Source organism: Bradyrhizobium sp. 35, assembly GCF_023073215.1.
Classification (GTDB): domain Bacteria; phylum Pseudomonadota; class Alphaproteobacteria; order Rhizobiales; family Xanthobacteraceae; genus Bradyrhizobium; species Bradyrhizobium canariense_D.
In genome coordinates this window covers 1-56216 of record NZ_JADPJC010000044.1, presented here as the reverse complement: position 1 = coordinate 56216, position 56216 = coordinate 1, and the positions used below count along the sequence as shown (strand labels likewise).

General features: G+C 64.5%; 51 protein-coding genes, 1 tRNA gene and 1 pseudogene (1 of these 53 running past the window's edge). 27 read left to right on the top strand and 26 right to left on the bottom strand.

The window, feature by feature from the left end; translation table 11 throughout:
* From mdh to IVB36_RS07620, 9 genes are all read left to right on the top strand, one after another.
* Nucleotides 1–150, top strand: the 3' portion of a protein-coding gene (mdh, locus tag IVB36_RS07660; protein WP_007598869.1) for a malate dehydrogenase. 819 nt of this gene lie to the left of the window's left edge; 150 of the gene's 969 nt are visible here — the last part of the coding sequence; its start codon lies beyond the left edge, outside the window; its stop codon occupies nucleotides 148–150.
* 220 nt (nucleotides 151–370) lie between these two features.
* Nucleotides 371–1567, top strand: a complete 1197-nt coding sequence (sucC, locus tag IVB36_RS07655; protein WP_018459829.1) for an ADP-forming succinate--CoA ligase subunit beta — start codon at nucleotides 371–373, stop codon at nucleotides 1565–1567.
* A gap of 4 nt (nucleotides 1568–1571) precedes the next feature.
* Nucleotides 1572–2051 (top strand): DUF1579 family protein, encoded by a 480-nt coding sequence (locus IVB36_RS07650; protein WP_007604324.1) that lies wholly within the window; start codon nucleotides 1572–1574, stop codon nucleotides 2049–2051.
* Nucleotides 2052–2085: 34 nt separating this feature from the next.
* Nucleotides 2086–2970 carry a succinate--CoA ligase subunit alpha gene (gene sucD, locus IVB36_RS07645; RefSeq protein ID WP_018459831.1) on the top strand — a complete coding sequence of 295 codons (885 nt, stop codon included), beginning with the start codon at nucleotides 2086–2088 and terminating at the stop codon, nucleotides 2968–2970.
* Nucleotides 2971–3107: 137 nt separating this feature from the next.
* Entirely contained in the window at nucleotides 3108–6077 is a 2970-nt protein-coding gene (locus IVB36_RS07640; protein WP_247391063.1) for a 2-oxoglutarate dehydrogenase E1 component, read from the top strand.
* Between the two features lie 179 nt (nucleotides 6078–6256).
* Nucleotides 6257–7492 carry a 2-oxoglutarate dehydrogenase complex dihydrolipoyllysine-residue succinyltransferase gene (gene odhB / locus IVB36_RS07635; RefSeq protein ID WP_026233886.1) on the top strand — a complete coding sequence of 412 codons (1236 nt, stop codon included), beginning with the start codon at nucleotides 6257–6259 and terminating at the stop codon, nucleotides 7490–7492.
* Nucleotides 7493–7556: 64 nt separating this feature from the next.
* Complete coding sequence (locus tag IVB36_RS07630) at nucleotides 7557–8306, top strand: SDR family oxidoreductase (protein WP_026233887.1); 750 nt, start codon at nucleotides 7557–7559, stop codon at nucleotides 8304–8306.
* Nucleotides 8307–8362: 56 nt separating this feature from the next.
* Nucleotides 8363–9763: a dihydrolipoyl dehydrogenase gene (gene lpdA, locus IVB36_RS07625; RefSeq protein WP_018459835.1), complete on the top strand. Its 1401-nt coding sequence runs from the start codon at nucleotides 8363–8365 to the stop codon at nucleotides 9761–9763.
* Between the two features lie 33 nt (nucleotides 9764–9796).
* Entirely contained in the window at nucleotides 9797–10327 is a 531-nt protein-coding gene (locus tag IVB36_RS07620) for a hypothetical protein (RefSeq protein WP_018459836.1), read from the top strand.
* A gap of 158 nt (nucleotides 10328–10485) precedes the next feature.
* Here IVB36_RS07620 and IVB36_RS07615 read toward each other — a convergent pair whose 3' ends face one another.
* Nucleotides 10486–11076: a DUF4337 domain-containing protein gene (locus tag IVB36_RS07615; RefSeq protein ID WP_026233888.1), complete on the bottom strand. Its 591-nt coding sequence runs from the start codon at nucleotides 11074–11076 to the stop codon at nucleotides 10486–10488.
* Between the two features lie 117 nt (nucleotides 11077–11193).
* On the opposite strand from IVB36_RS07615, the gene IVB36_RS07610 reads away from it, so the two are divergent.
* Nucleotides 11194–11766, top strand: coding sequence for a hypothetical protein (locus tag IVB36_RS07610; protein WP_018459838.1), 573 nt, complete (start codon nucleotides 11194–11196; stop codon nucleotides 11764–11766).
* Nucleotides 11767–11770: 4 nt separating this feature from the next.
* On the opposite strand, the gene IVB36_RS07605 is transcribed toward IVB36_RS07610, so the two are convergent.
* On the bottom strand, nucleotides 11771–12736 hold the full coding sequence (locus tag IVB36_RS07605) for a tyrosine recombinase XerC (protein WP_018459839.1): 966 nt from the start codon (nucleotides 12734–12736) through the stop codon (nucleotides 11771–11773).
* Between the two features lie 112 nt (nucleotides 12737–12848).
* Between IVB36_RS07605 and IVB36_RS07600 the strand changes: the two genes are divergently transcribed.
* On the top strand, nucleotides 12849–15059 hold the full coding sequence (locus IVB36_RS07600) for a primosomal protein N' (RefSeq protein WP_018459840.1): 2211 nt from the start codon (nucleotides 12849–12851) through the stop codon (nucleotides 15057–15059).
* A gap of 194 nt (nucleotides 15060–15253) precedes the next feature.
* Here IVB36_RS07600 and IVB36_RS07595 read toward each other — a convergent pair whose 3' ends face one another.
* Nucleotides 15254–15763 (bottom strand): septal ring lytic transglycosylase RlpA family protein, encoded by a 510-nt coding sequence (locus IVB36_RS07595; protein ID WP_026233889.1) that lies wholly within the window; start codon nucleotides 15761–15763, stop codon nucleotides 15254–15256.
* Nucleotides 15764–16410: 647 nt separating this feature from the next.
* On the opposite strand from IVB36_RS07595, the gene IVB36_RS07590 reads away from it, so the two are divergent.
* The 6 genes from IVB36_RS07590 (at nucleotide 16411) to IVB36_RS07565 (ending at nucleotide 23301) form a co-directional block, all read left to right on the top strand.
* On the top strand, nucleotides 16411–16971 hold the full coding sequence (locus IVB36_RS07590) for a F0F1 ATP synthase subunit delta (RefSeq protein WP_027566412.1): 561 nt from the start codon (nucleotides 16411–16413) through the stop codon (nucleotides 16969–16971).
* A complete protein-coding gene (gene atpA / locus IVB36_RS07585; protein ID WP_018459843.1) occupies nucleotides 16971–18500 on the top strand; it encodes a F0F1 ATP synthase subunit alpha in 1530 nt (509 codons plus the stop codon). The genes IVB36_RS07590 and atpA overlap by 1 nt, the downstream gene beginning before the upstream one ends.
* Before the next feature lie 153 nt (nucleotides 18501–18653).
* Nucleotides 18654–19529, top strand: coding sequence for a F0F1 ATP synthase subunit gamma (locus IVB36_RS07580; protein ID WP_026233891.1), 876 nt, complete (start codon nucleotides 18654–18656; stop codon nucleotides 19527–19529).
* A gap of 52 nt (nucleotides 19530–19581) precedes the next feature.
* Complete coding sequence (gene atpD, locus IVB36_RS07575) at nucleotides 19582–21024, top strand: F0F1 ATP synthase subunit beta (protein ID WP_007598896.1); 1443 nt, start codon at nucleotides 19582–19584, stop codon at nucleotides 21022–21024.
* An 86-nt stretch (nucleotides 21025–21110) separates the two neighbouring features.
* Nucleotides 21111–21518: a F0F1 ATP synthase subunit epsilon gene (locus IVB36_RS07570; protein WP_018459845.1), complete on the top strand. Its 408-nt coding sequence runs from the start codon at nucleotides 21111–21113 to the stop codon at nucleotides 21516–21518.
* A gap of 151 nt (nucleotides 21519–21669) precedes the next feature.
* Complete coding sequence (locus tag IVB36_RS07565; protein ID WP_018459846.1) at nucleotides 21670–23301, top strand: adenylate/guanylate cyclase domain-containing protein; 1632 nt, start codon at nucleotides 21670–21672, stop codon at nucleotides 23299–23301.
* A gap of 78 nt (nucleotides 23302–23379) precedes the next feature.
* On the opposite strand, the gene IVB36_RS07560 is transcribed toward IVB36_RS07565, so the two are convergent.
* From IVB36_RS07560 to proB, 10 genes are all read right to left on the bottom strand, one after another.
* Nucleotides 23380–23880 (bottom strand): RNA pyrophosphohydrolase, encoded by a 501-nt coding sequence (locus IVB36_RS07560; RefSeq protein WP_247391061.1) that lies wholly within the window; start codon nucleotides 23878–23880, stop codon nucleotides 23380–23382.
* A 165-nt stretch (nucleotides 23881–24045) separates the two neighbouring features.
* Nucleotides 24046–24549: an RNA pyrophosphohydrolase gene (locus IVB36_RS07555; RefSeq protein ID WP_018459848.1), complete on the bottom strand. Its 504-nt coding sequence runs from the start codon at nucleotides 24547–24549 to the stop codon at nucleotides 24046–24048.
* Between the two features lie 75 nt (nucleotides 24550–24624).
* Complete coding sequence (locus IVB36_RS07550) at nucleotides 24625–25857, bottom strand: divergent polysaccharide deacetylase family protein (RefSeq protein ID WP_018459849.1); 1233 nt, start codon at nucleotides 25855–25857, stop codon at nucleotides 24625–24627.
* Nucleotides 25858–26002: 145 nt separating this feature from the next.
* Complete coding sequence (locus tag IVB36_RS07545; protein WP_018459850.1) at nucleotides 26003–27358, bottom strand: S41 family peptidase; 1356 nt, start codon at nucleotides 27356–27358, stop codon at nucleotides 26003–26005.
* Entirely contained in the window at nucleotides 27355–28686 is a 1332-nt protein-coding gene (locus IVB36_RS07540; RefSeq protein ID WP_018459851.1) for a peptidoglycan DD-metalloendopeptidase family protein, read from the bottom strand. The genes IVB36_RS07545 and IVB36_RS07540 overlap by 4 nt, the downstream gene beginning before the upstream one ends.
* Nucleotides 28687–28719: 33 nt before the next feature.
* The gene (gene rlmH, locus IVB36_RS07535; protein WP_018459852.1) at nucleotides 28720–29202 is read right to left on the bottom strand and encodes a 23S rRNA (pseudouridine(1915)-N(3))-methyltransferase RlmH; all 483 of its coding nucleotides are present in this window, start codon (nucleotides 29200–29202) and stop codon (nucleotides 28720–28722) included.
* A 96-nt stretch (nucleotides 29203–29298) separates the two neighbouring features.
* Nucleotides 29299–29655 carry a ribosome silencing factor gene (rsfS, locus tag IVB36_RS07530; RefSeq protein WP_007598906.1) on the bottom strand — a complete coding sequence of 119 codons (357 nt, stop codon included), beginning with the start codon at nucleotides 29653–29655 and terminating at the stop codon, nucleotides 29299–29301.
* 238 nt (nucleotides 29656–29893) lie between these two features.
* Entirely contained in the window at nucleotides 29894–30538 is a 645-nt protein-coding gene (locus IVB36_RS07525; RefSeq protein ID WP_026233892.1) for a nicotinate-nucleotide adenylyltransferase, read from the bottom strand.
* A gap of 20 nt (nucleotides 30539–30558) precedes the next feature.
* Nucleotides 30559–31854, bottom strand: a complete 1296-nt coding sequence (locus IVB36_RS07520; RefSeq protein WP_018459855.1) for a glutamate-5-semialdehyde dehydrogenase — start codon at nucleotides 31852–31854, stop codon at nucleotides 30559–30561.
* Nucleotides 31855–32041: 187 nt separating this feature from the next.
* Nucleotides 32042–33163 carry a glutamate 5-kinase gene (proB, locus tag IVB36_RS07515; protein ID WP_018459856.1) on the bottom strand — a complete coding sequence of 374 codons (1122 nt, stop codon included), beginning with the start codon at nucleotides 33161–33163 and terminating at the stop codon, nucleotides 32042–32044.
* A gap of 195 nt (nucleotides 33164–33358) precedes the next feature.
* Between proB and IVB36_RS07510 the strand changes: the two genes are divergently transcribed.
* Nucleotides 33359–34324 (top strand): Bug family tripartite tricarboxylate transporter substrate binding protein, encoded by a 966-nt coding sequence (locus tag IVB36_RS07510; protein WP_018459857.1) that lies wholly within the window; start codon nucleotides 33359–33361, stop codon nucleotides 34322–34324.
* Between the two features lie 137 nt (nucleotides 34325–34461).
* Here the strand turns inward: IVB36_RS07510 and IVB36_RS07505 are convergent, their stop codons facing one another.
* The 3 genes from IVB36_RS07505 to IVB36_RS07495 form a co-directional block, all read right to left on the bottom strand.
* Complete coding sequence (locus IVB36_RS07505) at nucleotides 34462–36096, bottom strand: alkaline phosphatase family protein (protein ID WP_018459858.1); 1635 nt, start codon at nucleotides 36094–36096, stop codon at nucleotides 34462–34464.
* Between the two features lie 131 nt (nucleotides 36097–36227).
* Nucleotides 36228–37268: a GTPase ObgE gene (gene obgE / locus IVB36_RS07500; RefSeq protein WP_018459859.1), complete on the bottom strand. Its 1041-nt coding sequence runs from the start codon at nucleotides 37266–37268 to the stop codon at nucleotides 36228–36230.
* An 84-nt stretch (nucleotides 37269–37352) separates the two neighbouring features.
* A complete protein-coding gene (locus IVB36_RS07495; RefSeq protein ID WP_018459860.1) occupies nucleotides 37353–37835 on the bottom strand; it encodes a MaoC family dehydratase in 483 nt (160 codons plus the stop codon).
* Nucleotides 37836–37962: 127 nt separating this feature from the next.
* Between IVB36_RS07495 and IVB36_RS07490 the strand changes: the two genes are divergently transcribed.
* Complete coding sequence (locus IVB36_RS07490) at nucleotides 37963–38877, top strand: DMT family transporter (RefSeq protein WP_018459861.1); 915 nt, start codon at nucleotides 37963–37965, stop codon at nucleotides 38875–38877.
* A gap of 67 nt (nucleotides 38878–38944) precedes the next feature.
* Here the strand turns inward: IVB36_RS07490 and IVB36_RS07485 are convergent, their stop codons facing one another.
* From IVB36_RS07485 to rplU, 3 genes are all read right to left on the bottom strand, one after another.
* Entirely contained in the window at nucleotides 38945–39538 is a 594-nt protein-coding gene (locus IVB36_RS07485) for a GNAT family N-acetyltransferase (protein WP_018459862.1), read from the bottom strand.
* Nucleotides 39539–39691: 153 nt separating this feature from the next.
* On the bottom strand, nucleotides 39692–39961 hold the full coding sequence (rpmA, locus tag IVB36_RS07480) for a 50S ribosomal protein L27 (protein WP_018459863.1): 270 nt from the start codon (nucleotides 39959–39961) through the stop codon (nucleotides 39692–39694).
* A gap of 97 nt (nucleotides 39962–40058) precedes the next feature.
* Nucleotides 40059–40451: a 50S ribosomal protein L21 gene (gene rplU, locus IVB36_RS07475; protein WP_007604396.1), complete on the bottom strand. Its 393-nt coding sequence runs from the start codon at nucleotides 40449–40451 to the stop codon at nucleotides 40059–40061.
* A gap of 332 nt (nucleotides 40452–40783) precedes the next feature.
* Here rplU and IVB36_RS07470 point away from each other — a divergent pair, with 332 nt between their 5' ends.
* Nucleotides 40784–41923: an ROK family protein gene (locus IVB36_RS07470; RefSeq protein ID WP_018459864.1), complete on the top strand. Its 1140-nt coding sequence runs from the start codon at nucleotides 40784–40786 to the stop codon at nucleotides 41921–41923.
* 419 nt (nucleotides 41924–42342) lie between these two features.
* Nucleotides 42343–42432, top strand: a tRNA-Ser gene (locus IVB36_RS07465).
* A gap of 45 nt (nucleotides 42433–42477) precedes the next feature.
* On the opposite strand, the gene IVB36_RS07460 is transcribed toward IVB36_RS07465, so the two are convergent.
* Nucleotides 42478–43389 (bottom strand): LysR family transcriptional regulator, encoded by a 912-nt coding sequence (locus IVB36_RS07460; RefSeq protein WP_018459865.1) that lies wholly within the window; start codon nucleotides 43387–43389, stop codon nucleotides 42478–42480.
* Nucleotides 43390–43502: 113 nt separating this feature from the next.
* On the opposite strand from IVB36_RS07460, the gene IVB36_RS07455 reads away from it, so the two are divergent.
* The 3 genes from IVB36_RS07455 to IVB36_RS07445 all read left to right on the top strand — a co-directional run bounded on the left by IVB36_RS07455 (nucleotide 43503) and on the right by IVB36_RS07445 (nucleotide 47333).
* Nucleotides 43503–45143: an FAD-dependent oxidoreductase gene (locus IVB36_RS07455; RefSeq protein ID WP_247391059.1), complete on the top strand. Its 1641-nt coding sequence runs from the start codon at nucleotides 43503–43505 to the stop codon at nucleotides 45141–45143.
* A 100-nt stretch (nucleotides 45144–45243) separates the two neighbouring features.
* Nucleotides 45244–46224: a tripartite tricarboxylate transporter substrate binding protein gene (locus IVB36_RS07450; RefSeq protein ID WP_247391057.1), complete on the top strand. Its 981-nt coding sequence runs from the start codon at nucleotides 45244–45246 to the stop codon at nucleotides 46222–46224.
* 248 nt (nucleotides 46225–46472) lie between these two features.
* Complete coding sequence (locus tag IVB36_RS07445) at nucleotides 46473–47333, top strand: DMT family transporter (protein WP_247391055.1); 861 nt, start codon at nucleotides 46473–46475, stop codon at nucleotides 47331–47333.
* A gap of 18 nt (nucleotides 47334–47351) precedes the next feature.
* On the opposite strand, the gene IVB36_RS07440 is transcribed toward IVB36_RS07445, so the two are convergent.
* On the bottom strand, nucleotides 47352–48287 hold the full coding sequence (locus IVB36_RS07440; RefSeq protein ID WP_018459869.1) for a LysR family transcriptional regulator: 936 nt from the start codon (nucleotides 48285–48287) through the stop codon (nucleotides 47352–47354).
* Between the two features lie 92 nt (nucleotides 48288–48379).
* Between IVB36_RS07440 and IVB36_RS07435 the strand changes: the two genes are divergently transcribed.
* Complete coding sequence (locus tag IVB36_RS07435) at nucleotides 48380–49234, top strand: NAD(P)H-dependent oxidoreductase (protein ID WP_039801040.1); 855 nt, start codon at nucleotides 48380–48382, stop codon at nucleotides 49232–49234.
* 20 nt (nucleotides 49235–49254) lie between these two features.
* On the opposite strand, the gene IVB36_RS07430 is transcribed toward IVB36_RS07435, so the two are convergent.
* The gene (locus IVB36_RS07430) at nucleotides 49255–50463 is read right to left on the bottom strand and encodes an EAL domain-containing response regulator (protein ID WP_026233896.1); all 1209 of its coding nucleotides are present in this window, start codon (nucleotides 50461–50463) and stop codon (nucleotides 49255–49257) included.
* 545 nt (nucleotides 50464–51008) lie between these two features.
* Nucleotides 51009–52172, bottom strand: coding sequence for a hypothetical protein (locus tag IVB36_RS07425; RefSeq protein ID WP_018459873.1), 1164 nt, complete (start codon nucleotides 52170–52172; stop codon nucleotides 51009–51011).
* A gap of 340 nt (nucleotides 52173–52512) precedes the next feature.
* Here IVB36_RS07425 and IVB36_RS07420 point away from each other — a divergent pair, with 340 nt between their 5' ends.
* Nucleotides 52513–53136: a helix-turn-helix transcriptional regulator gene (locus IVB36_RS07420; RefSeq protein ID WP_018459874.1), complete on the top strand. Its 624-nt coding sequence runs from the start codon at nucleotides 52513–52515 to the stop codon at nucleotides 53134–53136.
* Between the two features lie 84 nt (nucleotides 53137–53220).
* Here IVB36_RS07420 and IVB36_RS07415 read toward each other — a convergent pair whose 3' ends face one another.
* The 3 genes from IVB36_RS07415 to IVB36_RS07405 form a co-directional block, all read right to left on the bottom strand.
* On the bottom strand, nucleotides 53221–53469 hold the full coding sequence (locus IVB36_RS07415; RefSeq protein ID WP_247391052.1) for a hypothetical protein: 249 nt from the start codon (nucleotides 53467–53469) through the stop codon (nucleotides 53221–53223).
* A gap of 122 nt (nucleotides 53470–53591) precedes the next feature.
* Nucleotides 53592–53969, bottom strand: coding sequence for an Hpt domain-containing protein (locus tag IVB36_RS07410; protein ID WP_018459876.1), 378 nt, complete (start codon nucleotides 53967–53969; stop codon nucleotides 53592–53594).
* A 153-nt stretch (nucleotides 53970–54122) separates the two neighbouring features.
* The gene (locus IVB36_RS07405; RefSeq protein ID WP_018459877.1) at nucleotides 54123–54821 is read right to left on the bottom strand and encodes a Crp/Fnr family transcriptional regulator; all 699 of its coding nucleotides are present in this window, start codon (nucleotides 54819–54821) and stop codon (nucleotides 54123–54125) included.
* A 453-nt stretch (nucleotides 54822–55274) separates the two neighbouring features.
* On the opposite strand from IVB36_RS07405, the pseudogene IVB36_RS07400 reads away from it, so the two are divergent.
* Nucleotides 55275–55696: pseudogene (locus IVB36_RS07400) on the top strand (response regulator).
* Nucleotides 55697–56216 lie beyond the last annotated feature (520 nt).

Here is a 56216-nt window from a genome sequence, read left to right as displayed (position 1 = left end):
CCCGTCGTGATCGGCTCCAAGGGCGTCGAGCGCGTCGTCGAGATCGAGCTCGTCGGCAAGGACCGCGAAGCCTTCGACAAGTCGGTCGGCGCAGTGCAGGGTCTGGTTGACGCCTGCAAGAAGATCGCGCCCGATCTTCTGGGCCGCTAAACCCAACATTCCCCGCCGAAGATCGAAAAACCGGTCTTCGGCGGTTTCACTTCCGGGCCCCCGCTGCAACTCTTGTAGAGGACGGGGCGGGCTCCGGATCGGCAGTCCAGAGATCGATGTCAGAGAATCCGGGTTGCAGTTCCTGTGGTATATGGTATGCCAGCCACAAGACTGAGGTGGGCCTACGAGGTCACCGCCCGCGGGTTCAGGGAGCGACTAAATGAATATCCATGAATATCAGGCCAAAGCGCTGCTGAACGAGTTCGGTGTCGCGATCTCGAAGGGCGTTCCGGTCCTGAAGGCAACCGATGCGGACGCGGCGGCAAAGGCACTCCCGGGCCCGGTCTGGGTCGTGAAGAGCCAGATCCACGCCGGCGGCCGCGGCAAGGGCAAGTTCAAGGAAGCGTCGGCCGGCGACAAGGGCGGCGTCCGCATCGCCAAGTCGGCCGCGGAAGTTTCCGAATTCGCCAAGCAGATGCTCGGCGCAACGCTCGTCACCATCCAGACCGGACCCGCCGGCAAGCAGGTCAACCGCCTCTACATCGAGGACGGCTCAGACATCGACAAGGAATTCTACCTCTCGATCCTGGTCGACCGCGAGACCTCCCGCGTCTCCTTCGTGGTGTCGACTGAGGGCGGCGTCAACATCGAGGACGTCGCGCACAACACGCCTGAGAAGATCGTGACCTTCTCGATCGATCCCGCGACCGGCATCATGGGCCATCACGGCCGCACCGTCGCGAACGCGCTGAAACTCTCCGGCGATCTCGCCAAGCAGGCCGAGAAGCTCACCGCGCAGCTCTACGCGGCCTTCGTCGCGAAGGACATGTCGATGCTGGAGATCAACCCGCTCGTCGTGACCAAGCAGGGCCAGCTCCGCGTGCTCGACGCCAAGGTGTCGTTCGACGACAACGCCCTGTTTCGTCACCCCGAGGTGCTCGCGCTGCGCGACGAGACCGAGGAAGACGCCAAGGAAATCGAGGCGTCCAAATACGACCTCAACTACGTCACCCTCGACGGCAATATCGGCTGCATGGTCAACGGCGCCGGTCTCGCGATGGCGACGATGGACATCATCAAGCTCTACGGCATGGCGCCGGCGAACTTCCTCGACGTCGGCGGCAGCGCCAGCAAGGAAAAGGTCGCGGCCGCCTTCAAGATCATCACCGCGGATCCCAACGTGAAGGGCATCCTGGTCAACATCTTCGGTGGCATCATGAAGTGCGACGTGATCGCCGAGGGCGTCACGGCCGCCGTGCGTGAAGTCGGCCTCAGCGTGCCGCTGGTGGTTCGCCTCGAAGGCACCAATGTCGAGCTGGGCAAAAAGATCATTCGTGAATCCGGCCTGAACGTGGTGCCGGCCGACAATCTCGACGACGCCGCGCAGAAGATCGTGAAGGCCGTCAAGGGAGGCTGAGGCCATGACTCAGGACCATCTCGCTGCATCATCCCCGCTGCCGGAGCACGCGCGTCTTGCCGCGTTCGCCGGTGAATGGAATGGCGAAGAGGTGGTCTTTCCGTCGCGCTGGACGGAGGGTGGAACGGCGACTTCTCGCGTCGTGGCCCACATGGATCTCAATGGCTTCTATCTGATCCAGGACTCGGTCCAGACCCGCGACGGCAAGCAGAGCTTCGCCACCCACGGCATCTTCACCTTCGACCGCGAAGACCGGACCTACAAATTGTTCTGGTACGACTCGCTCGGCTACACGCCGCCTTCGCCCGCCTCCGGCGGGTGGGTCGGCAAGACCCTGACGCTGGTGCGCGGCTCGCTCCGCGGCAATGCGCGCCACGTCTATGAAATCATCGACGACGATTCCTATTCGTTGAAGATCCAGTTCTCGCCGGACGCAGAAGGCTGGGCCGACGTGCTCACCGGCGTCTACCGCCGCATCCACTGACCTCTCACTCGTTAGTTTCGCGAAAGCAGACCTCATGTCCATCCTGATCGACAAGAACACCAAGGTCATCTGCCAGGGCTTTACCGGCAAGAACGGCACCTTCCATTCGGAGGCCGCGATTGCCTATGGCACCAAGATGGTCGGCGGCACCTCGCCCGGCAAAGGCGGCGCGACGCATCTGGGGCTGCCGGTGTTCGACACCGTGCGCGAGGCGCGTGAGAAGACCGGTGCCGATGCATCGGTGATCTATGTGCCGCCGCCGGGCGCGGCCGATGCGATCTGCGAAGCCATCGACGCCGAGATCCCGCTGATCGTCTGCATCACGGAAGGTATCCCGGTCATCGACATGGTCAGGGTGAAGCGTTCGCTGGCCGGCTCCAAGTCGCGCCTGATCGGGCCGAACTGCCCGGGCGTCATGACCGCCGGCGAGTGCAAGATCGGCATCATGCCAGCCAACATCTTCAAGACCGGCAGCGTCGGCATCGTCTCCCGCTCCGGCACGCTGACCTACGAAGCCGTGTTCCAGACCACCCAGGAAGGCCTCGGCCAGACCACCGCGGTCGGCATCGGCGGCGACCCGGTCAAGGGAACCGAGTTTATCGACGTGCTGGAAATGCTGCTCGGCGACCCCAAGACCGAGTCGATCATCATGATCGGCGAGATCGGCGGTTCCGCCGAGGAGGACGCCGCCCAGTTCCTCAAGGACGAGGCCAAGCGCGGCCGCAAGAAGCCGATGGTCGGTTTCATCGCCGGTGTCACGGCCCCTCCCGGCCGTCGCATGGGCCACGCCGGTGCGATCATTTCGGGCGGCAAGGGCGACGCCGGTTCCAAGACCGACGCGATGAAATCGGCTGGAATTACAGTGTCGCCATCTCCCGCGCGCCTCGGCCACACGCTTGCCGAAAAATTGAAATCTTGATTCACACCTTCGTAATTTTCCGGGCGAAGTTTCGCAGCAAATAGGGTAAATGGTGCCTGTCGCGCTGGTCCTCTGCCGGGGAGCCCAGCGCCAGCGCCGTTTGTTATGCGCGAACCGAAATCGCCAGGAACTCAAGTATGTCTCGCCAAGACGCGAACGCAGCCTTTGCCCTCTCCTCCTTTTTGCAGGGCACCAACGCCACCTACATCGACGAAATCTACGCCCGCTACGAGAAGGACCCGTCCTCGGTGGATGCCGAGTGGCAGGACTTCTTCAAGAGCCTCAACGACCAGCCGGGTGACATCAGCAAGAACGCCCAAGGCCCGTCCTGGGAGCGCGCCAACTGGCCGCTGACCCCGCAGGATGATCTGACCTCCGCGCTCGACGGCAATTGGGCGGAAGTCGAGAAGACGGTCGGAGCCAAGATCGCTGCCAAGGCGCAGGCCAAGGGTGGCGATAAGAGCGGCGGCCTCTCCTCCGCCGACCTTCTCCAGGCCACCCGCGACTCGGTCCGGGCCCTGATGCTGATCCGGTCCTACCGCATGCGCGGTCACTTCCACGCCAAGCTCGATCCGCTCGGCATCGAAGCCCAGCGCAATCGCGAAGAGCTCGACCCGCGGACCTACGGCTTCAGCGAAGCCGATTTCGACCGCAAGATCTTCCTCGACCATGTGCTCGGTCTCGAATACGCCAGCTTGCGCGAAATCACCGCGATCTGCGAGCGCACCTACTGCCAGACGCTCGGCGTCGAGTTCATGCACATCACCAACGCGGCGCAGAAGGCGTGGATCCAGGAGCGGATCGAGGGGCCGGACAAGGAAATCTCGTTCACCCGCGAAGGTCGCCGTGCCATCCTGATGAAGTTGGTCGAAGCCGAAGGTTTCGAGAAATTCTGCGACACCAAGTTCACCGGCACCAAGCGCTTCGGCCTGGACGGTGCTGAATCGCTGATCCCCGCGCTCGAGCAGATCATCAAGCGCGGCGGCAATCTCGGCGTGAAGGAGGTCGTGCTGGGCATGCCGCACCGCGGCCGCCTCAACGTCCTGACCCAGGTGATGGGCAAGCCGCATCGCGCGCTGTTCCACGAGTTCAAGGGCGGTTCGGCCAATCCTGATGCGGTCGAAGGCTCGGGCGACGTCAAATATCACCTCGGCGCGTCTTCGGATCGCGAGTTCGACGGCAACCGCATCCATCTGTCGCTGACCGCCAACCCCTCGCATCTGGAGATCGTCGATCCCGTGGTGCTCGGAAAAGTCCGCGCCAAGCAGGATCAGCACGGCGATCCGCCGGATATGCGCATCTCGGTGATGCCGCTGCTGATGCACGGTGACGCCGCGTTCGCCGGCCAGGGCGTGGTCGCGGAATGTTTCGGCCTGTCGGACCTGAAGGGCTACCGCACCGGCGGCTCCGTGCACTTCATCGTCAACAACCAGATCGGCTTCACCACCTATCCGCGTTATTCCCGTTCGTCGCCTTACCCGTCCGACGTGGCGAAGATGATCGACGCGCCGATCTTCCACGTCAACGGCGACGATCCGGAAGCCGTCGTGTTCGCGGCCAAGGTTGCGACCGAGTTCCGGCAGAAATTCCACAAGCCCGTCGTCATCGACATGTTCTGCTACCGCAGGCATGGCCATAACGAGGGCGACGAGCCGGCTTTCACCCAGCCGGTGATGTACAAGAAGATCGCGGCCCATCCGTCGACGCTCGAACTCTACGCCCGCCGCCTCATCAGCGAAGGCGTGTTGACCGGGGGCGAGGTCGAGAAGGCCAAGGCCGACTGGCGCGCGCGGCTCGATGCCGAACTCGAAGCCGGCTCCGGCTACAAGCCCAACAAGGCCGATTGGCTCGACGGCAAATGGGCCGGCTTCAAGATCGCCGATCAGGAAGAAGATGCGCGGCGTGGCGTCACCGGCGTCGACATCGCCGCCCTGAAGGACATCGGTCGCAAGATCACCAAGGTGCCGGACGGTTTCCGCGTCCACCGCACGATCCAGCGCTTCCTAGAAAACCGCGCCAAGGCGATCGACGGCGGCACGGGCATCGACTGGGCGACCGGCGAAGCGCTGGCGTTCTGCACGCTGCTCAACGAGAACCACCATGTCCGCCTGTCCGGACAGGATTCGGAGCGCGGCACTTTCTCGCAGCGCCACTCGGTCCTGATCGACCAGGAAGACGAGAGCCGCTACACGCCGTTCAACCATCTCGGTCACGAGCAGGGCCATTACGAGGTCATCAACTCGCTGCTGTCGGAAGAAGCCGTGCTCGGCTTCGAATACGGCTATTCGCTCGCCGAGCCGAACACGCTCACCCTGTGGGAAGCGCAGTTCGGCGACTTCGCCAACGGCGCGCAGGTCGTGTTCGACCAGTTCATCTCCTCGGGTGAGCGCAAATGGCTGCGCATGTCCGGCCTCGTCTGCCTCCTGCCGCACGGCTATGAAGGCCAGGGACCGGAGCACTCCTCGGCGCGTCTGGAGCGCTATCTGCAGATGTGCGCGGAAGACAACATGCAGGTGGTCTATCCGACCACGCCGGCGAACTACTTCCACGTGCTGCGCCGGCAGCTTCATCGCGAGATCCGCAAGCCGCTGATCGTGATGACGCCGAAGTCCCTGCTGCGTCACAAGCGGGCGGTGTCGCGTCTCGAGGAGCTCGCGAAGGGAACGACCTTCCACCGCATCCTCTATGACGACGCCCAGATGCTGCCGAGCGAAGCGATCAAGCTCGTTCCCGACGAGAAGATCCGCCGCATCGTGCTCTGCTCGGGCAAGGTCTATTACGACCTCTACGAGGAGCGCGAGAAGCGCGGCATGGACGACATCTATCTGATGCGCGTCGAGCAGCTCTATCCGGTGCCGCTCAAGGCGCTGGTGGCCGAACTGTCGCGCTTCAAGAAGGCCGAAGTGGTGTGGTGCCAGGAAGAGCCGCGCAACATGGGTGCCTGGCACTTCATCGAGCCCTATCTGGAGTGGGTGCTGAACCAGGTGAACGGTGCGAGCCGGCGTCCGCGTTATGTCGGCCGCGCCGCCTCCGCTGCGACCGCCACGGGTCTGATGTCGAAGCATCAGGCGCAGCTGAAGGCGTTCCTGGACGAAGCATTGAGCTGAGAAGTTTTTACACCTCGTCATGCCCCGCCTTGTGCGCAATTGCGCACCGGGGCGGGGGATCCAGTATTCCGCGCCGCCCGTCTCTATCACGACTGTCACGGCGTACTGGATCGCCCGCATCCGCGGGCGCTGACATCTGCACCTATGTCCGCATTGGCGATCTCCTTAAGGAAAAGACCATGACTGAAATTCGTGTGCCGACCCTCGGCGAATCCGTCACCGAGGCCACCATCGGCCGCTGGTTCAAGAAGGCCGGCGATCCCGTCGCCGTCGACGAGCCCTTGGTGGAGCTCGAGACCGACAAGGTCACCATCGAAGTCCCGGCGCCCTCAGCCGGCACGCTGAGCGAGATCATCGCCGCCGATGGTGCCACCGTCGCCGTCGGCGCGCTGCTCGGCCAGATTACCGAAGGCGCCGCCGGCGCTGCCAAGCCGGCAGCTGCGCCCGCGAAGCCCGCGGCTGCCGCTCCTGCGGCCGCTGCTGCTCCCGCCGCGGCGAAGGCGCCACCGGCCGATGCGCCGCTCGCTCCCTCCGTGCGAAAGCTCTCGGCCGAGACCGGCGTCGATGCCTCGACCGTTCCCGGCTCCGGCAAGGACGGGCGCGTCACCAAGGGCGACATGCTCGCCGCGATCGAGCGTGCGGCCTCAGCGCCGACCCCCGTCAACCAGCCGGCCGCAGCGGTTCAGGTCCGCGCACCGTCGCCGGCCGATGACGCCGCCCGCGAAGAGCGCGTCAAGATGACCCGGCTGCGCCAGACCATCGCGCGCCGCCTCAAGGACGTGCAGAACACCGCCGCGATGCTCACGACCTTCAACGAGGTCGACATGACCAACGTCATGGCGCTGCGTGCCCACTACAAGGATGCGTTCGAGAAGAAGCATGGCTCGAAGCTCGGCTTCATGGGCTTCTTCACCAAGGCCGTCGTCCAGGGGCTGAAGGACATCCCGGCCGTCAACGCCGAGATCGACGGCACCGATCTGATCTACAAGAACTACTATCACATCGGCGTCGCCGTCGGCACCGACAAGGGCCTCGTCGTGCCCGTGGTGCGCGACTGCGACAACAAGTCGATCGCCGACATCGAGAAGGGCATCGCCGATTTCGGCCGCCGCGCCCGCGACGGCCAGCTCAAGATCGACGAGATGCAGGGCGGCACCTTCACCATCACCAATGGCGGCATCTACGGCTCGCTGATGTCGACCCCGATCCTGAACGCGCCGCAGTCCGGCATCCTCGGCATGCACAAGATCCAGGAGCGGCCGATGGTCGTCGGCGGCAAGATCGAGGTCCGCCCGATGATGTATCTGGCGCTGTCCTACGATCACCGCGTCATCGACGGCAAGGAAGCCGTGACCTTCCTTGTCCGCGTCAAGGAGAGCCTGGAAGATCCGGCGCGCCTGGTGCTCGATCTCTGATCGCTGATGCTCTGCGAGCGCCGTCGCCTTTCGCGACGGCGCGTGTCGAACTATGGAGGCGCGCGTGACGGATAAAGTCGTTGTCATCACCGGCGGCAGCCGCGGCATCGGCCGTGCGACCGCAATTGCCGCCGCGGCACGCGGCTTCCGGATCGTTGTCGGCTATGCCAGCAACAAGACGGCCGCCGATGAGGTGGTCGCCGAGATCGCGGCCAGCAACGGCAAGGCCATCGCGGTGAAATGCGACGTCGCCGAGGAAAGCGACATCCTGGCGCTGTTCAAGGCCGCGGACGCGTTCGGCACGCTCGGCGCGCTCGTCAACAATGGCGGTATTGTCGGGACCAGCGGCGTGCGCGTCGACGAGATGTCGGCCGAGCGCATCCAGCGTGTGATGGCGGTCAACGTCACCGGCTCCATCCTCTGCGCGCGCGAAGCCGTGAAGCGGATGTCGACCAGGCATGGCGGCCAGGGCGGCGTCATCGTCAATCTGTCGTCGGTTGCGGCCAAGCTCGGCGCGCCGAACACCTATGTCGACTATGCCGCGTCCAAGGGCGCGATCGATTCCTTCACCATCGGCCTCGGCTATGAGGTTGCCGGCGAGGGCATTCGCGTCGCGGGCATCCGCCCCGGCCTGATCGACACCGAAATCCACGCTGCCGGCGGTGAGCCCGACCGCGCCCATCGCTTGGCCCATATGGTGCCGATGAAGCGCGTCGGTACGGCCGATGAAGTCGCCAATGCCATCGTCTGGCTGATGTCGGACGATGCCTCCTACGTTACCTCAGCCATTCTCGATGTGTCCGGCGGACGCTGACGCGCCGCGCGGACGCTGACACATCCTTCAACGCTAAACTTACGGGACTTTCTCTCATGGCTACCTACGATCTCGTCGTCATCGGCACCGGACCGGGCGGTTATGTCTGCGCGGTGCGTGCAGCGCAGCTCGGCATGAAAGTCGCCGTGGTGGAAAAGAACGCGACGCTCGGCGGCACCTGCCTCAATGTCGGCTGCATGCCGTCGAAGGCGCTGCTGCATGCCTCCGAAATGTTCGAGGAGGCCGGGCATTCCTTCGCCAAGATGGGCGTCAGCGTCTCCGCGCCGAAGCTCGATTTGCCTGCGATGATGAACTTCAAGCAGCAGGGCATCGACGGCAACGTCAAGGGCGTCGAGTTCCTGATGAAGAAGAACAAGATCGACGTGCTCAAGGGCGCCGGCAAGATTCTCGGCACCGGCAAGGTCGAGATCTCCGCCGACGGCAAGTCGCAGGTCGTCGAAACCAAGAGCATCGTGATCGCCACCGGCTCGGACATCGCGCGGCTCAAGGGCATCGAGATCGACGAGACCCGCATCGTGTCGTCGACCGGTGCGCTGTCGCTGGACAAGGTCCCCGGCAAGTTGCTGATCGTCGGCGCCGGCGTGATCGGCCTCGAGCTCGGCTCGGTCTGGCACCGTCTCGGCGCCGAAGTGGTCGTCGTCGAATTCCTCGACCGCATCCTGCCCGGCATGGACGGCGAGATCGCCAAGCAATTCCAGCGCATCCTGGAGAAGCAGGGCTTTGCCTTCAAGCTCAGTGCCAAGGTCACGGGCGTGGACACCTCCGGCAAGACGCTGAAGGCGACGATCGAGCCCGCCGCGGGGGGCGCTGCCGAGACGCTGGAGGCCGACGTCGTTCTCGTCTGTATCGGCCGTGTGCCGTACACGGAGGGGCTCGGCCTGAAGGAAGCCGGTGTTGCACTCGACAATCGCGGCCGCGTGCAGATCGACCCGCATTTCGCCACCAGCGTGAAGGGCGTCTATGCCATCGGCGACGTCGTCGCGGGCCCGATGCTCGCGCACAAGGCCGAGGATGAAGGCGTCGCGGTTGCCGAGATCATCGCCGGGCAGGCCGGCCACGTGAACTACGATGTTATCCCAGGCGTCGTGTATACCACGCCGGAAGTATCCTCCGTCGGCAAGACCGAGGAGGAGCTGAAGCAGGCGGGCGTGGCTTATACGGTCGGAAAGTTTCCCTTTACCGCCAACGGGCGCTCCAAGGTCAACCAGACCACCGACGGCTTTGTGAAGATTCTCGCAGATGCGAAGACCGATCGCGTCCTCGGCGTGCACATTATCGGCCGCGAAGCCGGCGAAATGATCCATGAGGCAGCCGTTCTCATGGAGTTTGGCGGCAGCGCGGAGGATCTCGCGCGCACGTGCCACGCGCACCCGACGCGCTCCGAGGCCATCAAGGAAGCCGCGCTTGCAGTCGGCAAGCGGGCCATCCATATGTAGGTCGCGCCCAGCGCCGAATCGGGCGGGAAACACATGCTACGCCGCCTGCTTCAACCGGTCTGGGTCCTGCTTGCGATCATCTTCCTGATCGAAGCCTGGCTGTGGGACCATCTCGAACCGATCGTCGCGCGGGTTGTCGCAATCGTCCCGCTTGCGCGGTTCAAGCAATGGCTGTCGGACCGCGTCGATGCGCTGTCGCCAGCGATGACGCTGATCGTGTTCGCTGTACCGATCGTCCCGCTGTTTCCGCTCAAGCTGGTTGGCCTGTGGCTGCTCACGCACGAATACTGGACCAGCGCGGTCTTCACCATCGTGTTCGCAAAGCTGCTCGGGGTCGGCGTCACCGCCTTCGTGTTCGACGTGACGCGCGACAAGCTGATGGAGATGGCGTGGTTCGAGCGGCTCTATGATCTGGTGCTGAAGCTGCGTGCCAAGGCCGCCGAGCTGGTCGATCCGGTCAAGCGACGCATCAAGGAGCTGATCGCCGGCAACGGCGAAGGCTGGTCCTCCCGCACGCTCCGCCTGATCCAGCGCTTTCGCAAGAGCGTGCACGAAGCGCGGTGAAGCCTCACCGCAGACTCGCTGTCATCGCCCGGCTTGACCGGGCGATCCAGTATTCCAGAGACGGCAATGGCTACGGAGAAGCCGCGGCGTACTGGATGCCCCGGTCAAGCCGGGGCATGACAGCGCGCATGTCGCTGCGCTCATGCGGGCTACGAGCCTCAATGCAGATGCAGCAGATGCGGCGACCATGCGCCGAGCATGGTCATCCCAAGTCCGGCAAGCGACAGCAGGCCCGCGATCCAGGCGAGCGGCAGCATGCCGGTGATGATGGTGGCTGAGGCCAGCACGATGCCGATCTGGAAGGCGGCGGACGCCAGCTCGAAGTGATGATATTTCGCAGTCGCCTCGTCGCGCTCATGCTCGGCGTGCTTGGCCTTTTCGGCCAGCTGCTCGGTGCCTTCGCCGGTCTCCGGCTCGGAGCGGTAGCGCTGCGCGGTCTTCTGCCAGTCCTCGATCTGCTTCTGCACGGCCACCTTGTTGGCCTCGTCGCTCGCCGCGCCGAGGATGAGCTTGCCCTGGTCGGCCATGGTCTGCACCACGGTGCGGCGGATGCTCTTGGCCTGGAAGAACGCCCAGAGGTTGGAGGCCTCGACGTTCTTGCTGATCGATTCGGTCTGGGCGCCCTTGCCGAGCGTCTCGGAGATCGCCAGGAACAGCGCCAGAACCGCGATCAGGAGCGCGATCTTCTTGTTCGAGCCGGACGCGTGTTCGGCGTGCTCGGCATGCTCCATGCTTTCATGTGCGCTCATAAATCCCTCCTGCCTGTTTACCAACGATTGACCGAACTGCGCGACGGGCGCAAGTGGCAAGCCGCGATGGCCGTTGCAATTAAGGGTTTCGCGTCGGGGCTGATCTAGTCCTGTCCCATGACCACAGCGGAATTCATCGCAGCCTGCGTCTGGCCTTCCATCCTCGCATCCGCGCTTGCGCTGCTGAAGGCCCGCAACACCGCGGCCTTTCCGTTCGTCGGCAAGATTGTCCTCGCGCTTGGCCTGACCTACATCGGCCTGTTGCGGTTTTATGACAAGAGCTCGATCATCGCAGTCAACGACGTCCATGTCGGCCTCGTTGTTCTGGGCCTGATTATCGTCGGCTCGCAGCTGCGACAACCTCCGCTGTACGGCTCATGGCGTGACCAGGCGAAGGCGTTCGCCTCGATGATCCTGATCGTGCTGCTCGGCAGCGGTCTTGCATGGTATGCCGGACGAATGCTGTTTCTCGATCACCTGACGTCCCGCCTTGTGATCGAAGGCCGTGTCGATCGTGCGTGGAGGTCAGGTAGCCGCCGCAAAGCGGACTATCTCGTTCGCATCGCGGGCCAACCGGTGAAGGTCACGGCGCCGCTGTACGAGCGGCTGGAGACGTTCAGGCCGATGGTCCGCGTCGAGGTCGGGCGCGGCTCGAACTACGTCTACGATATCGAGTATCTCGCCAACTGAGCCGCTATCGGCGCGGATGCGCGCTGGCATAGACTTCCAGCAGCCGCTCGGCATCGATGCCGGTATAGATCTGCGTGGTCGAGAGCGAGGCATGGCCGAGCAATTCCTGGATCGCGCGCAAATCGCCGCCGCGTGACAACAGGTGCGTGGCGAAGGAATGCCGGAGCGCGTGCGGCGTGGCGCTGTCGGGCAGGCCGAGCGCGCCGCGCAGCCGCTCCATCGCGAGCTGGATGATGCGCGGGCTCAAGGGCCCGCCGCGTGCGCCGACGAAGATCGGCCCCTCCGCCGGCAGCGGATACGGGCACATGGAAACGTATTCTTGCACCAGTGCGAGCACGTTCTGGAGCACCGGCACCATGCGGGTCTTGTTGCCTTTGCCCGTCACGATCAGCACGTCGCCTTCACCGGGACGCGGGACCTCGCGGCGCGTCAGCCCCAGCGCTTCGGAGATGCGCAGGCCTGAGCCGTAGAGGAGAGCCATCACGGCGGCGTCGCGCGCAAGAATCCAGGTCTCGCGGTCCTCGCCGGCGCGCTCGTCGGCGTCCGCAAGACGTTTGGCCGACGCCATCGGCAGCGGCTTGGGCAGGCTCTTTGCGACTTTCGGCGCGCGGATCGCCGAGAGCGCCCCGACCTTGCCCTTGCCTTCGCGCTCGAGAAAGCGGCCGAACGAGCGCAGGCCCGCGAGCGCGCGCATCAGGCTGCGGCCGGCAATATCGTCGGCGCGGCGCATCGCCATGAAGGCTCTGATATCGGTGGCCTCCAGCGCGGCGAAACGCTTTAGCGTCACTCGCTCGCCCCAATGGCCGCAGAGGAAAATCAGGCACTGCCGCAAATCGCGGGCATAGGCTTCCAGCGTCTTCGGCGACAGCCGCCGCTCCGCGCCGAGATGCGACAGCCAGCGCGTCATCTCCCGCGCGATGTCAGGATCGGCGCTGGCGAGCTCGATTTGTGGGGCGGCCGCTTTGCTCATGCGCTCTGGACGTGGTGATTCCACTCAGTATATCGCATCACACTCGTTTATCGTTCGCTAAGGCCGCCTCAGGGCGCTAGCCTTGAAGCCCCCGGGTTCCGATTCCCCCTCCATGGATCACACGTCGCGCAGCAACGCCGTCTCCGCCAACGCGACCCGCATGGTCGACGTGCTGGTGCCGGTCGCGCTCGACCAGACCTATTCCTACAAGGTGCCGCGCGGAATGGAGCTGAAGGCGGGCGATATTATTGGCGTGCCGCTCGGCCCGCGCGAGGTGCTCGCCGTGGTCTGGGCCGAAAACGCCAATCCTGATCCGCGCCTGCACAACCGCCTCAAGGAGGTCAGCGAAAAGCTCGACATCCCGCCGTTGAAGCCCGAGCTGCGTGCGGTCGTGGACTGGATCGCCAATTACACGTTGAGCCCGCGCGGCATGGTGCTGCGCATGTGCCTGCGGATGGGCGAAAACCTCGGCCCCGAGCGGGTGCGCGCCGGCGTGCGCCTGGTCGGCGATCCGCCAAAACGTCTGACGCCGGCGCGGCAGCGCCTGATCGAGGTGCTGTCGGACCGGCTGCTGCACGGCAAGTCCGAGGCGGCCAGAGAGGCCGGGGTTTCGGCCGGCGTGATCGACGGCCTCGTCGACGAAGGAACGCTCTCGGTCGAGCCGATGCCCCCGCCTCCGCCGCCGCCGGCCCCAGATCCGGATTTCAGCCGGCCGGATTTTTCGCCGCTTCAGCGCGCCGGGGTCGATGCCATGCGCGCACTCGCCGCCAACGGCAGCTTTCACGTCGCGCTGCTCGACGGTGTCACCGGCTCGGGCAAGACCGAGGTTTACTTCGAAGCCGTCGCCGAGGCGATCCGCCGCGGAAAACAGTCGCTCATCCTGATGCCGGAGATCGCGCTCACCGGCCAGTTCCTCGATCGCTTCGCGCAGCGCTTTGGCGTGCGCCCTCTGGAATGGCATTCCGAGCTGACGCCGCGCACCCGCGCGCGCAATTGGGCGGCGATCTCCGAGGGCAGCGCGCCGGTTGTGGTCGGCGCGCGCTCGGCGCTCTTTCTGCCCTACGCCAATCTCGGCCTCATCGTGGTCGATGAAGAGCACGACCAAGCCTACAAGCAGGACGAGGGCGTGCATTATCACGCCCGTGACATGGCGGTGGTGCGCGCGCATATCGCAAAGGTTCCGATCGTGCTGGCGTCGGCGACGCCGTCGGTCGAATCCGAGGTCAATGCGCGCAAGAACCGCTATCAGCGCATCGCTCTGCCGTCGCGCTTCGGCGGCCAGCACATGCCACATATCGAGGCCATTGACATGCGCCGCGAGCCGCCGGCGCGCGGCCGCTTCATCTCGCCGCGGCTGGCGTCCGAGATCAGGACCGCGATCGAGCGGCGCGAGCAGGCGCTACTGTTCCTCAATCGCCGCGGTTATGCGCCGTTGACGCTGTGCCGCGCCTGCGGCCATCGCTTCGCCTGCACCATCTGCGATGCCTGGCTGGTCGATCACCGCTTCCGCCAGCGCCTCGTCTGTCACCATTGCGGCTTCTCGATGCCGCGCCCGCAAACCTGTCCGCATTGCGCGGCGGAGGAATCGCTGGTCGCGGTCGGGCCCGGCGTCGAGCGCTTGCAGGAGGAGGCGGCGGCGCTGTTCCCGGAGGCCCGCACCATGGTGCTGTCGAGCGATCTCATCACCTCGATCGAGACGATGCGCTCCGAGCTGAACGACATCGCGGAGGGCCGCGTCGACGTCATCATCGGCACCCAGCTCGTCGCCAAGGGCCACAATTTTCCGCGGCTCAATCTGGTGGGCGTGGTCGATGCGGATCTCGGCCTGTCCAATGGCGATCCGCGCGCCTCCGAGCGCACCTGGCAGTTGCTCAACCAGGTGATCGGCCGCGCCGGGCGCGAGCAGGGCCGTGGCATCGGTTATCTCCAGACCCACCAGCCCGATCATCCCGTGATGAAGGCGCTGATCGCCTGCGACCGCGAAGCGTTCTACGATAGCGAGATCGATTTGCGCGAACGCACGCTCTATCCGCCGTTCGGGCGGCTCGCGAGCCTGATCATTTCCGCCGGCGACCGGCCGAGCGCCGAAGGCTTTGGCCGCCACCTCGTTGCGCTCGCGCCGCGCGACGAACGCGTTGTGGTGCTGGGCCCGGCGGAAGCCCCGCTCGCGGTCATCAAGGGCCGCTACCGCTTCCGCATCCTGGTGAAATCGGCGCGCGGCTTCGACCTGTCGGATTATCTGCGCAACTGGCTTGCCGCATGCCCGAAGCCGAAGGGCAATCAAAAGCTCGAAGTCGACGTCGATCCGCAGAGCTTTTTGTGAGCTGCAAAACTCCCCGTCATTGCGAGCGCAGCGACTTGTCCGCCGAAGCTTTAGCGAAGGCGGAAGCAATCCAGAATCCCTCCACGGAGGCAGTCTGGATTGCTTCGTCTCTCCGCTCCTCGCAATAACGGCGGAAGAACAAACAAAAAGCCCGCCGTCCCCCAAGACGGCGAGCTTGTTTCAGGCGTCGCGCTTTAGGAGACGACTTCGGCAGTGACGCGGCCGACGCCGGCGCCGGTGAGGCCGATGGCACGGGCAGCGCCCGTGGAGAGGTCGAGGACACGGCCGCGGATGAACGGGCCACGGTCGTTGATGGTGACGATGACGCTCGAGCCGCCATGGGTGACACGCAGCTTGGTGCCGAACGGCAGTGAACGGTGCGCCGCGGTCATGGCGTTCTGGTTGAAGCGCTGGCCGGAGGCGGTCCTGCTGCCGGACTCGTTCCCGTAAAAGGAAGCCATGCCGGAGAAGGAACGTCCGGTGCCCTGCGACGGCGTCATCGATGCATTGGCGTTACGCCAATCGGAGGTCGTGTTGGCATCGGTCTGGGCGTGGTGGCGGTGATGATGGTGGGAATAGCGATGGTGATGGCGGGATTTGGCGGAAGCTTCGGTGGCAGTTCCCCCGATGAGAAGAGTTGCGGCAACAAAGGCGATCGCCTTACGCGGCCGGGTCACTGAGCCCAGCGTCTTCAAACAAAGCATATATTGGTCCCTAAGCTAGTATTGCCACATATGTGGCAAGTGGAGCCCCCGTAAGTTTGCGAGCGGGATCGCGTTTCGATTCCTAATGAGGCGTGAATTGGGCAGTAAATCCGTTCTGTGTCGCTGTGTAATATCTTGTTACCGGCAGGGATATTCGGCCGACATTCCGTAATATTGGAATTTAGCAGTTTGTTAACCTCTATATTACTCGCGAATACTGTAAAACGAAGTCATCGCTTTCCGCATTTAGAATTCAGAAAGTATTCGGCGAGTGGAGCCGGGAGGGCTGGAATCACGCCTCAGCGATCCGTGTTCATGGCGGCTATGCGCTGAGGGCAGGAACCAATCGCCGGCCTCGGCTCAGGGTTGGGCTTAAGCGCTGTGGCAATTCCGCGGCATGGCAAGGTCGTCGTCGCGTCGTCGTGGAGTGCGACGAACTGGCGACAGAACGTCATGCCTTTAATTTGGCGTCATGTTGCACGTGCGCGCCTGCTATGTTAGCAAAGCCGCGATTTTAACGAGCCCGGCACTTCCGTGCGGGGTCGAAAATCGAAGTCCCGCTTGAATTCCAAGGGCTTGGATCGCTAGGCGCCGCTTCGTGGCGACGGTTTTTCCCTTGCGAGTTTGACAGCAAAAAGAGCACGTCTGTGGCTGCAGAAGATACGTCCGTTTCCGGTGTGTCGGGCCGTTATGCAACGGCCTTGTTTGAACTGGCCCGCGACCAGAAAGTGGTCGACGAGGTCAAAGCCGATCTCGAAAAATTCGAGGGCATGCTGAACGAAAGCGCCGATCTGAAGCGCCTCGTCCGCAGCCCCGTGTTCGCGGCCGATGCCCAGTCCAGAGCCCTCTCGGCCGTGCTGGACAAGGCCGGCATCGCCGGCATCTCCGCCAATTTCCTGAAAGTGCTGACCGCCAACCGCCGCCTGTTCGCGGTGGCTGACGTCATCCGCGCCTATCGCGCCCTGGTCGCCAAGTTCAAGGGCGAGGCGACGGCCGACGTCACCGTGGCGGAGGCGCTCTCGGACAAGAATCTCGACGCCCTCAAGGTTGCCCTGAAGTCGGTGACCGGCAAGGACGTCGCGCTCAACGTGAAGGTCGATCCCTCGATCATCGGTGGCCTCGTGGTCAAGCTTGGCAGCCGAATGATCGATAGCTCGCTTCGCACCAAACTCAATTCGATCAAGCACGCGATGAAAGAGGCAGGCTGATGGACATCCGCGCCGCGGAAATTTCCGCGATCCTCAAGGACCAGATCAAGAATTTCGGCCAGGAAGCTGAAGTCTCCGAAGTCGGACAGGTGCTGTCCGTCGGCGACGGTATCGCTCGCGTTTTCGGTCTGGATAACGTCCAGGCCGGTGAAATGGTCGAATTCGAGAACGGCACCCGCGGCATGGCGCTGAACCTCGAAACCGACAACGTCGGTATCGTTATTTTCGGCGCTGACCGCGAGATCAAGGAAGGTCAGACCGTCAAGCGCACCCGCGCCATCGTGGACGCGCCGGTCGGCAAGGGCCTGCTCGGCCGCGTCGTCGACGCGCTCGGCAACCCCATCGACGGCAAGGGCCCGATCCAGGCCGACAAGCGCATGCGCGTCGACGTCAAGGCGCCCGGCATCATTCCGCGCAAGTCGGTGAACGAGCCGATGGCGACCGGCCTCAAGGCGATCGATGCCCTGATCCCGATCGGCCGCGGCCAGCGCGAGCTGATCATCGGCGACCGTCAGACCGGCAAGACCGCGATCGCGCTCGACACCATCCTCAACCAGAAGCCGCTCAACGCGCAGCCGGACGAGAACATCAAGCTGTATTGCGTCTACGTCGCGATCGGCCAGAAGCGCTCGACGGTTGCCCAGTTCGTGAAGGTGCTGGAAGAGCAGGGCGCGCTCGAATATTCGATCATCGTCGCCGCCACCGCGTCGGATCCGGCACCGATGCAGTACATCGCGCCGTTCACCGGCTGCACCATGGGCGAGTACTTCCGCGACAACGGCATGCACGCCGTCATCATCTATGACGATTTGTCCAAGCAGGCCGTCGCCTACCGCCAGATGTCGCTCCTGCTGCGCCGCCCGCCGGGCCGCGAAGCCTATCCGGGCGACGTATTCTATCTGCATTCCCGCCTGCTCGAGCGCGCGGCGAAGCTGAACAAGGACCAGGGTTCGGGCTCGCTGACGGCGCTGCCGGTCATCGAAACCCAGGCCAACGACGTGTCGGCCTACATTCCGACCAACGTCATCTCGATCACCGACGGCCAGATCTTCCTGGAAACCGACCTGTTCTTCCAGGGCATTCGCCCCGCGGTGAACGTCGGTCTGTCGGTGTCGCGCGTCGGCTCCTCGGCACAGACGAAGGCCACCAAGAAGGTCGCCGGCAAGATCAAGGGCGAGCTCGCGCAGTACCGCGAAATGGCGGCGTTCGCGCAGTTCGGCTCCGACCTCGACGCCTCGACCCAGCGCCTGCTCAATCGCGGCTCGCGTCTGACCGAGCTCCTGAAGCAGCCGCAGTTCGCGCCGCTGAAGATGGAAGAGCAGGTCTGCGTGATCTGGGCCGGCACCAACGGCTATCTCGACCCGCTGCCGGTCAACAAGGTGCGCGCGTTCGAGGACGGTCTGTTGTCGCTGCTGCGCGGCAAGAACGTCGAGATCCTCAACGCGATCCGCGACAGCCGCGATCTCTCCGACGACACCGCCGCCAAGCTGAAGTCGGTGGTCGAAGGTTTCGCCAAGAGCTTCGCATAAGAGAACGGTCGCAAGGCCGGGCTTCTTGTCCCGGCCTTCCGTGCCTCACTGCATGGAAACGAAGACGTGGATGCCCGGGACACGCCCGGGCATGACGACTGGGATAGGCTAGCGGCTTGATCCAAGGGGTCGAACCGCCGGGGTGAACGAAGAATGGCGTCACTTAAAGACATGCGCGTCCGCATCGCCTCCACCAAGGCGACGCAGAAGATCACCAAGGCCATGCAGATGGTCGCGGCGTCCCGGTTGCGCCGCGCCCAGCAAGCGGCCGAGGCGGCGCGGCCCTATGCCGACAAGATGAGCGCGGTGATCTCCAACATCGCCAGCGCTGCCGCCGGTTCGCCCGGCGCCCCGGTGCTGCTGGCCGGCACCGGCAAGGATCAGGTTCACCTACTGCTGGTCTGCACCGGCGAGCGTGGTCTGTCCGGCGCGTTCAACTCCTCGATCGTGCGCCTCGCGCGCGAGCGCGCCCAGGCGCTGTTGGCGCAGGGCAAGGAAGTCAAATTCTTCTGCGTCGGCCGCAAGGGCTACGAGCAGCTCCGCCGCCTGTACGACAAGCAGATCGTCGAGCATCTCGACCTGCGCGGCGTTCGTCAGCTCGGCTTCGTCAACGCGGACGACATCGCCAAGAAGGTGCTGGCCCGCTTCGATAACGGCGAATTCGACGTCTGCACGCTGTTCTACGCGCAGTTCAAGTCGGTGATCGCCCAGGTCCCGACCGCGCAGCAGATCATTCCGCTGACCGTGGAAGAAAAGGCGGCGACCGCGCCGTCGACGTCCTACGACTATGAGCCGGAGGAAGACGAACTCCTCTCCGGCCTGTTGCCGCGGAACATCGCGGTGCAGATTTTCCGTGCGCTGCTGGAAAACAACGCCTCGTTCTATGGCGCGCAGATGAGCTCCATGGACAACGCCACCCGCAACGCCGGCGAAATGATCCGCAAGCAAACCCAGATCTACAACCGAACCCGTCAAGCCCAGATCACCAAGGAGCTGATCGAGATCATCTCCGGCGCCGAGGCGGTCTGACGCACGAACCAAACGACGGTCGTTCAAGTAAAGAATTTCGAAGGAGAGCTTCATGGCTACAGCAGCTACCCAGGTCGGTCGCGTCACCCAGGTCATGGGCGCCGTCGTCGACGTTCAGTTCGAAGGCCATCTGCCGGCCATTCTGAATTCGTTGGAAACCAGGAACGGCAACATCCGCCTCGTGCTGGAAGTTGCACAGCATCTCGGTGAGTCCACCGTGCGCACGATCGCGATGGACGTGACCGAAGGTCTGGTCCGCGGCCAGGAAGTGACCGACACCGGTCAGCCGATCTCGGTTCCGGTGGGTGCAGGCACGCTCGGGCGCATCATGAACGTGATCGGCGAGCCGATCGACGAAGCCGGTCCGATCCAGTCCGAAGGCATGCGCGCCATCCACCAGGAAGCGCCGAGCTACACCGACCAGTCGACCGAAGCTGAAATTCTCGTCACCGGCATCAAGGTCGTCGACTTGCTCGCGCCCTACGCCAAGGGCGGCAAGATCGGCCTGTTCGGCGGCGCCGGCGTCGGCAAGACCGTGCTGATTCAGGAGCTGATCAACAACGTCGCGAAGGCGCACGGTGGTTACTCCGTGTTCGCCGGCGTCGGCGAGCGTACCCGCGAGGGCAACGACCTCTATCACGAGTTCATCGAGTCCAAGGTCAACGCCGATCCGCATAATCCGGATCCGAGCGTCAAGTCGAAGTGCGCGCTGGTGTTCGGCCAGATGAACGAGCCGCCCGGCGCTCGCGCCCGCGTCGGCCTCACCGGTCTGACCGTCGCCGAGCACTTCCGCGACCAGGGCCAGGACGTGCTGTTCTTCGTCGACAACATCTTCCGCTTCACCCAAGCCGGCTCTGAAGTGTCGGCGCTGCTCGGTCGTATCCCGAGCGCCGTGGGTTACCAGCCGACGCTCGCCACCGACATGGGCGCGCTGCAGGAGCGCATCACCACCACGCAGAAGGGTTCGATCACCTCGGTGCAGGCCATTTACGTTCCGGCCGACGACTTGACCGACCCGGCGCCCGCGACCTCGTTCGCGCATTTGGACGCCACCACGGTGTTGAACCGCGCGATCTCGGAAAAGGGCATCTATCCGGCGGTGGACCCGCTCGACTCGACCTCGCGCATGCTCTCGCCGCTCGTCGTCGGCCAGGAGCACTACGACACCGCGCGTCAGGTCCAGCAGGTGCTGCAGCGCTACAAGTCGCTGCAGGACATCATCGCCATTCTCGGCATGGACGAGCTTTCGGAAGAGGACAAGCTGACGGTGGCCCGCGCCCGCAAGATTGAGCGCTTCCTGTCGCAGCCGTTCCACGTCGCCGAAATCTTCACCGGCTCGCCCGGCAAGTTCGTCGACCTCGCGGACACCATCAAGGGCTTCCGCGGCCTCTGCGAAGGCAAGTACGACCACCTGCCGGAAGCCGCCTTCTACATGGTCGGCACCATCGAAGAGGCGATCGAGAAGGGCAAGAAGCTGGCGGCCGAGGCGGCCTAAGCTGCGAAGGGCGAGCAGGGAGTAGCGAATAGTCGCGCCGCTCCCGCTCCATTCGCAATTCGCTACTCACCATTCGCAGGTTTCCAATGGCCACCTTCCACTTCGATCTCGTCTCGCCGGAAAAGCTCGCCTTCTCGGGCGAGGTCGACCAGGTCGATATCCCCGGCGTCGAAGGTGACTTCGGCGTGCTGGCGGGACACGCGCCGGTCGTGGCCGCGATCCGGCCCGGCATTCTCACCGTGACCACCGGCGGCAAGCACGAGAAGATCATCGTGCTCGGCGGTATCGCCGAAGTCTCCGAGAAGGGCCTGACCGTACTCGCCGACGTCGCGACCTCGCTGGCCGAGCTCGACCGCGCGCAGTTCGCCGCGACCATCTCGGAGATGGAAGAGGGCTTGAAGGAGCACGAAGGCAACGAGCTCGATCAAGCCATCGCCCGGCTCGACCACTTCAAGAGCATCCAGCAGCAGCTCAGCAGCACGGCGATGCACTAAGCCCCGGTGCACTGCGCCGGGGCCCGAACTGAAAATTCCTGAATAAGTTCAGCGCTCGTCACGGGAGTGGCGGGCGCTGAAACTTTGTTGCACGGCGCCGCCGATAGCGCCATTCTGCGCCCGCGAACTTTGTTCCGGGGGCCGACCGCAGATGAAACGCAAGATCGCAGCGATTTTCGCGGCCGATATTGCCGGTTACTCGCGACTGGTTGCGGAAGACGAAGAGGAGACGCTGCGGCGTCTCGCCGCCTATCGCGAGGTCGTCGATGATTTCATTGCCAGGGCGGGCGGACGCATCTTCAACACCGCGGGCGATGCCGTGCTTGCGGAATTTCCAAGCGCAGTCGATGCGGTGCGCTGCGCGATCGACATTCAGGAATCCCTGCGAACCCGCAACATGGCCTATCCGCCGAGCCGGCAGATGTCGTTCCGCATCGGTATCACCATCGGTGACGTGGTCGAGCGCGACGGCGATCTGCTCGGTGACGGCGTCAATATCGCCGCCCGGCTCGAGGGCCTCGCCGAGGTCGGGGGCATCTGCGTCTCCCGCGCCGTGCACGAGCAGGTCGCCAACAAGCTGTCGGTGCAGTTCGCCGATATCGGCGCGCAGGAGGTCAAGAACATCCCGACGCCGGTGCACGCCTACATGGTGGCGATGCGGCGCGGGGACGGTAGCTACGCGACGCCGCAGATCAAGAAGGTGACGAAGGCTGAGGCCGCGCCGAACTGGATGTGGCCGCTGGTGGTCGGTGTCGTCTCCGTCGTCGCCATCGGCGTCGGCGGCTTCCTCTATTTCACCAAGCTCGAGACGACCAGGGCGCCGGCGGTTGCAGTGACCGCGCCAAGCCCAGCATCAAGTCCGATGCCCAACGCGGCTGCGGCAGCAGCGCCAAGCCCGTCATCCACCATGGCGGCGAAAGCGCCGATGCCCATGCCGGCACCATCGGCTTCACCGATGGCCGGCAAGTTTCCTGCCGACAGCGTCCCCTTCATCAACGAGCGCATCCGCAACTACCTGGCCGGCGACTATTCCGCTGCCGGCGACTACAAGGCGTTCGCACTCAATGTCGGCGGGTTCACCGGCGCGTCGTTGAATCAGCCGAACGAGGAAGCCGCGCGCAACGCCGCACTCGATCAGTGCCAGAAGCGCGCCGATGCCGCGCAGTCGCCGCGGCGTTGCGAGCTCTATGCAGTCGGCAACAATGTGGTCTACACGCACGGCAAACCGCCGATGCCGCCGCAACCGTTCGTCCGGCATGATGCCATGACCGAGCGCGCCTTCGCCTCGAAAGACTTTCCGATGGTGCGCGATCCCGCCAAGGTCCGGCTCGAGAACATGTTCGTGCCCGCGGCAAAATCCCGCGCGGTCGCGCTCGGCCCCGGCGGCCAATATTTCATGGTGATGGGCGCATCGTCCACCGACGATGCCGCGCGGCGTTCACTGGAATCGTGCGGTGCGATCGCCGGCGTCGCCTGCCTGGTCGTTGCGGTCGACGAGAATTTCGTCGTGCCGATCCCGACCCTGCTCCGGATCACCGGCTTCTTCCATGCGGCGTCGAACGCCTCGATCATCGCAGATGCGCGCGACGAGGTCGTGCGCAAGCTCGCCGACGGCATGGGCTGGAACGCCGTCGCGGTCGGCACCGCGGGCCGGCCGGGCCTCGGCCTCAAGGCCGCGGACGAGCAGACCGCCGTCAATTCCGCGCTCGCCGACTGCGCCAAGCGCGACAGCGACTGCCACCTCATCGCAATCGGCCCGTTCACGGTGGGACCGATCAACTAGGCTCACGCAAATTTCCGGGCAAAGTTCTCTAATGATTTCAACCCCGTTCTACTGTGCATGGGGTTGTTTTTCGCGTTTTTAGTTCGCGAACGGCGCAAACTGCTGCGCCACTGCGCTGTAGACGTGGCGGCGGAACGGCACCACGACATCGGGGACGCGGTCGAGCCGCTCCCAGCGCCAGGCGTCGAACTCGGCGGGCTGCCCGTTGCGCGGCGTCAGCGGATCGATCTCGTCATCCTTGCCGGTGAAGCGTAACGCGAACCATTTCTGGCGCTGGCCGCGGAATTTCGCCAGTCGATGTGTCTGCGGCCCGTCATATGGCGGGAATTCGTAAGTCAACCAGTCGGTCTCGCCGAGATAGGATGCGCTCTTGACGCTGGTCTCTTCCCAGAGCTCGCGCAGCGCGGCATCGCGCAAACCCTCGCCCTCGTCGACGCCGCCCTGCGGCATCTGCCAGTCCAGACCCGGCAGGATGATCTCGGGTCCGTCGCCCTTGAAGCGGTGCCCGATCAGCACGCGGCCATCGGCATTGAACAGCGCGATTCCGACATTGGGACGGTAGGGTTTTTCAGTGCTCACGCGTGGATCTCTCGTCGTCATTTCAGGCTGTGCATTAGAGCGTTTTCGAGCGAAGTGGATACCGGTTCGCGTCAAGAAAACGCGTCAAAATAAAAAACTAGAGCCCCGTCCCGATTCTATCGGAACGGAACTGGCTCTAGCATCAACCTGGAATGGCGACTTGAACTAATCCTGCGCCAGCGCGGAAAATTCCTTCACCACGCGCTCGTAGACCGGGCGCTTGAACGGGACGATCAGCCCGGTCAGGTTCTTCATCGGCTCCCAGCGCCAGCTCACGAACTCGGCCTTGTGACCGCCGCCGGGCTTTTCGACGTTGATCTCGCTATCCTTGCCGGTGAAGCGGACCGCGAACCATTTCTGGCGCTGACCGCGGTAGCGGCCCTTCCAGGTGCGCCCGGCGACCGTGCGCGGAATGTCGTAAGTGAGCCAGTCCGGAACTTCGCCGAGCCGCTCAACCGAACGCACGCTGGTCTCCTCATAGAGCTCGCGCTTGGCGGCCTCCCAATTGTCCTCGCCGGGATCGACGCCGCCCTGCGGCATCTGCCAGACATGGGTGTCGTCGACATGCTCGATGCCGCCAGCGCGGCGGCCGATGAACACCAGTCCGTCCTTGTTGAGCAACATCACGCCGACGCAGGTCCGGTAGGGCAGATCCTCGTAACGCGCCATTCCGCCAGACCTCTCGCATGCTGTCGGTAAGGCTTAAGCAGGCCCCGCGGGCCTGTACCATACCAATCCGTTGATTTAGCTGGATTTTGATTTCAGCATCGCGGTTGTCAATGGCACCAAAAGGATACCTCGGTCGCCCAATGTCTTGGTCCAGGCGCCGATGCGCTCGATCGAGACCGGGAGGGCGGAGGCGGTGCCCACGGCCACGCCGCGCTCGCGCGCCGCCGCTTCGAGCTTGGTCAGGGCGCGGTCGATCTCGGCCGGGGTCGGCACCGCGTCAATCGCGATATCGCCCTTGCCGAACGGCATCGCCTGGCTGCCGGCCGCTTGCGGCGCGATGCTGCGCGGCGAGGAGCCGTCGTCGAAGAAGCCGAGCCCGCGCTTGGCCGCCTCGCGGATGATCGGCTGCATCGCCGGCTCCGTCGCGATGAAGCGGGCGCCCATGAAATTGGTGAGGCCGGCATAGCCCTGCATCCGGCTCAAATGCCAGTACAGGCGGTCCATGTTCTGGTCGGCACTCAGCGAGGTCAGCAGCGTCTGCGGTCCCGGATCGTTGTCGGGGAAGTCATAGGGCTCCATCGGGATCTGGAGGAAGATCTCGTGGCGCTGGGCGCGGGCGCGCTCGGCGAGTTTTCCTGGATCGGACCCATAGGGCGTGAAGGCCAGCGTCACCGCCGCTGGCAACCGCATGATGGCATCGGTGGTCTTGGCGGCGCCGACGCCGAGGCCGCCGATCAGGATCGCGACCACCGGCATCTTGGCGGCCTTGGCGCGGTCGGCATCCGCCGCATAGACGTTGAACGGCTTCAGATCCCCGGAAACCGCGGGGATCATGCCATAGCGCGATTTCTCAAGAAGTTTTGGGTCGATCCCGGCCATGACGGGCGGCGGTGCGGAGGCCGCCGCCGTCTCGCTTTTGCCGGCGGCATCGCCGCCGATCACCACGTCGTGGCGCATGCCGGTGGAACCGTCGATCATGGTGACGGTCTTCTGCTCGCCCGCCTGCTTCGGTGCGTCCTTGGTCTCTTGCTTGCTTTCCTGCTTGCTGTCCTGGCCATGGCCGGCCGCGGCCGGCTTGTCGTCGCCAGCCTTGTCTGCGGCATTGGGTTCGCGGATCGCGAGCCGTGTCATTGGCTCGCCGCCGAGCGGATCCTTGTTGAAGATGGCGAAGCCGGCAAAGGTGACCAGGAACAGTCCGAGCAGGACCGCGAGCAGCTGCATGGCCGTGAACGGCAGCCGCAGCCGACGTTTCCGGCGCGGCTTGTCCCGTCCGAGCGGGGCGCTCAGATCATCGGCCGTTTCAGTCATGCGCGATCCCGAATCACTCAGCAATGACGATACCACGCCGGGGTCAAGCGGCGGCAGGCCGGGATAGGCCGGGGGATATCAGGAGTTCCAAGCAAAAAGGGCGGCTCCGGGAGCCGCCCTTTTCGTCAGATCGCGATGCGCCGACCTAGTTCGCCGCTTTGGGCTTGTCGGTCGTGGCCTTGTCGCCGCCCGGCGTGGGCGCCGCGGACGCGCTGTTCTTGATGCCGTGGAGCAGATCGTCGGCGAGCTTGAGCGCCTTGTCGTCCTTGGCGTCCGGCGGAACGTAGGACTGCGAGCCGGTCTTCTCGTCGCCGTCGTTCTTGAGATGGCCGCGCAGCGAAGCTTCGCCCTTGGTGTCGGTACGCGACTTCAGCTCGTCCGGCACGTCCTGCAGCACTTCGATGTCGGGCACGATGCCCTTGGCCTGGATCGACTTGCCCGACGGCGTGTAATAGCGCGCCGTGGTCAGACGCAGCGCGCCGTTGCCGGAGCCGAGCGGAATGATGGTCTGCACCGAGCCCTTGCCGAACGAGCGTGTGCCGACGATGGTCGCACGCTTGTGGTCCTGCAGCGCGCCGGCGACGATCTCCGACGCCGAAGCCGAGCCGCCGTTGACCAGCACGATGACCGGCTTGCCCTTGGTGAGGTCGCCCGTATGCGCGGTACGGCGCTGGGTCTCCTCGGCATTGCGGCCGCGGGTCGAGACGATCTCGCCCTTCTCCAGGAAGGAGTCGGAGACGGTGACCGCTTCCTCGAGCAGGCCGCCCGGGTTGTTGCGGAGGTCGATGACGTAGCCCTTCAGCTTGTCGCCGATCTGATTCGAGAGGTTGGCGACCTCGCGCTTCAGGCCTTCGGTGGTTTGCTCGTTGAAGGTGGTGATGCGGATATAGGCGATGTCGTCGGCCTCGACGCGGGCGCGCACCGAACGGACGCGGATGTTGTCGCGCACCAGCGTGACGTCGATCGGATTGTCCTGGCCCTTGCGGATGATCTTCAGCTTGATCTTGGTGTTGACCGGGCCGCGCATCTTCTCGACCGCCTGGTTCAGGGTCAGGCCCTGCACCGCCTCGTCGTCAAGATTGGTGATGATGTCGTTGGCCATGACACCGGCGCGCGAGGCCGGGGTGTCGTCGATCGGCGAGACCACCTTGATCAGGCCGTCTTCCATCGTGACTTCGATGCCGAGGCCGCCGAACTCACCGCGGGTCTGCACCTGCATGTCGCGGAAGCTCTTGGCGTCCATGTAGCTCGAATGCGGATCGAGACCGGTAAGCATGCCGCTGATCGCGGATTCGATCAGCTTGGTGTCGTCGGGCTTCTCGACATAGTCCGAGCGCACGCGCTCGAACACGTCGCCGAACAAATTGAGCTGGCGATAGGTGTCCGCAGTGGCGGCTCGCGCGCTGGAGCCCATGAAGACCGCGCGCGGTTGCGTCACGAACAGCGTCAGCGCCGCACCGGTGGCCGCGCTGAGGAGGATAACTGAAGTCTTGCGCATCATCCGCGAACCTTCTCGCCTTCATTTGCGGCCCACCATGGGCCTGGATCGATTGGAGTGCCGTCTTTGCGGAACTCGACATAGAGCACAGGTTGACTCGCGTTCGTGGCGAGAATGGAGGCGACTTGAGAGGTCGACCCCATGGTCGCGACAGGCTCCCCCGTGAGCACGAATTGTCCGATGTTGACCGAAATGCGCTCCATCCCGGCGATCAGCACATGATACCCGCCCCCGGCATTGAGGATCAAGAGTTGTCCATAGCTGCGGAACGGGCCGGCATAGACCACCCAGCCATCACACGGCGTCGTGACCTGGGAGCCGGGCCGCGTCGCCAGCGAAATGCCCTTCTGGACCCCGCCGAGCCCGTCCGAACCGCCGAAATCCCTGATCTTGTTACCGTTAACCGGCAGAGGCAGGAGGCCCTTGGCCGCGGCGAAGGCCATCGCAGGGGTGGTGCGGGAACGATCCTTGAATGTGCCGGGGCCGGTCTTGGCGCTGGCGGCCGCGTTTGCAGCCGCCTTGGCCTCGGCCTGCTTGGCGGCCTCAGCTGCTTTCTCGGCCGCCTTGGCGGCGCTTTGCAGATCCTGCTCCATCTTGGCGATCAGCCCCTGGAGATCGCCGACCTGTCTTGAGAGCGCAACGGCGCGCGCGTTCTCGGCGTCGAGGTCCTTTTCGCGCGACGCCTGCTGACGCTGCCGTTCGTCGACCAGAGCCGCGAGCCGGGTCTGGTCGTTGCGCACCTTGTCGCGGTCGGAGGCAAGCTGGTCGCGCTCGGTCGCGATGGTCTTGCGCAAGGCCACGAGCTCGCCGAGCTCGCCCGCGATCTTCTCGGCACGGCCGCGCAACTCCGGCACCACGGCACCGAGCAGCATCGCCGTGCGCAGCGATTGCAGGGCATCCTCGGGCCGTACCAGAAGTGCCGGCGGCGTCCGCCTTCCGGCGCGCTGCAAGGCCGCCAGCACCTCGACGATGTCGGCGCGGCGTGAATCGAGCGAGCTGCGCATCGCCTGTTCGCGGCCGTTCAGCGATCGCAGCCGCGCTTCGGCCTCGTCGATCTTGGTCTCGACGGTGCGCACATTGGCGGCGGTGTCGATCAACTGTTGATTGAGCTGGGTGCGGTCCTGGCCGAGCGAGGTGATCTCGGCCTTGAGCTTGGCCTGCGCTTCCTCAGCGCTCTTCTTGCTGGCGCGCGCGGCTTCGAGCTCCTGCTCGCGCTGCTTGATCGCATCGGGCGCTACGGCCGCAGTCTGCGGTGCAGGCGTCTGAGCTTGCGCGAGGCTTGCGCCGGCAACGCCGGCGATCAGCAGCAGGTTGAAAATCGGCGCTCGCATCGCTTTAAGCAAAGGTGCTCGTTGTGGCGCGGATCACGCGCGGTGATAGGGGTGGCCCGCCAGAATGGTGGCGGCCCGATAAAGCTGTTCCAGAAGCATGACGCGGACCATTTGATGCGGCCAGGTCGCAGAGCCGAACGCGATCACGAGCTTGGCCTTACGGCGCAATTCGGGCGAAAGTCCGTCCGCCCCTCCGATCATGAAGATAGTATGACCGGCACCCTCGTCGCGCCAGCGCCCGAGATGCCGTGCGAATACGGTCGAATCCAGATTCTGGCCGCGCTCGTCCAGCGCCACCAGCACCGACTTTTCGGGAATATGGGCGGAGATCGCCGCGGCCTCTTCGGCCATCCGCGTCGCCGTATCGCGCGCGCGGCTTTCGGGCAATTCGTGGATGGCGAGCTCGCGGAATCCGAGCTTGCGGCCGGCCTCGTCGAACCGCTCGAAATAGCGCTCGGCAAGCTCCCGTTCGGGGCCCTGCTTCAGCCGGCCCACCGCAATGACGGCTATGCGCATGATATGTTCAGGGTCGCGTTTTCTGGACCGCGCGCGATCTGCGCGCGCACGACGCTAGCATGCGCGTCAGCCGATTCGAAATCGGCCAGCAGCCTCTCAGATCGCCTTCGCCGCCCCTGGGCCCTGCGTGTACAATCTCTCGAGACTGTAGAACTCGCGGACCTCGGGTCTGAACACGTGCACGATCACATCGCCGGAATCGATCAGCACCCAGTCGCAATTGGGCAAGCCCTCGACGTGGATGTTCTTGATGCCGTTTTCCTTGAGGCCTTTGGCGACGTTCTCCGCGATCGCGCCGACGTGCCGGTTCACCCGGCCGGTGGTGACGATCATGTAGTCGGAGTAGGCCGATTTGCCGCGAAGGTCGATGGTCACAGTCTCTTCCGCCTTCATGTCGTCGAGGCGGGAGAGGATCAGGCTCAGCGTCTTGTCGGCGTCGGGTTGCGCCTTCAAGGCCGCAGCTTTGGTCGATGTTTTACGCGTCGGCTTGGCAACCTTGGGTAAAACAGACTTCGGTGAAGCCGTCTTGGGTGAGGCTGTCTTGGACAATACAGATGTGGTCAGGGACCATTCCTTTCACTGTATCGCGAACGCCGAATCCGGCGCCCACTGGTTACACTACATCATGTGGGGTTAAGGGTTTCAATATGCCAGAGAGCCCGAAGACCGCATGGCGTTCGCACAATCTGACTCACTTCGTACCTTTCCAGCTTCCGTCCGGGTTCCGTAAGCCGGTCGACGAGAGATTCAGCTTCATTCCGGTCAGGAACACCCAGGCTGGCGCGGGCCGGTCCGCGAGCAAGGCGGCCTCATTCTCCGGCATCCGATAGCGCCTGAGCGCCTGGGCGGCGGGAGAGGCGAGGGCGCGAAAACTCTGCGGCGGACGGTCGATGACCGCGATCGGCACCTGGTCGGCGATGCGCCGCCAGTGCTGCCAACGATGGAATTGAGCGAGGTTGTCGGCGCCCATGATCCAGACAAAGCGCAAGCCCGAGAGGCGGCGGCGCAAGGTGTTGATCGTATCGATGGTATAGCGCGTGCGAATGACGGATTCGAGACAGCTCACCTCGATCCTGGGATCGTCGGCCATTTCGCGCGCCGCCTGCATGCGCGCGCCGAGCTCATGCAGCGCGCCGTTCTCCTTCAGCGGATTGCCTGGCGTCACCAGCCACCACACGCGATCGAGCTGGAGTCGTTTCAGCGCGAACTGGCTGATCGCGCGATGGGCCTGGTGCGGCGGGTTGAACGAGCCGCCGAGCAGGCCGATGCGCATGCCCGAGGTATGGGTCGGTATGGCCTGCGCGAAGAAACGTGGCGCGACGAAATTGTTGCTCAATGCCCCGCGCCCTGCGTCGTCTACGGCCGCGTCTGCCCGGTGCCGTGAACGCGATATTTGAAGCTCGTCAGCTGCTCGGCGCCAACCGGGCCGCGGGCGTGGAATCTGCCGGTGGCAATGCCGATCTCGGCACCGAAGCCGAACTCGCCGCCGTCGGCGAACTGCGTCGAGGCGTTGTGCAGCACGATCGCGGAATCGACCTCGCTCAGGAATTTTTTCGCAGCGGTCTCGTCGGCGCTCACGATCGCATCGGTATGGTGCGAACCGTGATTTTGGATATGCGCGATCGCGCCGTCGACGCCGTTCACCACCTTCGCTGCGATGATCGCATCGAGATATTCGGTGTCCCAATCGTCCGCGCTCGCGGGTTTGACGCGCGCATCGATCTTTTGCACGGCGTCGTCGCCACGCACTTCGCAGCCGGCCTCGATTAGCATCTCAACCAGCGGCTTGAGGTTTTTACCGGCTGCGGCGCGATCGACCAGCAGCGTCTCGGCGGCGCCGCAGACGCCGGTGCGGCGCATCTTGGCGTTGAGCACGATCGATTTCGCCATGGCGAGGTCGGCGCTGCCGTCGACGTAAATGTGGTTGACGCCTTCGAGATGCGCGAACACCGGCACGCGCGCTTCCTGCTCGACGCGCGCGACGAGGCTCTTGCCTCCGCGCGGCACGATCACGTCGATGGCGCCATTCAATCCCGACAGCATCTGGCCTACCGCCGCGCGGTCGCGCGTCGGCACCAGCGTGATGGCAGCCTCGGGAAGGCCCGCTTCGCGCAGGCCCTGCACCAGGCAGTCATGGATCGCGCGGCAGGAGCGGAAACTGTCGGAGCCGCCGCGGAGGATCACGGCATTGCCCGACTTCAGGCACAGCACACCGGCGTCCGCCGCAACGTTCGGCCGGCTCTCGAAGATCACGCCGACGACGCCGAGCGGCACGCGCACGCGCTCGATGGTCATGCCGTTCGGCCGTTGCCAGCTCTCGGTGACGATGCCGACGGGATCGGCAATGCCGCGCACGATGCCGATGCCCTCGGCCATGCCCTCCACCCGCGCCGGCGTCAGCGTCAGGCGGTCGATGAAGGACGAGGTGGCGTTGCCGGAGGCGCGGGCCTCGGTGACGTCCTCGGCATTGGCGGCGAGGATCGCGGCGGCATTGTTGCGGATCGCCCGCGCCATGGCCTCGAGCGCCCGGTTCTTCTGCTCCGGCGGCGCCAGCGCCAGCACGCGCGCGGCAGCGCGGGCACGGGTACCGAGATCGGTCATCAGCGCCTGAAGATCGGCATTGCCGTCGACGGCTTTGAGGGGGGCGGCCATGGGAGTTTCAACCTTCTGCTAAGGCAGTGTCCTAGCACGGAAATCCCGCTTTTGCGAAGGGTCGGCAGGGTATGGCAGGGCTTCACGTGCCGGACGGCAGCTCGATCAATGGCCCAGCTCCGGCGTCATGGCCGGGCTTGACCGGCCATCCACGCCTCGGCCGGCGCCTACTCGGATGCCCTAGCGGCTACCCGCCCACCACCAGATCATCCCGGTGGATCATCTCGGACCGCCCGCTGATGCCGAGGATGGCCATGACATCCGGGGAGGAGCGGCCCTTGATCCGCTCGGCATCGTCGGCGTCGTAGGCGATCAGGCCGCGGCCGACCTCGCTGGTGTCGGGGCCGCGCACGATCACGGCGTCGCCGCGGGCGAACTGGCCCTCGACCTTGATCACGCCGGCCGGCAGCAGGCTGGCGCCGGCGCGCAGGGCCGCGACCGCGCCGGCGTCGATCGTCAGCGTACCCTTCGGCTCAAGCGAGCCCGCGATCCAGCGTTTTCGCGAGGTGATGGGATTGGCCGGCGTCAGGAACCAGGTGCAGCGGCCGCCATCGGCGATCGCCTGCAACGGATGCTCGATCTTGCCCGAGGCGATCAGCATATGCGTGCCGCCGGTGGTCGCGATCTTGGCAGCTTCGACCTTGGTGCGCATGCCGCCGCGCGACAGCTCGGACTCGGCGTCGCCTGCCACAGCCTCGATCTCGGAGGAGATGCTGTCGACGACGGGAATGAGCCTGGCGTTCGGGTTGTTCTTCGGCGGGGCGTCGTAGAGCCCGTCGATGTCGGACAGCAGCACCAGCAGGTCGGCGCTGGCCATGGTGGCGACGCGCGCGGCGAGGCGGTCGTTGTCGCCGTAGCGGATCTCGTTGGTGGCGACCGTGTCGTTCTCGTTGATCACGGGGATCGCGCGCCACTCCAGCAGCTTGCCGATAGTGGAGCGCGCGTTGAGATAGCGGCGGCGCTCCTCGGTGTCCTGCAGCGTCACCAGGATCTGGCCGGCGCCGATGCCGTGGGCGCCAAGCACCTCCGACCAGATGCGGGCGAGCGCGATCTGACCGACGGCGGCGGCTGCCTGACTCTCCTCCAGCTTCAGCGGGCCGCGCGGCAATTTCAGGCGGCTGCGGCCGAGCGCGATCGAGCCGGAGGAGACGACGAGCACGTCACGCCCCTCGCGATGCAGCTTGGCCATGTCGTCGGCGAGCGCGGCAAGCCAGGACGCGCGCACCTCGCCCTTGTCGGAATCGACCAGCAGCGCGGAGCCGACCTTGACGACGATGCGGCGGAATTGACTGAGTTCGGGGCTGGCCATGTGTGCAAGTGCTGGCGCGTGTGACGGATTGCTCTGCATCGGACACGGCGGAGCGAGAGCGGCGCCGATGAGGCCCTGCTTTTGCAGCAGGACGATGGCCCGCGCAAGGCGCCGGCATGCTAAAGGATGAACGCCGGGTTGCCCCGGGCGGCCGTCCGGCTCTCATGCTGCCAACCATAACGGTGGAGGAAACCCATGGATCGCCGCAAATTCATGGTCCGGTGTCTGAGCCTGCCGCTGCTGGCGCAGGTGGGAGCGACGCGCGCACAGGCTGGGCTCACCAAGATCATCTTCCCGTTCGCGGCCGGCGCGGGCGGCGACACGCTGTGCCGGCTGATCGCGCAGGAGATGGCGCCGGCACTGCAGCGGACCATCGTGGTCGAGAACCGCACCGGCGGTGACGGCCTGATCGGCATCAAGGCGGTGAAGGGGGGAAGCCCCGACGGCAGCATGGTGCTGGTGACGACCGGACCCACGATGTACCTGCTGCCGATGGTCGAGACGATTCCGAGCTTCGATGCTGCAAAGGATTTCGTCCCGGTCTCGCTGCTGGCGCGCTTTGAATTTGCGCTGGTGATCAGCCCGGCGGTCGACGCTGTGGATTTCAAGTCGTTCGCGGCCTGGCTGAAGGCACATCCGGACAGGACCTCGTTCGGCGTACCCAGCAGCGGCACCATTCCGCATTTCATGGGCTCGAAGCTGGAGAAGGACCTCGGCATTCCCTTGAGCCGCGTGCCCTATCGCGGCAGCGCAGCTATCCTCAACGACCTCGTCGGCGGCCATGTTCCGTTCGGGATCACCACGCTGGCCGACGCGCTTGCGCAGCATCGCGCCAAGGGCGTGAAGATCATCGCGGTGAGCAGCGCGGAACGTTCGCCCTTTGCCTCAGAGGTGCCGACCTTGAAAGAGAGCGGCATCGATCTCGTCGCCGACGCCTGGTACGGCATGTGGCTTCCCGCCGGCAGCTCGCCGGAATTCGCAAGCAAGCTCGGCGCGGCCGCAAGCGCCGCGCTCGCCAAGCCCGAGGTGAAGGAGAAGCTCACCGCGATCGGTCTGATCCCGGTGGGCAGCAGCGCGGAAGGTCTGACCAAGGAGCTCGCCGCCAACACCGCGTTCTGGCAGCCGGTCGTGAAGGCGACGGGGTACAAGATCGAGAATTAGTTTCTGTTTGCGCTCCGCTCTCCGCCGTCATGGCCGGGCTTGTCCCGGCCATCCACGTGCACCGCCACCTAACGCAAGACGTGGATGCCCGGGTCAAGCCCGGGCATGACGAGCTGAGAGAGGCTCTTTCCGCTCACTCACAGCTTCGCGCGCTGCGCGATCCCGTCCTTGATCGACGCCAGCTCCGCTTCGTCCCAAACACCGATCAAAATCCCGCCCTTCACCTGGAGCTGGTTGTCGGCATAGGCGGCGATTTTCTCGCGCGGCGTCGTGATGTGGTCGTTGGGATGCAGCGCCCAGTCGAACAGCTCGGCCTGCAGTCGAGCGATGACGCCGGCGCACTCGGGATCGTCGCCGCGATCCAGAAACTCTTCCGGATCGGTTTCGAGGTCGTACAGCATCGGGAGGAAGCCTGAGGCGTGGATGTATTTCCAGCGGCCGTCGAACACCATGAACAGGCGACAGCGTTCGATCGGCTGATTCAGCTTCAGCCGCACGTCCTGCATGACATAGTCGTATTCGGAGAACGCCACCTTGCGCCAATCCGGCGGACTCTCGCCGCGCAGCAGCGGCAGCAGCGAGCGTCCCTCGAGGATATGGCCCGGCACCTTGCCGCCGAAATAGTCGACGAAGGTCGGCGCGAGATCGATGGCTTCGACCAGCGCATCGTTGCGCGTGCCACGCGTCGCATCCGCCTCCTTCGAGGGATCGATGATGATGAGCGGGATCTTCGCCGACTGCTCGTGGAACAGATCCTTCTCGCCCATCCAGTGATCGCCGAGATAGTCGCCGTGATCGGAGGTGAACACGATCATGGTGGTGTCCAGCAGGTCGCGCTCCTCCAGGAACTTCATCAGCACGCCCATCTGGGCGTCGATCTGGGTGATCAGGCCCATATAGGTCGGGATCACCTTCTCGCGGGCATCGTCGCGCGCCATGTTGCGGGAGTAGCGCATGTCCATATAGGCGCCGAACACCGGATGCGGGTTCTGCCGCTCGCGCTCGGAGCGGATCACCGGGATCATGTCCGATGTCGAATACATGCTGGCGTAGGGTTCGGGCGCGATGTAGGGCCAGTGCGGCTTGATGTAGGACAGATGCAGGCACCACGGCCTGCCGTCGGTCTCGGCCTCGCCGATGAAATCCATGGCGCGTCGCGTCATGTAGGGCGTCTCGGAATGCTCGTCCGGCACGCGCGCGGCCTTGTCGGCATGCACGAGCAGCCAGCCGTTCTGGAGCGAGCCGTCCTCGGCCGCGCCTGAATTGGCCCAATGCTCCCAGGGATTGGGCGCATCAAAGCCCTGCTGGCGCAGATATTCGTCGTATTTCGGACGCGGCCGCCCCGTGGGATGCAGGCCGTCGTCACGCTCATAGGGCTCAAACCCGCATTCGGCGACGTGCACGCCGATCATCGATTCCGGCGGGATGCCGAGCGCCTTCATGCCTTCGAGATCGGGCGCCATGTGGGTCTTGCCGACCAGCACGTAGCGCACGCCGAGCTTCTTGAGGTGATCGCCGAGGGTGGGCTCGCCGACCCGCAACGGCCAGCCGTTCCAGTGCGAGCCGTGCGAGCGCATGTAGCGCCCGGTGTAGAACGACATCCGCGAGGGGCCGCAGATCGGCGACTGCACATAGGCCTTGCTGAAGAGCACGCCGCGCTTCGCCATGGCGTCGATGTTCGGTGTCTTCAGCGTGGGATGGCCGGTGCAGCCGAGATAGTCATAGCGAAGCTGGTCGCACATGATCCAGAGAACGTTCTTCGCGCGCGCCATGCGTGATCCCTGCCGTTTCTTGATTGTGGGATGCTGCGCTATCGAGGGCGCGAAGACAAGCTATCAGCGATGCACGCGTCTGCGGCCGTACACTCCAGCGTCGTCCCGGCCTTCGCCGGGACGACGAAAAATCAAACCGACCACGGCTCCGCTTCGGCCGCGCTCTTCGCTTTCGCAGACACCGGGCTCTCGCCGATCACATCCGCAAGAGAGCGCAACGCTTCCTGCACGCCGTCACCGGTGACGGCGGAGAGCAGCAGCGGCGTCTTCTTGGCGGCGCGCTTCAGCCGCTCCTTCTGCTTCTTCAACTCGTCCGGCTCGATCGCGTCGATCTTGTTCAGCGCGACGATCTCGATCTTGTCGGTGAGCTGCCCGGCATAGGCGTCCAGCTCCGTTCGCACCGTCTTGTAGGCCTTGCCGGCGTGCTCGCAGGTCGCATCGATGAGATGCAGCAGCACGCGGCAGCGCTCGACATGGGCGAGGAAGCGGTCGCCGAGACCGACGCCTTCATGCGCGCCTTCGATCAGGCCGGGGATGTCCGCCAACACGAATTCGCGGCCGTCGGCATTCACGACGCCGAGCTGCGGATGCAGCGTGGTGAAGGGATAGTCGGCGATCTTCGGCTTGGCCGCGCTGACCTTGGCAAGGAAGGTCGATTTGCCGGCATTGGGCAGGCCGACGAGGCCGGCATCCGCGATCAGCTTCAACCGCAGCCAGATCCAGCGCTCCTCCCCGGGCTGGCCGGGATTGGCATTGCGCGGCGCGCGATTGGTCGAGGTCTTGAAATGCGCGTTGCCGAAGCCGCCATTGCCGCCCTCGGCCAGCACGAACTTTTCGCCGACAGTGGTGAAATCGTGGATCATGGTCTCGCGATCTTCATCGAAGATCTGCGTGCCGATGGGGACCTTCAGCACGATCGACTTGCCATTGGCGCCGTGGCGGTCCGAGCCCGAGCCGTTCTCGCCCTTCTGGGCCTTGAAGTGCTGCTGGTAGCGATAGTCGATCAGCGTGTTCAGCCCGTCGGCGACCTCGATGATGACATTGCCGCCGCGGCCACCATTGCCGCCGGAGGGGCCGCCGAATTCAATGAATTTTTCGCGGCGGAACGCCACGCAGCCGTTTCCGCCGTCGCCGGAGCGGATATAGACCTTTGCTTCGTCTAGGAATTTCATGGGCCATAGGTAGGCCAGCCGGTCCCGCGCGGCAACCCGGATGGACCCGCAAATCGGCCGAAACCCGGCGATTTGTGGCCTTGCTTAACCAGCTGGCCGGCGCCGGATCAGGAATTTCTGCGTGCCCTCCAGCACCAGCTCCTTGCGCTGGTTGAACACGGTGCTTTTGAGCGTCACCACGCCGGTCGAGCGTCCCGGCACCAGCTCGGTGACCTCGAGCGCGGGATAGATTGTGTCGTCGGCGAAGACAGGTTTGAGGAACCGGCTGGATTGCTCGAGGAAGCCGACCAGGGAGTCCTCGACCATGAACGGAAACAGGCCGGCGCCGGGCGCGGTGTGGATCAGCGTCTGGAAACCGTGGGCGAGCAGATGCGGCATGCCGCGGCTGCGGCAATACTCCACGTCGTAATGCACCGGATGCGTGTCGCCGCTCGCGGTCTGGAACGCCGCGAACACCGCCGTCGTCTGCGTGCGGCTCGGCAGCACGAAGCGCTCGCCGACCACGAAATCCTCAAACCAGCGTTGCGCGGGGATCATGCGATGCCGGGCCGGGTCGAAGTCGGTCATGGCTAAGCTCTTTCCTGGCTCTCTTGTGAGACACCTGTCGCTACCGCGACGCGGAGAGTGCGACAATCCGTTCAATTCGTCCAACGCGGGCTTGTCGTGACGGCCTGCGTCATTACAACGGCGCTCGATGCCCCTGTTCAAGAATCTATCGGCCTATGACGAACGCTCGGCGCGCCTTGCCGGGATTGCGCTCATGGTGCTGTCGATCTTCATGTTCTCGTTTGGCGATGCCATGGGCAAGTTCCTGGTCGGGACTTATTCGGTGGGGCAGCTGCTGTTCCTGCGCGCCTGCGCGGCGCTGCTGCTGCTGTCGCCGTTGGTCTGGCGGCAGCGTCACCAGTTCCTGCATCTGGAGCGGCCGGGTCTCCAGCTCTTTCGCGTCGTGCTGTCGACGCTGGAAGTGGCGGCCTTCTTCCTTGCGACGGTCTACCTGCCGCTCGCCGACGTCATCACCTATTATCTCGCCGGGCCCATTTTCGTCACCGCGATGTCGGCGATCTTTCTCGGCGAGAAGGTCGGCTGGCGGCGCTGGACGGCGATCCTGATCGGCTTCTGCGGCGTCCTGATCGCGCTGCGGCCCTCGGCACAGACGGTGAGCCTGCCGGCGCTGATCGCGCTTGGCGGCAGTCTTTCTTTCGCAACGCTGATGTTGATCACGCGCAGCCTGCGCAAGACGCCCGATATCGTGATGGCGTCGTCGCAATTCGTCGGCACGTTCTTGCTGGGCGCTGTGCTGTCGGCGTTCCACTGGGTGCCGCCGACATCGGGCAGCCTCGTGATCTTCGCGCTGGCGGGATGCGTCTCGGTCACGGCGCTGTTCTGCGTCAACCGCTCGCTCAAGCTCGCGCCGGCCAGCGTCGTCGTGCCCTATCAATATTCGATGATCGTCTGGGCGGTGATCTTCGGCTTCGTCGTGTTCGGCGACGTGCCCGAAATCGCCACCATCGTCGGCGCCGCCATCATCATCGCCGCCGGGTTCTATATTTATCTGCGTGAGCGCGATCTCGGACGCAGGGACGCGGATGTGAATCCGCCAGCGTGATTACAGCGGAATAAATTCGAGCGTCGTCCTGGCTTTCACCAGGACGACAGTTTGAGCCGCCTCCGCCCTACCTCACCCTTCGCGCGCTGCTCCAGCTCTTCAGCGACGCCCACACGCCGCGCGAGAGACGGAAGCAGTCGACGGGCGTGGACGAGCCCAGCGCCAGGAAGCGATGCAGCTGGACGCCGCTCCACTGGAAGCCGCACTTCTCCAGCACGTTGCGCGAGGCCGGGTTGGTGACGCGCGCGCCTGCATAGAGATGATCGTCCTCGAACTCCTCGAAGAAGAAGTCGATCGCGCCGCGTGCGGCCTCGGTGGCAAAGCCCCGGCCCCAATGCTCGACGCCGAGCCAATAGCCGAGCTCGGCGTTGTCGGGCGTCGAGCGGTCGATGCCGACCATGCCGATGGGGCCGCTGTCATGCTCGATCAGGAACACCGTCTCGCTGCCGGGCAGGGCGCTGGCGCGGATGAAGGCGATGGCGTCGTCCTGCGAATAGGGATGCGGGAGGCGCCTTGTGTTTTCGGCGACGCGACGGTCGTTGGCGAGGAGGGCGATGGTCCTGACATCGGCGAGGGTCGGCCGCCGCAAGGTCAGCCGCTCGGTGGCGACGACGCTGGGTCTCGCCTCCCGCAAGGTCACGCTCGAAAAATCCTGCAACATGTCCGGCTCCGTCGAAGTCACTAAAGTGAAAAGTGAGCACGCAAACGAAAGGGGAGGCCGGTTTCCCGCCTCCCCTGGAGCCTTCGATCTGTGATCTCAAGGACTCCGCCGGTTCGGTCTGGGACCCGGCGGACTCCAAATTTGATCCACCGTCTATTCAGCCGCCTCTGCGAGCGGGAGCACCGAGATGAAGGTGCGGCCGTTGGCTTTGGCCTGGAACGTTACGCGGCCCTCGATCTTGGCGAACAAGGTGTGGTCCGTGCCCATGCCGACATTAAGGCCGGGATGCCAGGTGGTGCCGCGCTGACGCGCAATGATGTTGCCGGGAATCACAACTTCCCCGCCGAACGCCTTGATACCGAGGCGCTTGCCCTTGGAATCGCGACCGTTGCGCGATGAACCGCCTGCTTTTTTGTGAGCCATGGCTCGTCTCCGAAATTCTACGTATTTCTAGATCAATTCCTTGACGGAATCATTTCACAATTTCTCACGCATCACTTCGTGACGGCGCGTGATCAAATTATGCGGCGGCCTCTTCGGTCGTGGTCTCTGGCTTGGCGACCTTCTCCCGCTTCGGACGCGGCCCCTTGGTGGGCTTGGCGCCGTCCGTCAGGATCTCCGAGATGCGCAGCACGGTGATCTCGTCGCGATAGCCGCGCTTGCGGCGCGAATTCTTGCGGCGGCGCTTCTTGAAAGCGATGACCTTGGGACCGCGCTTGTGGTCGAGCACCTCGACCGCAACGGACGCGCCGGCGACCGTGGGCAGACCCAGGATCGGCGTGTCGCCGCCGACCAGGAGAACTTCATTGAGCTGCACGATCGAGCCGACTTCGCCTTCGATCTTGCCTACTTCCAGGACATCATCCGGAACGACGCGGTACTGCCGGCCGCCGGTTTTGATGACTGCGAACATCGTTGTTTTCCTTCGTGTTCATTCCCGGCCTCGCGACATATTGTCGGGGCCGGCTTTTTGTCAGTCGTTATGGGTTTATGCGAGTTTTGTGCGGGCGGGAGTTATCCCTTTGAAAACCCACGTAAAAACAAGCGGCGCGAGAAACGCCCCGCGCCGGTTGCGGGATTTATAGCCGCTGATCCCCCGGAGTCAAGGAAAAGCCGGCGAAAACGGCCGGATTTGAAGCATTTGGGCCCGATCCGGCCCGCAGGCGAATTTCGGACCGCGCCGCAACCAACAGGTTCCCCCGCCGTTGTCCCGGCGAATTCAGTCACACGGGCAAGGGGCTTACCATGGCAACAGACGAGCTGGTCAAGACGACGACGGGCATCGCTCATCACGGCGCGGAGCGGCTGCCGTCGGTGGATATCGACAGCTTCAACATCGAGATGAAGGACGAGGATGGCTTCATCGGCGACCGCGCCAGCAAGGGCGCGTTCCGCGAGATCCTCGAGCGCTGGCGCAAGCCGCTGCGCAAGTCCGGCGAGGACCCGTTCGGCAAGGAGCCGTCGGACGAGATCAGCAAGAAGACGCTGGACGCCATCCTGGTCGGCGACGACACCGAGGCCTGGGCGGTGGTGCATAGCGCCATCGAGGACTTCGCCCAGGAGCTCGCTTACGTCACCCGCCGCTTCCTCAAGTCCAAGGCCTGGGCCAAGACCGAGCGCATCGTGGTCGGCGGCGGTTTTCGCGATTCCCGGCTCGGCGAGCTCGCGATCGCGCGCACCGAGATTATCCTCATCGCCGAGGGCTTCAAGATCGACATGCTGCCGATCCGCCATCATCCCGACGAGGCCGGCCTGATCGGCGCGCTGCATTTGGCGCCGTCGTGGATCTTCGAGGCCCATGACAGCATCCTCGCCGTCGATATCGGCGGCACCAACATCCGCTGCGGCCTGGTTGAGACCAGCTGGAAAAAGGCAAAAGACCTGTCGAAAGCCAAGGTCGTGAAGTCCGAGCTGTGGCGTCATGCCGACGACGAGCCGACGCGCGAAGGCGCGGTGAAGCGGCTGACGAAGATGCTGAAGGGGCTGATCACCGAGGCCGAGAAGGAAGGCTACAAGCTGGCGCCGTTCATCGGCATCGCCTGTCCCGGCGTGATCAACGCGGACGGCTCCATCGAGAAAGGCGCACAGAACCTGCCGGGCAATTGGGAGAGCAGCAAGTTCAACCTGCCGGCGAGCCTGCTCGAGGGCATTCCGCAGATCGGCGAGCACGACACCGCGATCCTGATGCACAATGACGGCGTGGTTCAGGGCCTCTCCGAGGTGCCGTTCATGCAGGACGTCGATCGCTGGGGCGTGCTCACCATCGGCACCGGCCTCGGCAATGCCCGCTTCACCAACCGCCGCAAGGACAACGGCAAGGACAAAGACAAAGACCGCGATTCTACGGAGAACGGGAAGAAAAAGGCCAAGTCCGACAAGGAGTAACCTTGACTGGTTAGGTTAAGGACCGGATTGCGTTGCGGTGCACCGCCCGCACGCTACGGTCGAAACCGTCGCCTCACCTGGCCGGCGAAGCCGCCCTTCCCAGCCAGTATTTCAATGAGCGGCACCGGGACCGCCAGTGTTTACCGCGTCTGGCGGTCCCACCCCGCCTTTTGCGGGTACCAGTGATTCGGCACCGACGTGCCGCATCGGGCTCGCGCCGGGTCAGTGGCGAACGGCTCAGGCCCATTCCCGCGCAAACCGCCGCCGAAATCCGCGATCGCCCCCGATCATCACCGTGACATCGTGGGTCCAGCCGGAAAACCGGCCCGATTTTCGCCCTCGCAAGCCTTGTCTGGCCCGCCATCCTCGCCTATTAACGCCCGAACCACAGGGGCCATGCTCCTTACTTGGCGCCTTCAGGAGAGGTGGCAGAGTGGTCGAATGCACCGCACTCGAAATGCGGCATAGGTGCAAGCCTATCGGGGGTTCGAATCCCTCCCTCTCCGCCAACATCATCCGCCACAATAAAACGGCTTTCCAGAAAGCTCGGCAGATCAGTCTGATCTTGCCGGCTCTCGCTCCGCCAGCACCGTCCGCGCCGTCGCCACGAACGCCTGCGCGGCCGGCGACAGCGTCCGACCCTGGCGCTGCAGCAGCGACACCGGGCGGGTGATGGCAGGGCGTATCAGCGGCTTTGCGATCAGAGTTGGAAATTGATCGGCCGGCAGCATCGTCGCAGGAAGGATAGCAAGGCCGAGGCCCTGCGCCGTCATGGCGAGCGCGGTGTTGATCAGCGTCACTTCATAGGTCGGGTTGAGGTGCTTGCCCTGGCTCCCCAGCGCCTGATCGATCTGCATGCGTATCCGCGTCTCGCGCCGCATCGCGATCGTCGGCATCTGATCCAATTCGTCCCATGTCAGTGAGCGCCGTGCCGCGAAGTCGGGGGTGCGCCGGCCGATGGCGCTCAGGCGGCCGCGGGTCAGCGTCTCGATCGTCAGCTCCGCGAATTCTCCCTCGACGCTGCCGATCGCGAACTCCGCATCCGTCGCGATCAGACGTGGAACGAGATCGTCGGCGGCGACGTCGCGCATGTCGATTTCGATGTCGGGATAGCCTGCCCGGAATTTTGCCAGCACCGAGGGCAGCAGTGCCGATGCGGTACCGGCTGAGGCGAGAAACGCGACTCGGCCGGCGCGCGCCTGCGCGAGGTCACGCATGCGCCGCGACAGGCCCAGCGCATCGCCCAGCATCCGTTCGGCGGCATGAACTGCCTCGTCAGCGGCCCGCGTCGGCTGCACCGAACGAGTGGAGCGATCGAACAGTTTGACGCCGAGCTGCGCTTCGAGCTGTTGGATCAACAGGCTCGCCGCCGATTGCGTGATCCCCAGCTCGCGCGCAGCCCGCGTGATGCTGCGCGTACGGTACACGCCGGTGAAGGCCTGCAATTGCCGTAAGGTGACGTTCATAGGCAAAGCTCATGAATTGATGAGTTCTTTCCGGCTTATCACATAAGCGAGCATGCAATAAAATGCATGCCGTGGTCGGTGAAGCGGCGATCGCCAAGGGATTGGAAACGAACATGAGGACACAGGTGCTGGTGGTGGGCGCCGGGCCCGTCGGATTGACCGCGGCGATGGATCTGGCTTCCCGTGGGATCGACGTCGTGGTCGCGGAGATCCGCCATGCCGGCGATCCGCCCAGCGTCAAATGCAATCACGTCTCGGCGCGTTCGATGGAGATCTTCCGCCGGCTCGGCGTCGCCGCAAAGCTGCGCGACGCAGGCCTGCCCGCAGATTTCCCGAACGACTGCTCCTACCGGACCACGGCGACCGGCATCGAGCTGTGCCGCATCGACATTCCCTCGCGCGCACGCCGCTACAGCGCCACCGGCGGCCCCGACACCTGGTGGCCGACGCCGGAGCCGCCGCACCGGATCAACCAAGTCTATCTCGAGCCGATCCTGTTCAGCCATGCCGCCGCTCAGTCGCGCATCACCATTCTGGCGCGCACGGAAATCACGGACATCGAGCAGAATGACGACCATGTGGTCGCATTGGCGCGCGACCTCGACAGCGGAAGCTCGCTCCGCATCGAGGCTTCCTTTGTGATCGGTTGCGATGGCAGCCGTTCCCTGGCTCGCAGAACGATCGGCGCCAACCTGTCCGGCACGCCGGTGATCCAGCGCGTGCAATCGACCTTCATCGAAGCGCCGCAGCTCAAGGAGCTGATGGGCGCGCACAAGCCGGCCTGGATGGTGCTCTCGCTCAACCCGCGACGCTCAGGCACGACGGTGGCGATCGACGGTCAGGACCGCTGGCTGATCCATAATCACCTGAAGCCAGACGAGCCCGAATTTGATTCGGTCGATCGGGACTGGGCGATCCGCGCCATTCTCGGCGTCGACGAGCGCTTCGAATACCGCGTCCTCAGCAAGGAGGACTGGGTCGGCCGCCGGCTTGTCGCCGATCGCTTCCGCGACCGCAGAGTCTTCATCTGCGGCGACGCCGCGCATCTGTGGATGCCGTATGCGGGCTACGGCATGAATGCGGGGATTGCGGACGCCGTCGACCTGTGCTGGCAGGTGGCGGCGCATCTGAACGGGTGGGCGCCGGCTTCGATCCTGGATGCCTACGAGGCGGAGCGTCAGCCCATCACCGAACAGGTGTCGCGCTTTGCCATGGACCATGCGATGAAGATGATGGCGCAGCGTGGTGGAGTCTCCGCGGAGATCGAGGACGACACGCCGCGCGGCCACGCCGCGCGCGCAGCGCTGGCCAGGGCGGCCTACGATCTCAACGTGCAGCAATATTGCTGTGCCGGATTGAACTTCGGCTACTATTACGATGCCTCGCCGATCATCGCCTATGACGGCGAGACGCCGCCCGCTTACGCGATGGGCAGCTTCACCCCCTCCACCGTGCCGGGCGCTCGCGCGCCGCACCTGTTTCTGCGGGACGGGCGATCGCTCTACGATGCCTTCGGCGTCGGCTACACTTTGCTGCGGTTCGATCCGGCGATCGATGTAGCGCCATTGAAGTCTGCCGCAGAGCAGCGCGGCATTCCGCTCGCGCTGCTCGACATTGCGCCGGACGAAGCGAACGGCGCGTATGCCGAGAAGCTGGTGCTGGCGCGGCCCGATCAGCACATCGCCTGGCGCGGGCAGGCCGCGCCAGCGGACCCACAAGGCTTGCTGACGCGCATCACCGGCGCTTCGGCGTAAGGCGATTTGAAGCGGACGGTCTCGCGGCGAAGTCCGCCGGCAGGTGATTTACAAAGTCGTGGTTCACAAAACAAAAAAAGACTCGCACCAGGAGGGAAACGTGTTTCACGTTGCAAGCCGCCGCATTTTGGCCGTGCTGACGGCCGCGAGTTTCGCCGTGCTGCCGCTGGAGGCGGTCCGAGCGGTCTATCCCGAGCAATTGATCAAGATCATCGTGACCTTTCCGCCCGGCGGCAGCGCCGATACCGTCATCCGCGCGCTCGAACCGCTGGTCACTGCCGAGCTCAAACAGGGTCTCGTGATCGAGAACCGCGCGGGTGCTGGAGGCAACATCGGCATGGCCGCGGTCGCGCAGGGCAAGCCTGACGGCTATACGCTCGGCATTGCGCCGGCAGGCAGCCTGACGGTCAATCCGCATCTCAATTCGTCGATGCCGTTCGATCCGAAGGATCTTGCGCCGATCACCCTGCTCGCGAAAATTCCCTTCGTGCTGGTTGCGTCAGCGAACGTGCCGGCGCATACGGTCGCGGAATCGATCGCGCTCGCCAAGGCCAAGCCGGGCGCGTTGTCGATCGGGCATGGCGGCAATTCGACCGCCATGCACTTGACCGCGGCACTGTTCACGCAGAAGACCGGGATCGCCATGGAGCTGGTCCCCTATCACGGGACCGCGCCGGCGACGGTCGATGTTCTCGCAGGCCATGTCCCCTTCGCGGTACTGGATATCCCCGCATCGAGGCAACTGATCCTCGAAGGTAAGCTCAACGCCATCGGTGTGTCGTCTGCGCAGCGTCTGTCGTCCTTGCCTGATGTGCCGACACTCGCCGAGAGCGGTATTGCGGGTTTCGAATCCGTTGGCTGGTTCGGGCTGGTTGCTCCGGCCGGCACGCCAGCCGATATCGTCGGCCGGTTGAACGAAGCCTTCGGAAAGGCCCTGAAGGATCCATCGGTGGTCGAGAAGATCCGGACGCTTGGCGCAGAGCCTGCACCGACCTCGCCGGAGGAGTTCAGCCGCTTCATCCAAAGCGAAAGCTCGAAATGGGGCAAGCTGATCAGTGAAGCGGGCATCAAGGCGAATTAAGTGTCCCACGCAGCCCTGCTGCTCGTCGGCAATCATCCCCGGCTCGCCTTCAGCGCCCGCCGCATCACGATCGCGGTCTAGAAACACGATTCCGCCCCGGCGTAAGTCATTGATCTTGCAGCTCCGGCTACTGTGCATGGGGTTGTTTTCGCGCTTTTTGTTGTTGGGCCTTGGGAGGCTTACAGGTAATCGTCGCGACACCGGCTGGCCTCGCCAGTTCGGATCACCACCGACAAGGCGAGATGGGCATGCACTCTTCCGGCAGCGGCTTGGGCAACGGGCTTCTTGGCGTCATCATCTTCAGCGCATCGCTGCCGGCGACCCGCGTGGCGGTCGGCGGGTTTTCCGCGCTGTTCCTGACCTCGGCGCGCGCTGTCATCGCGGCGCTGATCGGTGTGGCCGTGCTCGGCCTGCTCCGTCAGGCGCGGCCGCAGCGCAAGGATCTCGTCTCGCTCGCGATCGTCGCCATCGGCGTCGTGGTCGGCTTTCCCTTGCTGACGGCGCTTGCGCTCCAGCACATCACCTCGGCGCATTCGATCGTCTTCATCGGGCTCTTGCCGCTGTCGACCGCGATCTTCGGCGTGCTGCGCGGCGGCGAGCGGCCGCAGCCGATGTTCTGGCTCTTTGCAATTCTGGGCAGCGCCACTGTCGCCGGCTTTGCGCTGTCCAACGACGGCACCGCATCGCTCACCGGCGATCTCCTGATGGTCGCGGCGATCGTGCTGTGCGGGCTCGGCTATGCCGAAGGCGCCGCGCTGTCGCGCCGGCTCGGCGGCTTGCAGGTGATCTCCTGGGCGCTGCTGCTGTCGCTGCCGCTGATGGTGCCGGTCGCGATTCTAACCTGGCCGTCGACATGGAGCGGCGTCGGTGTGCCCGCCTGGATCGGGCTCGCCTACGTCTCGGTCTTCAGCATGTTCGTCGGTTTCATCTTCTGGTACCGCGGGCTTGCGATCGGCGGCATCGCCCGCGTCGGCCAGTTGCAGCAGCTCCAGCCGTTCTTCGGCCTTGCGCTTGCAGGCCTGCTCCTGCACGAACCTGTGGCCTGGAGCATGATCGTCGCGACCGCGCTGGTGGTCGCCTGCGTCTTCTTCGCACGGCGGTTTGCCTGAGGCCGAATTGATGCGGCCTTACCTCTTGCCCGGTTGCGGCTTTTCAATCCCCGGCAGCTGTGCGATTCCCTCGGCAAGAAAATCGACCAGCAGCCGTACCCGCGCGATGCCGGACCGCTCCGGCACGATCAGCATGTTGAGCGGAACGGACGGCGGCGCGTAGTCTTCAAGCACGCGCTCGAGTTGGCCGGAGGCAAGCAGGTCGTCGACGAGCCAAAGATGCGCCGGCGCAATGCCACGACCGGCCGCGAGCGCCTCGCGTGCGGCAAGCCCGTGATCCACCCGCAGCCGCCCTGCGAAGGGGACCACATGACGGCCGCCGCGGCGCCCGTGCAGCACGAGCACGTCGCTGCCGGCGATGTTCGACATCCTGACACCCTCGTGGCTGGCGAGGTCTTGCGGGCGCGCGGGCCTGCCGCGCGACGCCAGATAGTCCGGTGCGGCCACAAGCACCCGCCGCGACTGACCAAGCAGCCTGAGCTTCATCGAGCTGTCGGGGAGCGGCCCCAGACGCAAAGCGATATCGACACCTTCCCGCACGAGGTCGATCCGCTCGTCGGTCAGGCTGAGATCCACCGCCACGTCCGGATAGCGGTCCTGGAACGCGAAAACCAGACGGCTGACGTGGAGCACGCCGAAGGCGGCGGTGCAGGAGACGCGCACCGTTCCGGCAGGCGCGCCGCGCGTGCTGCGCGCCTCGTCGCCGGCGAGTTCGACCAGGCGCAGGATCTGCACGCAGTCGGCGTAATAGCGGCGCCCCTCCTCGGTCATCGTCACGCTGCGCGTGGTCCGCGTGAGCAGCGGCACGCCGACGGCCTGCTCCAGTTCCCGAAGGTGCCGCGTCACTGTCGATTGGCCGAGACCAAGCTCGCGCGCGACCGCGGACAGGCTTCCGCGCTCGGCGACCCGCACGAAGCTGCGCATGCGTTCGAGCGTCACGTCCGATTTATCCATATTTCGGCATGATCCTATCCATCGGCGACAACTACCGGATTGCAGTCGGAGGCGCTACCTGCTGCTCGCAATCGTCAACCAAGGTGCTGATCATGAAAGTGTTGATCCTCTTCGCTCACCCCGAGCCGCGCTCCCTCAATGGCTCGCTCCGCGACGTTGCCGTCAGAGAACTCGAGGCTGAGGGACACGAGGTGCGGGTGTCAGACCTTTACGCGCAGGGATGGACATCCGAGGTCGGCCGCGCCGATTTTCCGCTGCTGCCGCCGGACGGGCGGCTGGCGCCGGCCGCCGCCTCCAAGCAGGCGTTCGAGTCGGGTACACTCACCGCGGACGTCAAGGCCGAGATCGAGAAGCTGCTGTGGGCGGACGTCCTGATCCTGCAATTCCCGCTATGGTGGTTCAGCATGCCGGCCATCCTCAAGGGCTGGGTCGACCGCGTGTTCGCCTACGGTTTCGCCTATGGCGTCGGCGAGCACAGCGACAAGCGGTGGGGCGACCGTTACGGCGAAGGCAGGCTGGCGGGCAAACGCGCGATGCTGATCGTGACCGCCGGCGGCTGGCAGGAGCATTATTCGGCGCGCGGGATCAACGGGCCGATCGACGACCTGCTGTTCCCGATCAATCACGGCATCCTCTATTATCCCGGCTATGACGTGCTTCCGCCGTTCGTCGTCTACAAGGCCGACAAACTGGACGAAGCGGGTTTCCAAGCGACTGCCGAACGTTTGCGCGAGAGGATGCGAACGCTTGCGACGACATCCCCGATTCCCTACCGGCGCCAGAATGGCGGCGATTACCTGATTCCGAGCATGCGGCTCCGCGCAGGACTCGAGCATTCCGGCGCGACCAGCTTCGCGCTTCACGTCGAACAGGTCGAGGCACGCAGCCCAATGGGTGAAACGAGCTCCGTGCACTCGACGGCTGAGGGGTGCGCGGCAACAGCGTAATCCGCCGCTCGCGCAAGGACTCACCCCATCACCGTCCGCGTCAGCGTGCTCCGCGCAAACTTCTTCAGCGGCATCGGCTTGCCGAACAGAAAACCCTGCACGAGGTCGAAGCCGAGCTCGTTGGCGGCGACGAGGTCGGCGCGGCTCTCGACGCCCTCGGCGATGGCGCGCACGCCATAGCCATGCGAAAGCTCGACGATGTGGCGGCACACCGTGCGCTTGAGGCGATCAGTGCCGCTGCCGGTGACGAAGTGCCGGTCGGCCTTCAGCTTGATGAAGGGAATTTTTCCAAGGTCCATCAGCGACGGCCAGTTGGCGCCGAGATTGTCGACCGACAGGCCGATATTGTGCAGACGCAGTTCGCGGGCGACCTCGGCCAGGAGATCGAGATCGCGGATCGCCTCCTCGCTGTCGATTTCGATCGTCAGCCCGCCGAACGCCGGATGCGTCGGCATGCGCCGGCAGAGATCACGCACGGCTTGCGGCTCCTTCAGATAGGACGCCGGCAAATTGATCGCGAGATCGACCGGGCTCTGCTGCTCCAGTAGATAGTGCCAGTCCTGCATGGCGCGCTCGATCACGAATTCGGAGAGGTCGCGCATATTCGGGTCGTGCTCTTCGGGGATGAAATAGGCGGGCGGCACCACGCCCCAGGTCGGATGCCGCATCCGCACCAGCGCCTCGGCGCTATTGCGAATCAGCGTGCGCGCGTCGATCTTGGGTTGGTACCAGAGCTCGAGCCAGCCGGCGTGCAGGGCCTCGCCGACGTGCACGGCGGGGCTCGGCGCCGGCTCCTCGGGCAACAGCATCGCGACACGGTCGCGCAGCGTCTCCGCGGCAAACGGCGTCGTCAGCGGCGGCAGCATCTTGAGGCCGTATTCCTCGCCGACCTGCTGCACGGCCCTGACGATGATCGACTCGCGGGCGCCCACAGTCAGAACCCTGCCGTCGAAGGCCTCGCGCACCAGCGTCTCCAAAAATTTGCCGGGCTCGATGCCGTCGGCGGCGATGCCGAGCAGGATCAGGTCGGGCAATTCGCTTGTCAGCACGCTCTGCAGCTCCTCGGCACTGGCGCATTCGGTGGTGACGAAGCCGAGATCCTCCAGCACTTCCGCGAGAAACGCGCGAAGATGGCGCTTGCCGTCGGCCACGCAGGCGCGCGGCTTCACCTTTCGCCGTCCGAAGGTTTTCGGCCTTCGTTCGGCGAGTTCTACAATTTCGTCGTTCATCGCAAGCACTCCCGTTCCGTGCCGGTGTGTTAGCGACGTGAGCAGTTTCAAATATGGAAGGCTTCAGTCGATTGTCGAATTATCTGAGTAACGTTAAAGCGCCCATCACGTCTAAAATTATCTGGATCTCGGTCGGGAAGTTTTTACGTCTACCCGCGCGCCGGGCGCAGGGTTGCGACAATCACTGGAGATCTCGCGACGTGCAGTGCGGCTGCATGTACGCGCGCTGTCCTGCAATTGGACCAAGCCACGCGCGCCTCGCCCAATTGAATAATGGAGCGCCTCAATTGCGCGCGACGCGCGCATTTTTCCCGGTTCGCTCGTGACGGTTCTGCGACAATGCGTCGGTGCGCGCTGGCGCCAATGTGAAGCACATCACAAGCGGATTGCTGCACGTGCGCTATTGCTCTGGGCAGCCGGTGGTGGGCTGTCGAGGATCGCAGCAATGACGTCGCGGCGAATAATGTATTGGTGGTTCAGGTTCGTGCTGTCAGGGCGATTTCTCGATCGTTTCCTGTGCCTGCCGCGCGCGCATTAGCGCGGGATCAGGTTTGGCCGATCAGCTTGCGCAACGCGGCCGCGCCGTCCTCAATCGCATCGCGTCCCTTCCAGGCCAGATAGGACAGCTTGCCACCGAGCGTGTCGTGGCTGCGCAGCCGGCGCGAACCGAGAATGTGGCCGACATTGGAGGGGAAGCGGCTCACCTCGGCGGACACCAGCGCCGCGATCGCGTCCATCAATTGCTGGAGCCGAATGCCCCATTCGCAATGCTCGATGCCGTCGATCCGCACCTTGAGCGCATATTCGGTCTCGTAGATCTCGGCGAGCAGGTCGCGCGCAATCAGCACCCGGTTGTGCCGGAGCGCGATGCGCAAGGCGAGGCGCCTGTCGTCGAGCTGGTCGAGCACCATGTGAACGACGCAGGCATAGGGCGCGGCGGCGACATCGGCGGCGCCCTTGCTCGCTGCGGCCTTGGTGGCAAGACGCACCAATTGCCAGAACGTCTTCAGCCGCCTCGCCACCAGCGTCAGCGCGAACGGCAGCGCCTCGGGATGGGCCTTCTTGAAGGCGTCCAATCGGGCGGTGATCTGATCAACCGTGCCGTCGTCGAACTTCGCGATCTTCTCGGGCAGCCTGTCGTTGAACTTCGGCAGCGCGGCGCCGGCGCGCAGCACATGTTGGATCTTCTTCACGTCCTCGAAGGCGGTGTGCGATGCCGTGTATTGCGCGAGCTTGCCGCGCGCGAACTCGGTGCTCTCCGCTGATGCGAGGGTGCTTTCGAGAACCTTGACGACCTTGGTCTGGAAGGTCGATGCGATCTTCAGCACTTCCTTCTGGTTGTTGGCGGCGACCTGGTCGTTGATCGCCTTGATGTAGTCGCGTGCCATGGTCGGCAGCAGGTCGCGGCAGATCCACTCCCAGATCGGGGTGAGGGTGTTGCGCGAGATCCGCCCCATGTTGGCATGCTCGGGCGCGCCGTCGATCAGAAGCAGCTCGAGCGGCGCAAAGAAATGGCGCGAGGGACTGGTGGCGCGCGCCTGGTTCGATCCGTCCTTGCGAAATTCGGCGCGCAACCGGGACTGCAGGTCGGACGAGCCCGGCATGTCGATGCCGCACAGCTCAAGCCGTTCGAGCTCGCTGAGCAGGCAGCTGCGCGACAGCGGCGTCAGCTTCTGCAGGAAGTTCGATAGCTGGTCGATCTCGTTCATGGCACGCAATCTTCCGCAACGTTTCCAGCAGGCCTACCGACCCCATGCATGGAGGCATTTGCGCGCTCTCAATTGCGACATAGAGAAGCAAGCCGCCGTTAATATATCCGTAAAATCCAAGGCCGCAGGTAATCGGCGCGGATCTGATCGTTAAGAAGGCGTCGAGCGACCCGTCTATCAATTGGGCAGGTTCAGCAACCTAAGAATGTTGAGGGACGTTGCCACTCAAGCATAAAGTGTGCCTGTGCCGGGGTTTCAGCACAAAACTGCCAAATTCACCGTAGTCTTACGGAGCAAAAAGTTAACTACAGACCGCGTTGGGTTCCGCTAAACGAGTGACATGGGGTCACAGAATGATACGGCCACTGATTCGCGGCCGTCGGAATGGTACGAAAGCAACGCCGCTCCAACTGAAGAGCTCGATGCCGTCCGTCTGAACGCCGCCCGTGCCAAGGCGGCCGACGAAATGGCAGCCGCCATCGCCCGCGAGCTCAACGGTCCCCTCACGGCGCTCCTGCTCTACATGGGCGAGATCAAGCATCACAGCGATCAGCTCGCGCCGGTGACGGGCGACCGTGCCTATTTGCAGCGGGTCGTGGAGAATGCGCTAGTGCAGACCGAGCGGGTTTGTGGCCTCGTCAAACAGCTTGCCGGTTCTCACACGGGTGGCCTGCCGATCGCGTCCAGGGCCGAGGGCGCCGAATCGAAGTTCGCGCGCGCGCCACAGCTGCAGCGCGTGCCGAGCGCCGAAATCCTCGGCCTGTCAGGCCAGAAGCGGCTGACCAAGCGCGAGCGCGAGGTGCTGAGGCTGATCAGCGAGGGTTATTCGAACAAGCAGGGTGCGCTTCGGATGCAGATCAGCCCGCGCACCTTCGAGAGCCATCGCGCCGAGGCGATGCGGAAGCTCGGTGCGCGCAACACGGCGGACCTCGTCCGTGCGGCGCTGCTGCATTCGATCGACTGAAGGGCCTTGCGTCGGGCCGCCCGGCAGCGGGCGAGGGCCAAGCGTGAGGCATTTCTCGAAAAAGACCCGCGGCTCCGACCGTGCTCAGAAATAATCTTCGGCGAAGGGACGCGCGCGCGACGAGGGCCGCAGCGGCTTGAGCTCGTCCTTCGGCACGTTGGGAATGATCGTGATGGTCCAGCGGGGCGGCATGCTCGATTCCTGCTCCAGCACCGCACGTACGAAGCCGGTCACCGTCGCCTCGCCAGCGGCCACCGTCGCCATCCGGCCGTTGAACTGTGCGATGCGGAAGCGGCGAACTTCTTTCTGGTCCGCGGTCTCGTAGGTGAACATGGAAACCCTCCTGGTTTCCGGCGACTATCGCTGCCTATGATTAGCCATCTGTGAAAATCCCAAGCCGTAGAAGTACGGCGGGCATGCACGCGTGAGTGGTTGGAGCGTTTCGAGCGAGCGCGTCAGCCCTCCGGCTCCTGCGCGCGCGCGGCAGCGTAGGCGGCGTCCATCAGGTCCAGGAGGTCGCAAAATCCGGCGTCGCCGAGCCTCTCCGCGGTCTTCTCCAGCCGCAGCGCCAGCACCGCGAGCCTGACATAGCCGAACGTTCCGGCCGCGCCCTTCAGCGAATGCGCTTCGCGGGCGATCCTGCCGTGGTGCTGCGCGAGCGAGAGCGTGCGGAACGATTGCAGACGCGCGCAGGTTTCGCTCCAGAACACGTCGCGCACTTCGCAAGCACCATCCTCGCCGATCTCGCGCACCAGCGCCTGGTACGCGCCCGGCTCGCGCGCGGGTTCGGCATCAAGCACTGTTTGCGCAGGCGCGACGGTGACTTCGAACATGGTTTGGCCTGCCTTGATCACGGTTTGCCGCCGGCCCGTACAGGCGCGCGCGGCACATCCGTGTCTACGGCATCTGGATTTCAGTTCCGGTAGCAGGACATTCCGTGTTTGCGGGCCGGAATTAGCGGCCGGTTTACCACGCCGCAGCGCCAGTCAGCGCGGGCCGAGCAGCCGGTCATACTGCGCCTTCACGGTGGCGTAGCATTCGCACGCCGTCTGGCGCAGGCCGTCCAGGTTGAGGATCTGGATGTGTCCGCGGCTGTAGTTAATGAAATTCGCCTGCTGCAAGGTGTTGGCGACCAGCGACACGCTGTTGCGCCGAGCGCCGATCATCTGCGCCATCGCCTCCTGGGTCAGCAGCAGCCGGTAGTCGCCGGAGAGGTCATGGGTGTGGAGCAGGCAGCGCGACAGCCGTGACTCCACCGGATGAGCGGCGTTGCAGCCCGCGGTCTGCTGCACCTGCGCGTAGACCGCCAGTCCGTGACGCGTGAGCAGCGTCCGCAGGGTGCAGCTCTGGTCGGCCGCGACGCGCAGCCGGTCGAGGTCCATCATCGAGGCGGAGCCTGGAACCAGCACGATGGCCGTGTTCAGCGCGCAGGCATCGCCCATGATCGAGAGCGTTCCGAGCAGGCTGTCGCGGCCGATCATGGCGACTTGCACGTGCTCGCCCCTGGCGAGCTCCACCACCAGCGAGATGACGCCGCGATGGGGAAAGTAGGCGCGCTTGAGCGTTTCGCCGGTCGCGACCAGCACCGCGTCGTGCGGCAGATCGCCCGTCCGCAGGTGGGGGCGGATCAATTCATAATCGTCCGCCGACAGCGCGGACAGGAAACCGTTGGAGGAACGTACCATTGTTTCCAAAGTAGCCTCCCGTCTCCCGGACCAGCACGGGAAACTGCTTGTCGTTCGGCCACGTTCCATCATGTTCCCGTCGGGATATATTGGCAATTGGGACAAGACGTCCGATCGCAGTCAGTGCCGCTGCACGTCGGCCTCGCCAAGACAGATTCCCTGACCCAATTCCTACCGAGCTGGGAACCAGCAGATCCAGATGGTGCGGCTGGAGAATCGGTTTGGAGCTTGTTCGCGGTCATGGTTGATCCGGCGCGTTTCAAGGTCATCCGCGCCGCGTCGTCGTCATGGAGTTGCCTTGGCGCCGCGTGGCCGCAGATTCCGCGTCAATCGTCTTTCCGGCTCCGCGAAGGACGCTCTCAACAGTCCATTTCTCGAGCAAAGGAGCATGGCGTGCGCCACGGTTCAATTATTGAATCGCCAAATCGGGAAGCTCAAACGGGGACAGAAGATCTGCGCGATATTCTCGTCGTCGATGACGACCCGATGGTCTGCATGGCCATCGAGGTCTATCTCCAGCGCGACAATTTTCGGGTGACGATCGCCGAAGGAGGGGAAGCCGGACTTCGTGCGCTCGAACACGAACAGTTCGATCTGATGATCATCGATATCTTCATGCCGCACATGCGCGGGTTCGAATCGGTCAGAATCTTTCACGAGCGCGCGCCGGCCGTTCCGCTGATAGCGATGTCCGGCTACGCGTTCGCAATCTGAATTCGCCGGCCCCGGATTTCCTCCGGATGGCGCTGGAGCTCGGTGCGGCGCGCTGTCTGCGCAAGCCGTTCACGCCGCACGCGCTGCTCGCCGCCATCAACGATTGCCTGGCGGAGCACCGTCCCCAGGGCGAGCTTGCCCCGGCCGCGCGCCTGGGTTAGCGCGGCACCGGCCGCAGCGGACGCGGGTAACGGTTCGTTTACCGCAAATGCGGGTGATGCATATCCCGGCAAAGCACCAGGCGACGTGGCGAGACCGGCCCGGGCTGCAGGCAGCTCGATACAATTTGCGCGAAGACCGCGCATATCTCCTTCACAAGCAGGGCTTTCCCGCGCGCCGGGTCTCGCTGTTATCGGCACGTTCACCTAACGCGTCTCGCCGCTGCGGCGTGGGGCCGGTCTTGCCGAAAAACGCTGTCCCATGCAGTCGAACGGCAAACTTGTCTTCAATATCCGTATTAGCACGGAGGATGAAATTAACGGGACCGTGAAAGGGGATGTCTAACGATCCAAGGTGGGGGCTTCCGTTCATGCCAGCGCGGCTCGGGCGTCGAGGTCCAGATCCAGGTCTGTAAGGCGTAGCTCATGGATGATCTGTTGCGGGAGTTTTTGACGGAAACCAGCGAGAGCCTGGACACCGTGGACAATCAGCTGGTGAAGTTCGAACAGGAGCCGAACAACG

What these genes read in the sequence shown, in the direction of transcription:
- sucC (WP_018459829.1), top strand. Translation starts at nt 371, where the DNA reads ATGAATATCCATGAATATCAGGCCAAAGCGCTGCTGAACGAGTTCGGT.
- IVB36_RS07650 (WP_007604324.1), top strand. Translation starts at nt 1,572, where the DNA reads ATGACTCAGGACCATCTCGCTGCATCATCCCCGCTGCCGGAGCACGCG.
- sucD (WP_018459831.1), top strand. Translation starts at nt 2,086, where the DNA reads ATGTCCATCCTGATCGACAAGAACACCAAGGTCATCTGCCAGGGCTTT.
- IVB36_RS07640 (WP_247391063.1), top strand. Translation starts at nt 3,108, where the DNA reads ATGTCTCGCCAAGACGCGAACGCAGCCTTTGCCCTCTCCTCCTTTTTG.
- odhB (WP_026233886.1), top strand. Translation starts at nt 6,257, where the DNA reads ATGACTGAAATTCGTGTGCCGACCCTCGGCGAATCCGTCACCGAGGCC.
- lpdA (WP_018459835.1), top strand. Translation starts at nt 8,363, where the DNA reads ATGGCTACCTACGATCTCGTCGTCATCGGCACCGGACCGGGCGGTTAT.
- IVB36_RS07620 (WP_018459836.1), top strand. Translation starts at nt 9,797, where the DNA reads ATGCTACGCCGCCTGCTTCAACCGGTCTGGGTCCTGCTTGCGATCATC.
- IVB36_RS07615 (WP_026233888.1), bottom strand. Translation starts at nt 11,076, where the DNA reads ATGAGCGCACATGAAAGCATGGAGCATGCCGAGCACGCCGAACACGCG.
- IVB36_RS07610 (WP_018459838.1), top strand. Translation starts at nt 11,194, where the DNA reads ATGACCACAGCGGAATTCATCGCAGCCTGCGTCTGGCCTTCCATCCTC.
- IVB36_RS07605 (WP_018459839.1), bottom strand. Translation starts at nt 12,736, where the DNA reads ATGAGCAAAGCGGCCGCCCCACAAATCGAGCTCGCCAGCGCCGATCCT.
- IVB36_RS07600 (WP_018459840.1), top strand. Translation starts at nt 12,849, where the DNA reads ATGGATCACACGTCGCGCAGCAACGCCGTCTCCGCCAACGCGACCCGC.
- IVB36_RS07595 (WP_026233889.1), bottom strand. Translation starts at nt 15,763, where the DNA reads ATGCTTTGTTTGAAGACGCTGGGCTCAGTGACCCGGCCGCGTAAGGCG.
- atpA (WP_018459843.1), top strand. Translation starts at nt 16,971, where the DNA reads ATGGACATCCGCGCCGCGGAAATTTCCGCGATCCTCAAGGACCAGATC.
- IVB36_RS07580 (WP_026233891.1), top strand. Translation starts at nt 18,654, where the DNA reads ATGGCGTCACTTAAAGACATGCGCGTCCGCATCGCCTCCACCAAGGCG.
- atpD (WP_007598896.1), top strand. Translation starts at nt 19,582, where the DNA reads ATGGCTACAGCAGCTACCCAGGTCGGTCGCGTCACCCAGGTCATGGGC.
- IVB36_RS07570 (WP_018459845.1), top strand. Translation starts at nt 21,111, where the DNA reads ATGGCCACCTTCCACTTCGATCTCGTCTCGCCGGAAAAGCTCGCCTTC.
- IVB36_RS07565 (WP_018459846.1), top strand. Translation starts at nt 21,670, where the DNA reads ATGAAACGCAAGATCGCAGCGATTTTCGCGGCCGATATTGCCGGTTAC.
- IVB36_RS07555 (WP_018459848.1), bottom strand. Translation starts at nt 24,549, where the DNA reads ATGGCGCGTTACGAGGATCTGCCCTACCGGACCTGCGTCGGCGTGATG.
- IVB36_RS07550 (WP_018459849.1), bottom strand. Translation starts at nt 25,857, where the DNA reads ATGACTGAAACGGCCGATGATCTGAGCGCCCCGCTCGGACGGGACAAG.
- IVB36_RS07545 (WP_018459850.1), bottom strand. Translation starts at nt 27,358, where the DNA reads ATGATGCGCAAGACTTCAGTTATCCTCCTCAGCGCGGCCACCGGTGCG.
- IVB36_RS07540 (WP_018459851.1), bottom strand. Translation starts at nt 28,686, where the DNA reads ATGCGAGCGCCGATTTTCAACCTGCTGCTGATCGCCGGCGTTGCCGGC.
- rlmH (WP_018459852.1), bottom strand. Translation starts at nt 29,202, where the DNA reads ATGCGCATAGCCGTCATTGCGGTGGGCCGGCTGAAGCAGGGCCCCGAA.
- IVB36_RS07520 (WP_018459855.1), bottom strand. Translation starts at nt 31,854, where the DNA reads ATGGCCGCCCCCCTCAAAGCCGTCGACGGCAATGCCGATCTTCAGGCG.
- proB (WP_018459856.1), bottom strand. Translation starts at nt 33,163, where the DNA reads ATGGCCAGCCCCGAACTCAGTCAATTCCGCCGCATCGTCGTCAAGGTC.
- IVB36_RS07510 (WP_018459857.1), top strand. Translation starts at nt 33,359, where the DNA reads ATGGATCGCCGCAAATTCATGGTCCGGTGTCTGAGCCTGCCGCTGCTG.
- IVB36_RS07505 (WP_018459858.1), bottom strand. Translation starts at nt 36,096, where the DNA reads ATGGCGCGCGCGAAGAACGTTCTCTGGATCATGTGCGACCAGCTTCGC.
- obgE (WP_018459859.1), bottom strand. Translation starts at nt 37,268, where the DNA reads ATGAAATTCCTAGACGAAGCAAAGGTCTATATCCGCTCCGGCGACGGC.
- IVB36_RS07495 (WP_018459860.1), bottom strand. Translation starts at nt 37,835, where the DNA reads ATGACCGACTTCGACCCGGCCCGGCATCGCATGATCCCCGCGCAACGC.
- IVB36_RS07490 (WP_018459861.1), top strand. Translation starts at nt 37,963, where the DNA reads ATGCCCCTGTTCAAGAATCTATCGGCCTATGACGAACGCTCGGCGCGC.
- IVB36_RS07485 (WP_018459862.1), bottom strand. Translation starts at nt 39,538, where the DNA reads ATGTTGCAGGATTTTTCGAGCGTGACCTTGCGGGAGGCGAGACCCAGC.
- rpmA (WP_018459863.1), bottom strand. Translation starts at nt 39,961, where the DNA reads ATGGCTCACAAAAAAGCAGGCGGTTCATCGCGCAACGGTCGCGATTCC.
- rplU (WP_007604396.1), bottom strand. Translation starts at nt 40,451, where the DNA reads ATGTTCGCAGTCATCAAAACCGGCGGCCGGCAGTACCGCGTCGTTCCG.
- IVB36_RS07470 (WP_018459864.1), top strand. Translation starts at nt 40,784, where the DNA reads ATGGCAACAGACGAGCTGGTCAAGACGACGACGGGCATCGCTCATCAC.
- IVB36_RS07460 (WP_018459865.1), bottom strand. Translation starts at nt 43,389, where the DNA reads ATGAACGTCACCTTACGGCAATTGCAGGCCTTCACCGGCGTGTACCGT.
- IVB36_RS07455 (WP_247391059.1), top strand. Translation starts at nt 43,503, where the DNA reads ATGAGGACACAGGTGCTGGTGGTGGGCGCCGGGCCCGTCGGATTGACC.
- IVB36_RS07445 (WP_247391055.1), top strand. Translation starts at nt 46,473, where the DNA reads ATGCACTCTTCCGGCAGCGGCTTGGGCAACGGGCTTCTTGGCGTCATC.
- IVB36_RS07440 (WP_018459869.1), bottom strand. Translation starts at nt 48,287, where the DNA reads ATGGATAAATCGGACGTGACGCTCGAACGCATGCGCAGCTTCGTGCGG.
- IVB36_RS07435 (WP_039801040.1), top strand. Translation starts at nt 48,380, where the DNA reads ATGAAAGTGTTGATCCTCTTCGCTCACCCCGAGCCGCGCTCCCTCAAT.
- IVB36_RS07430 (WP_026233896.1), bottom strand. Translation starts at nt 50,463, where the DNA reads ATGAACGACGAAATTGTAGAACTCGCCGAACGAAGGCCGAAAACCTTC.
- IVB36_RS07425 (WP_018459873.1), bottom strand. Translation starts at nt 52,172, where the DNA reads ATGAACGAGATCGACCAGCTATCGAACTTCCTGCAGAAGCTGACGCCG.
- IVB36_RS07420 (WP_018459874.1), top strand. Translation starts at nt 52,513, where the DNA reads ATGGGGTCACAGAATGATACGGCCACTGATTCGCGGCCGTCGGAATGG.
- IVB36_RS07415 (WP_247391052.1), bottom strand. Translation starts at nt 53,469, where the DNA reads ATGTTCACCTACGAGACCGCGGACCAGAAAGAAGTTCGCCGCTTCCGC.
- IVB36_RS07410 (WP_018459876.1), bottom strand. Translation starts at nt 53,969, where the DNA reads ATGTTCGAAGTCACCGTCGCGCCTGCGCAAACAGTGCTTGATGCCGAA.
- IVB36_RS07405 (WP_018459877.1), bottom strand. Translation starts at nt 54,821, where the DNA reads ATGGTACGTTCCTCCAACGGTTTCCTGTCCGCGCTGTCGGCGGACGAT.